Raw genomic sequence first — 57,671 nt, forward strand, 5'->3', positions numbered from 1 at the left:
TCGCACTGCTGCTGGCCGGGGTGTTCGGCACGCTGCGCGGCATCTGGGGCTGACGGCCCCACTCACGATCAGCACACTGAGGAAGCAAAGCAGTGAGGAACCCGCATGCAGTCCAGGCGTGACCAGGTCCAGGCCCATCTGTTCGTCATGGGCCGGCTCTCCTCCGGCATGCAGCGCGCCGAGCCGGACGCACCCGACACCCCGACCGCCCGTACCTGGCGCGGCATCATCTGGGGCCTGCTGGCCGCCTGCCTCGCCGCGCTGGTCACGACGTTGTACGGGCTGATCTCGCCCGGCGGCGCGACGTCCTGGCGCACCGACGGCGCGCTGGTGGTGGTCAAGGACTCGGGGGCCCGTTACGTCTATGTCGGCGGCACACTGCACCCGGTGCTGAACGAGGCGTCGGCCCGGCTGCTGGCCGGGGACAAGCTGTCCGTCCAGCAGGTCGCCGCGGCCTCCCTCGGGGACACCCCGCGCGGGACGCCGCTCGGCATCGTGGGCGCGCCCGACGGCCTGCCGAAGGGTTCGCTCGACCGGGGCACCTGGTCGGTGTGTGCGGGCCGCAAGGACACCGGGACCGGCGGCACCGGCACGGTGACCTCCGTGGTGATCGGCGACGAACCGGGCGGTGAAGGGCTGGGCGCCAAGGACGGCGTACTGGTGTCGTCACCCAGCGGAGGGGTCCAACTGCTGTGGCAGGGGCGGCGGTTCGCGGTCGACACCAAGCACGGTGCGGCTGCGGCGCTCGGCTGGGCGGGGACCACCGCCCCGTACCCGGTCGGCGACGCCTTCCTCACCTCGCTGGTGGCCGGGCCCGACCTGGCGGCCCCCGACGTGCCGGGCCGTGGCGGGGCGGGGCCGCAGCTGGCGGGGGCGGCGAGCCGGACCGGCCAGCTGTTCACCGCCGAAGGCGGCCAGCACTACCTGCTGCGCAAGGACGGGCTCGTACCGCTGACCGACACCCTGCACCGGCTGCTGCTCGGCGACCCGCGCACCCAGCAACAGGCATACGGCGGCGGCGTGGTGCGCGAACGGGCGGTGGGAGCAGCCGACCTGGCAGCGCATCAGGTCCCGGCGTCGGCCGCTGCGGCGCTCGCCGCGGACCTGCCCGCCAAGGCACCGCACCCGGTGTCGGCCACCGCAGGTCAGGACGTGTGTGCCCGGGTCGCTTCCAGCGGCTCCGGGCACACCACGACGGTGGCACTGGTCGCCGCCACGCAGGTGCCCGGCGGGGCGCCGGACGCCGAACCGGGCGTACGGACAGGGTGCCTGGCCGCGGACCGGGTCTGGGTGCGACCGGGCTCGGGCGCCCTGGTGACGGCCCACTCCACGGCCGGCACCGGCTCCACCCGCTACCTGGTCACCGACGCGGGCGCCGCCTACCCGGTGCCCGGCGACGACGCCCTCAAGCAGCTCGGCTACCCGGCGAGTGATGCGGTACGGCTGCCCGCGCCGCTGCTGGACCTGCTGCCGGCCGGGCCGAGTCTCGACCCGCAGGCGCTGGCGCAGGGCGGGATCGTACGGGCCGACCAATCAGTTCCGAAAGACGCCGGGAACGAAAGAGTTGCGGGCAACCGGAAACAATCCAATGAACGATGCATCAACAATTGAACTCGAAGCTCAAGTGAAGATCAAATCTTGATCCTGCGGGGTCAGTTGAGCACTTCTGATGAGTATCGTGACGACACATGTCCGAATCCTGACCGGAATGAGGCAACCACCATGGTCGACAGCGCGCCTGGACTGTTCAATCGGCAGCAAGCAGACATCGACAAGGCCCGCACGGCCCTGGAGAACCACGTGGCCACCATGGCCCGCGCGGGCGCGACCGTGTCGGCGATCCACGACGACGTACGGATGTCATACGTCGCCGACTCGTCCAGCATCTTCAGCAGCAAGCTCCAGCAGTGGATGCAGTCGTACAACGACATCAAGGGCAAGGTCGACGCCCTGCACTCCTCGCTGATGGCGGCCGACACCATCCACAACAGCAGTGAGATGGACGCCGCCCAGTACGCGAGCGCGTGGGACGGCGGCGGCTCGGGCTACTACCAGGCCCTCTCCGGCTGATCCTCGACCGACTCGCCTGCCAGTACAGCCTCTTCACCCCCTCCCACACCTTCTGAAAGGACGACCGGACATGGCGGACGTCACACTCGAAGTTGCGCGTGCCAACGCGGCCATCGACGACATGGTCAAGGCCAACACGGACATGGTGAACGCGCTCCAGGAACTGCTCAGCCAGCTCGGCCCCCTCAAGGCGTCCTTCTCCGGTCAGACCGCGACCGTGTACACGGACTTCCAGAACCAGGCCAACACGGCCATCGAGACGATGAATGCCCAGTTCGGCACGGGTCAGCAGTCCCTGAAGGAAATGGTCGACGGCCAGGTCGCGGGTGACAAGCGCGGCGGGGGAATGTTCTAAACCATGGCCAAGGACGACAGCGGCGACAGCGGTGACACCGGGACCTACAAGGTCACCGAGGGCTGGCTCAAGGGTGAGGCCCGCACGAAGGTCAACGGGCTCCGGAACTGGATCCAGACGGGCCCCGACTACGAGACCCTGACCGAATACGCAGCCGAGTCGGGCGTCCACAAGGGTCTCCAGGCGGGCTCGGGCACCCTGGGCCCCGACGCGGCTCTGCACAAGGTGTTCACTCAGCTCTGCGTCAGTCTCAAGGCGCAGCTGGACGTCCTCGGGAACGGTTTCAATACCCTCTCGATCGACATGGCGATGGTCGACACCATTCTCCAGAACAGCGAGGATGATGCCGCCCTGACGGCGACAGAGATGAACCTGGAGCTGGCGAACGCCCTCAAGGTGTTCGGCGGCGCTCCCACCCCTCCCAACCCGTAACTCCGGTACGTCGCACTGGCACCGCTCGATGTCGGCGTCGGGCGGTGCCGGCCGGCCCGGCGCCTCCACCGCTCAACCTCCGCACTGCCCGACCCCCTGCATCGCACCCGTAAGGAACCCGCCATGGCCACCCCCCCGAAGCCGGAGGACTCATTCCCCGACCGGAAGTGGGAGGACGCACTCGCGTTCGTCGCCCCCAAGGACGGCGATCTGGCCAAGGTGACCAACCGCACGGATGTGACCAAGGACCCGTGGTTCAAGCCCGATCACGTGGCCGTCTCGGATGTCAGTGGCGACGCCGGCAACCCCAAAGGCTATGACTACGCCTGGTCGCAGGGCTGGCAGAACGGCGGCACCAGGTACACGTACCAGATCGGGTTCAGCCTGACGCCCGAAGTCGGGGCGAATGGCTCGGACACCGCGCTGTCCAAGTTCATCCACGAACCCTGGGCCATCATCGGGCCGCCGTTGAACACCCTGATCGGCAACTCCTCGATCAGCGTGGGCAGTTTCGACGACGGGGCGATGATGCTGCGCAACATGCTCAGCCATATGGAGTCCGTGGAGACCGACATCAAGTCGTGGGTCAAAGACATCGATGTGCCGGACTCCGAGATGCAGGGCACGGCTGCCGGGGCCTTCAAGCGGGTCCTCGTGGCCGTGCAGCAGCAGGTGGCGTACCTCCACCAGGAGGTGGTGAACTACGGGGACATCCCGACTCTCATCGACAGTGCGCGTGTCAAGCTCCACGAGGCGATGGCCGCACTGGTCAACGCGGCAGACGCCTACCGCAACAGCGACATCGCCTGGCCCGCCCACCATGTCCACGACCTGTTCTTCAATGCCCTCGCTGCCTCGACGATGGAATTCGACGCGAACGGCTGGGCCCATCTCAACGTGCCGGGACTCGGAAGTCCGGGGATGCCGGAATTCTGGACCACGCTGGAGCAGCAGGCGAAGGACGCCTGGGTGAAGGGGGTGGTGGACTCGCTGGACACCGTCGCCAAGACGCAGATGGGTTACGTGCAAACCGCCTACCAGGGCGCAATCGACGTGATCCCGCCGGCCGCCCTCACCATGCCGCCGTACCGCGATCCCAACGCGCCGAAGCCACCCGGCGACAAGCCGCCCGGCTCGGACACCAACAGCGGCGACAAGCCCCCCGGCTCCGACACCAATACCGGTGACAAGCCCCCCGGCTCCGACACCAATACCGGTGACAAGCCCCCCGGCTCGGACACCAACAGCGGCGACAAGCCCCCCGGCTCCGACACCAACAGCGGTGACAAGCCGCCGGGGTCGGGCGTCACCGGGCCGCCGAACACCAACTCCAACCTCAAGATCCCGCCGCCGCAGTCGAAGACGACCGGTCCCCCGCAGACCAACACGGGGAACGGCAGCAACACGCTGCTCGACAAGAACAACAAGTCCATCAAGGACGCGAACGGCAACGAGGCCCAGATCCCGCCCGGGTCCCACATCAACAAGGACGGCACGATCACCGGGCCGGACGGCAAGCTGCTCATGGGCGCCGACCACAAGCCCCTCAAGGCTCCGCCCAACGCCCACATCGGCCCCAGCACTACCGGCAACAGCGGCAGCAACAGCAAGTCCGGCGAGCAGCAGCTGAAGGACCAGCAGGCGCTGGCGGATAAGCAGATCAAGCAGCAGAAGGCCAACCAGCAGCAGCAGCTGAAGGACCAGCAGGAAATTCAGGAAAAGCAGCTGAAGCAGCGGAAGGCCCAGGAGGCCCAGGAGGTCGAGCAGGAGAAGGCCTACCAGAAGGCCCTCTCCACGATTCGCGGTGACGCCCGTACCGAGACCAGCGGCAACGGATACGGGAACAAGACCGGAGGCGGCGGCAGGAACAAGCTGAACCTGGAGGAGCTGCCGCCCCGGGGCAACAGCCGGAGCATCGGCGACCCCAAGACCTCGGTCTCGGAGCGCGTCCGGACCCGTACCTCGGCCAATGAGCCCAATCTGGCCGCCGAGGAGAGCGCGGTCAGGCAGTCCTCCGCGATGAACCGCACGTCGTCCAACGGCCAGCCAATGATGCCGCCCATGGGCGGCGGAGGCGGTGGCGGGGGCGCCGGCGGGCGGGACCGGGAGCGCCGCACCTGGCTGGCCGAGGACGAAGAGACCTGGGGCACCTCCCAGGAAGCAGCACCGGGAGTGATCGGCTGATGGGTAACGGATTCCAGGAACAGCTCGACGAGATGATGGGAAAGCTCGCGGAGCACCGCGATTCCCTCCTCGCGACCCAGCGGGAGCTGGCCAAGTACACGGTCACCGTGCAGTCGAAGGACCGGATGCTGACGGTCGTCGCCGGCGCCCAGGGCGACGTGCGGGAGATCAAGTTCCATACGGACGCGTACCGCGACATGGCCCCCGCCGAGCTGGGTGCGGCGCTGGTCAAGGTCATCGGGCAGGCCAGGGAGCAGGCCGGGCAGAAGGTCCGCGAGGCCATGCTGCCGTTCCAGGGGGCGGGCGCCGACATGCGCAAGTCGATGACGGGCGGCAGCGAATTCGACGACCTGATGGGCCCGTTGCGGGAGATGTGGCCAAGCCCCGAGGGGCCGGGCGGCACACCGGGCGCCGGCCGGAACGGCACGGGCAAGGGAAAGGGCGGCGCCTCGGATGGCTGAGAAGATCACCACCATCGACCAGCTCAAGCAGCAGTTCGCCCAGTACCCGCAGATCGGGGAGCTGATCAAGCAGATCGGCGACTACCTGGCCCAGATCGACAAGATCAATATCGATGGTGGCGGCAAGGACGACGAGATCGCCAAGCAGTACCACGAGACCATCGACCCCGGCATGACACATCTGCACGATCTGCTGACCCTGCTCAAGACCCTGGTCGAACAGGTCGGGTACTCGGGATCCGACGTGATGGCCCTGTTCGACCGGGTCGAGGACGAAGCCAAGTCACTCGCGGCCAGTTGGTCGGACGACTCCAAGTAGTGAGAACCCACGGATGCTGACCCCCTCCCCCGCCATTGAGTGGATCATGCATGCCCTCACGGGCATGAAGTGGCCACAGGCCAACGAGGACGAGCTCCGCAACGCGGCGGATCTCTACGACTCCGTGGGGAACGACTACAAGCAGCTCGACGACCAGCTCGTGCAGTTGCTCCAGAGCATCAAGGAGAACTTCGAGGGCGACGCGGCCACCGCGTTCCTCAATCTGGGCCAGGTCATCGCGGGCGGCGACAGCTCGTTCCTCGATGCGGCGGCTGAGCAGTCCCAGCAGATGGCGAAGGTCGCCCGGGACACCGCGAACCAGGCCGAGTACACGAAGTGGATGATGCTCGCCCAGCTCATCGAGCTGCTGGCCGAGTTCATGTACGCCATGGCGTTCTCATGGGTGCCCGGCTTCGGTGAGGCACTGCTGGAGGGGCTGAGCTGGCGCACGCTCTTCACCCGGGTGTTCCTCAAGATGCTGATCAAGGAGCTGCTCAAGAGGATCGCCATGCATGTCGCCCTCGGGGTCGGCATGGGCGTAGCGATGGACCGCATCATCCAGATGGTCCAGATCGGCCAGGGCCACCGGGACGGCTTCGACAACAAGCTGCTGCTGGACGCGGTCAAGTTCGGCGCGATCCAGGGCCTGGTCACCGGGCCGCTCAGCCTGCTCGCCCCGGGGATCGGCAAGTGGCTGGGCAACAAGTTCGGTAAGGGCCTGTCGAAGCTCCTCACCAATGAGCTGAAAACGGTCTTCAAGACCCTGGAGAAGGTCGGGGGCAAAGGCGGAGCCGGTGACCTGGCCAAGAACGTGGCCAAGCTGCTGAGCGACCACGACCTCAGCCTCACCAAGGGCTTCAGCAAGCTCGGTGGGAAGGACGGCGCCAAGGCCACGGCCGACAACTTCATCAAGAACATGGGCAAGGAGTTCGCCAAGTCCCCCATCAACGGGCTGACGAAGGAGGAGTCCCGTCAGATCGGCAAGACCTGGGCCGAGACCGTCACCAAGCACTGGGCGGGCCCGACCAAGGGGGCGGCGGAGGCGCTCAGCAAGGAACTCACCAAGGAACTGAGTGGCAAGCTCGACGAGAACGCGCTGAAGGCGCTCGCCCACGACATGCCCCAGACCCTGATGCACATGGGTTTCCAGGGCAACAAGCGGTTCCGGCTGGGCATGGTCGGCAGTGGGCTGCTCGTCGAGTCCGTGGGCCAGAACCTCGGTGAGGGTTTCTACAACCTGATCTACCAGGGCGGCTTCACCACGTCGTGGGACACCTTCGTCGCTGGCATGCTGACCGGCGGACTGAGCCACGGCGGACACGTCTATCTCGTCCACCCCGTCGTGCATGCCATGTCCCACCACTTCAACACGTCGGCACTCGACGGCGGGTTCGACAAGGGCCTGGACAAGAACCTCGACCTGGACAAGAACCTGGACCTGGACAAGAACCAGGACGGGCAGCTGGACGAGCACCTCGACCATCTCGATGTGAGCGACACGGAGACCCTGTACAGCCACAGCGACACGGACTCGCTGTACAGCAACACCACCGACGACACGTCCCACGACTCGGTGTCGCCGGTGACACCTGTGCCGACCAGCTCCTCGGACACGACGGTCCACACGGTCCACCACACGAACGACGTTCAGCACACGAACGACCTTCAGCACACCGACACTTCGAACTCCCGGAACGAGTCCGATGCCCCGGTGACGCCGATCGCTCCCGTCTCACAGGTGGCCACTTCCGTACCCCCGGCCAACACGGCTCCGACCAACTCGCCGAACCTGTCGTCCACACCCTCGTCGTCGCCCAACCTGACCAATGCGGCGCCTCCGCCCCGCCGTCCGAACCAGTCGCCCCTGCTGCCGAACAACGGCGAAGGAAGCAGCAGCATCGAGCTGAAGCCCCTGCGGCGCCCGACATCGAACCAGACCACGTCCACCGATTTCGATTCGTCGCTGACGCCGAACAGTGAATTGACCACGGCCCCGGAGTCGACGGCGAACAACGTCACGGAGACGGTCAACGAGACGGCCGATGTCGACGAGACGGTCAACGAGACGGTTTCGGAGACGCCCCCTCCGAGGCAGCTGTCCCACACCAACACCGTCTCGACCGAGCACCAGAACACCTCGGCACTCGACACGGACCAGCTCCAGAACGGTCAGTCCCACCAGCAATCCAACGACCAGGCCAACCAGCAGGCCAACGACCAGATCACCGAGCAGACCACCGACCAGACTCAGACCCAGGCCAACACCGAGACCGTCGCCGACAACCCGGATGACGCCCCCCATCACGACGAAACCCTGACGCCCCCCGGGAACGGCCCCAAGGAGGTCGCCGAGGGCGCGGCCCGTCCTCCGCTCTGGCAGCACGACGTGAGCCAGTACGTCAAGCAGGACGCCGCCCATCCCCGTCCCCCGGAGGCGCCCCTCCCCACCGGCGCCGCCGCAGGCCACAGCAGCACCAAGCTGCTCCAGCCGCGCCAGGGCGACAGCATCGGCCGCACGATCCACAACAAGCTCAACACCGCGCTCGGCCGCAAGCTCAGGGGCGACCGGGCCGATGACTCCGTGATCAAGCAGATCGACGACGAGCTGGCCCGGCGCCCGGGTTCGTTCCTCGGCGACGGCCGCCGGTTCGTCGTCAAGCACAGCGTCCCCTTCCTCGGCACGAGCCTCACCAAGGCGAAGCGGACCGTGATGACCGTCCGGGCCATTCCGTACGCCGACGTGTGGACCCACCATCCGGACCCCGAGGCCCGCGACCCCCACAAGCTGGACACATCCCAGCAGTTCCAGCAGCAGACCGGTACGAACACCGGCACGGCCCGGGGCACCAGTCTCCAGGTGGGCTTCGCCGCCGGGGCGCTGCCGTCCGACGCCCGGATGCTGCTGGACCTCCGCGGGGGCGGCATCCACAACCAGAAGCACGTCATCGGCAGCCACGACCAGCGTTCGTACCAGCGTGAGACGCGTACGACGGGCGGCAGCGAGTCCTTCCGCCAGGACGTCTACTACCAGGTCGAGTTCCACCCGGACGAGCGGATCGAGTCCTTCGGCGCGGGCATCAAGAACGGCATGACGACCCGTGTGTCCCAGGGCTCCGCCGTGCCGAAGGAGTCGGAGCTGCGCGTCCCGCACAACTTCACGCCGCCGCCCGGCTCGCCCCCCGGCTCACCGAGCACCGAGGGCTTCGGGCCGGTGAAGCCGCTCTTCGACTGGGCGGTCCAGAAGATCGGCGCCAGGCCGGGCGGGTACAAGCACAAGCAGCTCAGCGACTACTTCAGCACGGACCGCTTCCACGGCATGTCCGACGAGCTGGCCCGTGGGCCGCTGCCGCCGCTCGACGTGCGCAGGCGCAACGGCCAGTCCGCCGGCAGCTTCCAGGTGGGCAAGGCGGTATCCGGCGAGCACCACCTGATCGAGGCCGTGGACGACGCCGAGATGCGCATCACGGACGCGATCACCGTGAAGAACGAGGTCCTGGTCCAGGACAACCGGCGCTATGTGGTGGCCTTCTTCGGCGGTTCGCGGTTCGCCATCCCGACCGATCAGGCGCCGCACATCTTCATGCAGCTCGGGCTCACCCTGCACTACAGCCACGACTCCAGTGAGGTCTCGCTGCAGGGCGGGAACGTGGGCCGCAAGATCACCGGGCGGGTGAAGGGCAGTTCCACGGCCCTCTACCTCCAGGAGCTGAAGGTCCCCGTCACGTTCGAGGGGGAGACGAGGATCCTCGACACCTGGAGTCTCGTACGGCTGCCGGTGCGCGAGGCGCGCGAGCGGGCGGGCTGGGACCCCGACACCCACACCCGTCCCGAGGGGAGCGAGCCGCCGCTGCCGGCGAACTGGCGCCACGGCGACTACGACCTGACGCACACCCGGGCCACCGACCTGGTCATCGGCGACCGGCACTCCGAGGACCCGGCGTCCCCGAACGTACTCGTCGACCAGGTACTCAACTGGATCAACACGACGCACGGCGACTCGGTGCTGGTGACCCCGCGCCCGGGTACCGACGCGGCCAATCTGCGCGGCGGCTGGACCAAGTTCGCCCAGGCCATCAGCGGCGAGCGGAGGCGGGCCGAGCAGAACACCCGCATCATCATGGCCAAGTTCGACGAGCGGAACCTGGCGACGACGCTCAACGAACTCGCCCACGACGGGCTGTCGGTCAAGCTGTTCGGCGCCAACCTGACCAAGCAGCGCTTCTTCGATCTGAACCTGAAGGCCGATCTCGACCGGCCGGTCTACCAGGGCACCGACCGTGACCGGATGACCCGCCAGAACAGCAACGCCGCTGAGCGCGTGGGCAACTCCCGCAGCACCACGCACACCTTCGGCGCCCAGCTGGGCGGCACCGTCGAGCTGCGCTCCAACGAAACGTTCCGTACGGGTACGCCGGACCACATCGGCATCCTGGGGGCCAAGGCCGGCGCGAACCGCCAGCACACCCGGAACACCGGCACCATGTCGACGGCCGGCCGCGAGGACGTGACGGCCACCCCGGCCGGGATGCATTCCTTCCTGGCGACCGGACGGTTCAAGGCCCAGCTGGTGGGCGTACACCAGTGGCACACACCGTTCCGGGTCCTCACGCTCGGCCGGGCGAACCGCCAGATCCACGAGCCGGCCACCGTGGGCGGTCCCGAGGCCACCCTCGGGGACTTCAGCGTGAACCTCCATCTGTCGGAGCAGTACATGCCGAAGGTCGACCCTCATGCGGAGGGCGCGGCCAACCCGTACACCAACGACCGCGAGACCACGTCCCGGGAGCTGGACCCGCTGACCGAGACCGAGGACCTGTGGGTGCCGTCGGAATGGCAGCGCGGCGACTCGCTCAGGAACATCCCGGTCGTCACCACCTACGTGCCGACGGACCAGCACATCCAGTCGGCGGGCCCGCTGGTCGCGGACCGGGCGACCCGCGGTGAGTGGACGCTGACGACCGCGGGGACCAGCCAGCACGAGCGGATGAAGAACGCCTTCGGCTCGATGGCGCTGACCGCTGACTCCGACCAGGTGTTCTCGCCGACCGGCAAGCAGCTCAACGACGTGCGCGCCCCCGGTTTCCTGTACGGCGCGACGGGCGACATACGCCTCGTCGGCCGGCGTGGGAATCCGACCGCCGTGGGCGGCCCCGTCGATCTCAAGCCGGAGATGAACCGGAGCCTGGACCTGGCGGTCTCGGGAGGGGACGGCAAGGGCTGGGTGCTGTCGTTCGACCTGAACGCGGGGCACTTCCCCGCGCAGAACACGAACCCGCCCACCACGACGCGTTACGGCTTCGGCGTCACCCCGTACCAGCGCTCCAGCATGACCTCGACGGGCGGCGGCCGGACCACCAGCCGGTCCGTCAACGTCGTGCCGGAGAACGGTCACTGGGTTCCGGTCACGACGGACGCGGAGTACCGCTTCGAGATGTCCGGCGACAAGCTCGGCGTCCTCACCCCGTTCCGCTCGAAGCTGCCGGCGTGGAGCGGGCAGCTGGTGAACAAGGCGAACGCCTGGCGCGGGCTGGTCTCCGAACAGGCGGCGCACACGCTGGGCCTGTTCCGTACGGGTGTCGACCACGTGGCCAGTCTCACCGGCGGGGCCGGGACCTGGTCGCACCAGCCGTGGTTCAAGGAGAGTCCGCTCGGGGTCGCCCCGGTGTCGGCGCCGAGCGGGCACGACGCGCGCCAGGCGCAGTTCATGAGCACCCTGCGCAATCTGAGGTTCACCCGCAACAGCCTGGAGTCCGTCAGGACACTGCTGTCCGAGCGGCACGGGCAGGCCATGGTCGAGGCCGGTATTCCGCAGCAGTACCGGGGCCGCGCGCCCTGGCGCGGTTTCACCGACAGCCTCCCCATCGGGGGCAAGGAGTACCGGGTGACCGTGAAGCAGGTCCCCGGCACCCGGACCGTCGAGGACTTCGGCTTCGGCGATGTGGAGAGCGGTCACACCGTCACCACCAGCAACACCGCGTCGCGGGGCGTCAACCGCTCCCGCGGTGTCTCCGCGAACGCCACCGAACGCGTCACCGGGCCGAACGGTTCTTCGGGCGGTCCGTTGCTCAACTCCGGTGGCTCGCGGGGGAAGAGCGGCGGCCAGAGCAGCTCGGAGTCGGACACCGTGGCGCAGGTGACGGTCATCCCCGGGCCGCTCGCCACCGTCTCCACCTCGTACGACATCGTGGTCACGGTCCTGGACAACAAGGGCAACGTCGTACTGGAGCACACCTGGGACGCGGGCAGCGCGAAGAGCCAGGAGCCGCTGGCGCTGCTCAGGCCGGGCGGGGAGCGTGAGGGCGATGTGTACACACCGCCGCCCTCCGCCGTGGAGGTGTGGGCGTCGGACAACGCGACGCCGAACAGGATCGGCGAGCACCTCGCCCGGCATGTGTCCGGCGACAACCGCCCCGCCGCGCTGGTCCCCGGCAACGGGGTGCACTTCACCCGGGTACTCGGCTCCAAGAACGTCGAGGATCTGGCCCACATCACCCTGGCGAAGGCCGAGAACCCGCACCTCAACGGCGGTCACGCGGGCAAGGGGTACGAGACCCGGGGGCTGCTCACCGGCGACGAGCTGACCCAGGCCCGTGCCAAGGCCTCGAAGGTCAAACTGCTGTCGCCCGGCAAGGGCGGCGGCGACACGCTGACGACCGGCACCAGCGAGATGTCCCTGACCGGTTCGCTCATCGACGGTTCGGCGCTGGCCGAGAACGGCTACCAGCCGCTCGGCCTGGTCGACGACACCGTCGTCGGCGGCGCCACCGGCACCCTCCAGCTCCACCCGGCCTTCGACCTGTCGGGGGCCAAGCTCCTCGCGACGGCCGATGTACGGATGGAGTTCGCCACCGGCACCGGTGAGAGTTTCGACGTGGGAGAGGGCGAGGCCGGCGGCAAGACCCGCGGGCTTGGCGGTGACGCCATCGGGGCCGACTCGCACAAGGCGACCTACCAGGTCACCCCGGTCATCGCGCCCGGCGTCGGCTCGTCGGAGGAGTTCAAGTTCAACGAGGCGACCGCCGCCAAGATCAATATGAAGCCGGACACCGGGCGGGCGTTCCTCTTCTCCGTGCCGACCAAGTGGCTGGCCGTCGCCGGGGTGCACCGCCACATCCAGGACAGCTCGGTCGGCCAGGTGGCAGCCCGCGGTCTGACCTGGAACGGCTACGACCCGCCGGGTGTCCAGGCCGGTGAGGCGGACACCGATGTGCTCGCCTGGATCCGTGAGGACGTGGCCCGTGACCTGGGGCTCGTCACCGACCAGAACCACCCGCCGGAGCTGTCCAAGCAGTGGGACGACGTGACCAAGGGGTGGAAGACCTGGAAGGACAACCACGACGCGTACTGGAGCACGTACCGCCCGCTGACCGACCTGGCGTTCGTGGTGCAGGACGCGCAGCACCGGCTGGACGCGGCGACCACCCCCGAGTCGCGGGAAGCGGCGCAGCGGGCCCTGAACGCGGCGAACGCCGAACTGAACGCGGTACGGGAGACGGTCGGGCCGAAGCTGGAGTCGCTGGAGCGGAAGCTGACGGCCGCGGGCGAGCACTACCGCGCGCTGCGGTCGGCCGCCGACGCCCTCAACGACTGGCACCGGCGTCCGGCGAGCGAGCGCGGTGACGCCACCGAGCCCCAGGTGCTGGCGTACAACGAGACCGTGGAGCACGACCACGGCGTGGCGAAGCCCGAACACGCCGCGCAGTACGAGGAGGTCACCGACACCGACGGGGAGGTCACCAGCCTGAAGGACGTGTCGTCCGGGCTGACCCACCCGGTCGGCCCGGCCTCGAAGGACGGCAACGGCTTCTTCCGCTCCCTGGCCGAACACCTGGTCCGGATCGACCCGAACCTGCTGACGCAGCAGGGCATCACGGTCCCGGAGAACCACGACTTCTCCGGGACGGCGGGCGAGCTGCGCACCCTGTTCGGAGAGACCCTCCGCGGGAGCGGGGACGGTCCGCTGGCGGATTACGCGCACCCGGACCTCACCGACAAGTTCGAGCCGGACGAAATACGCCAGGCCGGGCTGGAGAGCCTGCTGGACACGGCAAACCCGCAGGGCCGGGAGTACACCGAGGGCAAGTGGATCCCGCACTCGGCCGGCGCCCCGTCCGAGAACCACCGTGCGGTACTGACCCCGGAACAGCGGACGTCCCTCGCCGCGTCGCAGACGGAGCGCCCCGCCGACGAGAAGGCCGCGGCGAAGGACAGCGCGGGTGACCTGTTCCCGCCGCTGGCTGCCCGGCTGTTCGGGGTGCCGGTGACGGTGATGGTGGAGGGCAGACGCCATACGTTCATGCCCGACGGGAGCGAGGCGACCGGCAACGAGGGCGCCGGCGGCGTCGAGTTGCTGCTGAAGGACGGCCACTACCGGCACGTGGACCAGACCCAGGTCCTGCGGCCTCCGCAGGATCCGCCGTCCGGCAACAACAGCGACACCGAATCGGTGTCCGACAAGGACTCGGTCTCCGACAACCACTCGGTGTCGGACAAGGACTCGGTCTCCGACGCCGAGTCCGACCACGGATCCGTACCGGGTACGCCCCGCCCGGTGGTCAAGGTGCCTGACGACGGCTACTCGCAGCTCGCTTCGCTGCTGGTCAGCGCCCCTTCAGCGGTCAAGGCGAAACTTCCCCACCTCGGGCGGAAGCTGACGGCCCTGGTCAACTCCCCCGACCGGCTGCGCGCCACCGCCTCGGCCGCGTCCGACGTCGAGAGCCACCAGGACCTGCATACGCTGGCGCTCGGCATGAAGGAGGCCGTGCACCAGCACGTGCGGGATCTGGGCCCGCACGGGCTCGCCGATCTGCTGCCCGATCTTCTGCCGCCGTTCACCGCGGGCAACCCACGCGCCGCGAACCGGGCCCAGAACCTCCTGTTCAAGGAGGTGCAGACGGCCGTCGCCGCGTGGGAACACAGCGCGGGCTCCCCCTGGTCGAAGAGCTTCCTGCCGCTGCTGGCCGGGACGTTCAACGTGGATCTCACCGTGCACACCCCGCCGTCGGATTCGAACCCCAGCGGGTCGGACCGGTTCCGGCCGCCGCCGGGAAGCGGTGCGCCGCTCTCCGTACACCTGCACCAGAACGGCTCGCACTTCGACGGGACGACGGAGCCGGCCGCCCCCCGCCGGGATACCGAGTCGTCCCATGTCCCGAACTCCTCGCCGAACGCCCCTCTCCGGACGCGGCAGACCAGCCGGCGCGAGTCCCCGGCACCCGTATCCCCGCACCAGCCCGCCGCCACGCCCCCACTCACCGCCGACTACTCCGTCGCCGAACTCCCCCCGTCCCCCTTCTCCCCGGACCCGCTCCCCAAGCCGGTCACCGACGTCCGTTCGCTGGGCACAGCCGAGGTTCTGCCGCCCAGCGACCTGACCATGGACACCGGCGGGGCCGCAGCGTCCGTCTGGGAGCGCTCGTTCGCCGTCGAGCGCACCCTGCTGAGCGACGGCAGTGTGCGCTCCGACATCACGGTCCGCATCCATCTGGACCCGCAGCCGGGCGCCACCAAGGACCACGTCGCCAACGCCAAGGACATGGCGAAGCGCGGCGTCGACACGTACTACAACGACCCTCAGCACCGTCTCCCGAACGGTGATCTGCTGCATGTGAAGATCGATTTCGTCTTCGATCCCGCACAGGCGCACCGCAAGGTGAAGCTGCATCCGGACCCGGACGGCACGGGCCGCGACGACAGCGCCACCTGGTACGTCTCGGAGTCCGGGCAGAGCGGAAAGGACAAGTCGTACGTCATCGCGCACGAGACCGGCCACCTCCTCGGCTTCCAGGACCAGTACCGCGAGGGCAGGCAGGGCCGGCCGTTCCGGCCGGTGTACGACGACCACTCGCTGATGTCCGGATACGGCATCGACGACGCGGGACTCGTCCAGTTCGACATGGACCACATGACGTCCGACCACCACCTCTCGCCGTCGCTGCGGATCACCCCGCGGGATCTGCTGATGCTCTCCACGGCGGTCGACACCGCCTGGAAGCACACTGCGGGTGTCGGCACGGGCCCGCACGACAGCGCCAGGGCACACATCCCACTCGACGTACGGGAACGCGTCCTGCGCGGCAGCACCACCACCGGCGCCACCGGCCTCCTCGCACCACGCGGCCCCTCCGGACGAATACGCCCCGAACCCACCGGACCCCGCAACCCCAACGGCACCTACCAAGCGGGCAAACGCCCCGACGGCAGCGACCAGACCATGTTCCCCGACCACTGGAGCCCCGAAGAAGCCCTCCACGCCACCCGCCAGGTCTACCTCGACCACATCAGGACCAACAGCCTCACCACCGACCCCGAGCGCTCGGGCCGCAAGACATTCGACGGCGTCTACCAAGGCGTCCGCATCACAGGCACCGCCGACACCACCGGCACCATCATCGACTTCGCACCCCACCCCGACCAGACCGGACTACAGCCCCCCACCCACCTCGAACCCCCACCCGTCCGAGAACTCTCCGACGAACCGGCGTTCAGCGACGCCTCGATGCGCTTCGTGCTGCGCGGCGACCCCTCGACGCTCACCGGGGTGCAGTACGCCCACGGCGACGAGACGCGCCAACTGGCCCAGACGAACCGCGGAATCATCTTCGAGAAGCTGACGGAACCCGACTTCAACGGTGTGCGACGGGCCGAAGTGTGGTTCCGGAACCCGCCGACGGGACAGGGGAAGCCGACCCTGAAGATCGGCGAGGGCGGCTCGCCCGACGCGGTCATCCAGGACGGCCTGGGCACCAATCCGCGGATGCTGTTCCCGGAGGAGTGGACCGCCGGTGACCTGCGCGAGGCCGTACGCGACGCTCACAACAACGCCCTGGCCGACGGGCTCTTCGAGGTACTGCCCGACGGCGGCTACCTGTGGGAGGGCTCGGCAGGAGGCGTCCGGATGCAGGGAGTGGTGAAGGACGGCACACACCGCTGGTTCCGTCCGACCCGCTTCCAGCCGCACCCGGAGTGGCACGCCCACGACATCGCGGCAGTCACCTCCGAGACCCCGATGACCTACGCCAGGGCCTCCGGCGGACTCGCCGACTTCCGCGTGTCACATGTCGTGTTCACCAACGGCGACCGTGGACTGAACCTCACCCGGATCGTCCGCTACTCGGGGAACATGCGCCCGGAGGCCCTCGCCGAACTGCGCGAGAAGCTGGACGCGGTGCAGGAGCACATCGACGACACGTACAACTCGGGGGAAGAGGCCAAGGAGAACGGCCGGCTGCCCAAGACCCGGTTCACCGTGGAGCTTCAGCCGACGAGGGAGACCGGCCCGTCGGAGGACGGCGCGGACATCGGAACGCTGTCCATGCGCAGCACCGAAGAGGCGGCAGCCCAGCTGCTGGGCTTCGACCTGGACCCGGACGCGGGCCGGCAGAATCTGGTACGCCAGGTCCTCGAACACCGGCGCCCGGCGCCCCAGTCCACCGCATCCTGGAACGCCCCGCACGATCAGCAGGGCGGGACACCGAACCCGCTACTCGCGGCGGACGTCGCGGCCGCCCTGCGCCGCAACACCCATGCCGGGCTCTTCGACGAACCCGGCGTACTGGAACTGCTGGCCGCCCGCCGGTCCCAGGACCACGCCCCGCACGTCACCAGGGAGTCGACCGAGGCAGCGCTGACCGCGCTCACCGAGGACTCGTTCACATCCGACTACACCCGGACCCCGGACGACCGGCTGCCCGACGGCTGGACCGCCGACCGGCTGCGGCTGGCCGCCCTGCGGGCAGCCCGCAGCAGCGCACCCCGCACCCCCGACCCGCACCAGCGGGGCACCCTCTCCATCGTCACGACGCCGGAGCCGGGCCTGCAGCTCACCACCCACATCAACAGCACCTCGCTGCTCGTCCTCAGCGCCGAGATCGTCGCACTGCCGCAGCCCACGGCCGGGCACACCCAGGCCCCGGGCACCCACCCGAACGCTCCGGTCACACCCGTCCCCCCGGTCGACCTGAAGAGCACGGTCACTCCCGTCAACCCGGTCCATCTGGCCGCGGTCTCCACGGCATTGGGCCTGCACCCCGCCTATCTGCGCAGCGCCCTGCCCTTCCTGCACCACGCCGCCACGCCGAGCGCGGCACTGCACACCCTGCGGACGCTGGCGACACGGCTCGGCGCGGGACCGGATCTGGGCCCGTTCGTCCGGCGGATGTCGGAGCTCGGGGTCTCCGCCGACGACTGGTGGGACCTGTCGTCCTTCCTGCACGGCCAGGGTGAGAGCATGCGCAGCCTGCTCGGCCCGGACACCCGGGAGAACCAGCGGCGGATCGAGCAGTGGCAGCTCACCGACGTGGAGGACACCGACGCGGTCACCGACGCCACCGCGCACGAGCTGGGTGTGCATCCGCTCGCCCTCACCCGGATCGCCGGCGCCCTGCGCCTGCAGTCCCCTCCGGATGTCGCCCGGCTGAACGCGGACCCCGACTTCTGGCAGCGCCCGGCCACCCCGGAGGAGCTGGCGCTGGAGTATCTGGTCGACCACCGCACGGAGATGGAGGACCTCCGCGCCGAGATCGACCGGGAACGATTCGACGAGGTGGCCGACGACGTTCTGGGCGAGGACCGCGACGACACCGAGGACGGCGACCTCGACTATCACGGCTTCCTGAACTGGAGCAGGATGTCCCTCGAAGGTCTGCGGCACTTCAGCGCAGCCGAGCTGGACTTCCTGGTCGGCAACTGGTCGGCGATCAGGGACATCGTGCCGCCGCCGCCCGGCTTCGACCTCGCTGACCTCCGGAGCAATCTGTACGAGGTGGAACACCTGCGCAATCTGGCCGAGTTCGCGGCTGTCAAGGCGAGCCGGGCCCAGGACCCGGTGGCGCTCGGCAAGGCGCGGGAGCGCCTGGCTCAGCTGGATCCCTACGTCACGGATCACCGCGCCGAGGTGGCGCAGCGGCTCGCCCAGCTGTGGTCCGAGAACCCCATGACCCCCGCCACTCCGGGCGCACAGACCCCTCCCGCCCACCAGGCCGCGCAGACATACACGGACTGGGACGAGGACATCGTGATGGGCGACGACGCGGTGAACTCGGACGGGGACATCGTGATGACCCCGAGCCCGCGCCGGCCCCAGCAGTCCCCGCACACCGCCCCGCACACCGCCCCGCACGTGACCACGGCACCCGTCCACGCCCCGACCCCCGCCGCCGCCGACTACTCCGTCGCCGAGATCCCCCCGCACCCCGCCGCCTCGGCCCCCCGCCCCGAACCGGTCACCGACGTGCGTTCGCTGGGCACGGCCGAGATCAAGCGGCCCAGTAACCGGACCATGGTGAAGGGCGGGTCCGCCGCATCCGTCTGGGAGCGCGCGTTCGCCGTCGAGCGCACGTTGCTGAGCGACGGCAGTGTGCGCTCCGACATCACGGTCCGCATCCACCTGGACCTCCAGCCCGGCGCCACCGACAACCACGTCTCGAACGCCAAGGACATGGCGAAGCGCGGCATCGACACGTACTTCAATGCCCCGAAGCACCGTCTCTCCAACGGTGATCTCCTGCACGTGAGGCTGGAGTTCGTCGACGATCCCGCACAGGCCCATCGCAAGGTGAAGCTGCACCCGGACCCGGACGGGAAGGCCCGGGACAACAGCGCCACCTGGTACGTCCCGGAGGGCGGGGCGGGCGGGAAGGACAAGTCGTTCGTCATCGCGCACGAGACCGGCCATCTCCTCGGCTTCCAGGACCAGTACCGCGAGGCCAAGCCGGGCCGTCCATCCCGGCCGGTGCACGACGACCACTCGCTGATGTCCGGATACGGCATCGACGACGCGGGACTCATCCAGTTCGACATGGACCACATGGCTTCCGTCTGGGGGATCTCGCAGACGCTGCGGGTCGTGCCGCGTGATCTGCTGCTGCTCTCCACGGCCGTCGACACCGCCTGGTCGCACGCCACCGGCGTGGGCGCGGGCCCGCACGACAAGGCCAGGGCACACATCCCACTCGACGTACGGGACCGTGTCCTGCGCGGCAGTACCACCACCGGCAGCGATGGCCTGCTCGCCCCGCGCGGCCCGGCCGGCCGGTTCCGGCCCGAACCCACCGGACCGCGCAACCCCAACGGCACCTACCAGGCGGGCAAACGCCCCGACGGCAGCGACCGGACGATGTTCCCGGACCACTGGAGCCCCGAGGAAGCCCTGCACGCCACTCGCCAGGTCTACCTCGACCACATCAGGACCAACAGCCTGACGCCGGGCACCGAACGCTCGGGCCGCCAGACCTTCGACGGCGTCTACCAGGGCGTACGGATCAAGGGCACCGCCGACGCCACCGGCACCATCCTCGACTTCGCCCCCCACCCCGACCAGAGCGGACTACTGCCGCCCGCCCACCTCGAACCCCCGCCGACCCGCCACCCCAACGCCGATCCCGCGTTCGGGGACGTCGCGCTGCGCTTCGTGGCGTACGGCTCCACCGCCAACAGGACCGGCGTCCACTACGCGCTGCCCGGCAAGGACGGGATCCGCGCACGGGACGGCCAGGGCATCCTGATCAACCAGCTGTGGCCCGCGCACCCGAACGGCACCCAGTGGGCCACCGTCTGGTTCAAGGACCCGAATCTCCGGGGCCTGACGGCACAGGCTGCCACCAATGGCGCCCCGGCCCCTTCGAAATGGCATCGCGGCAACCAGGCGAGCGAGAACGTGCTCGGCGCCGACGGCACGGCGAGCAGCGGACAGCTGCTCTTCCCCGACCGCTGGTCGGTGTCCGAGCTCCGGAACGCGATCGTCGGGGCTCACCGCGACGCGCGCGGCAACGGTTCGTGGGTGGAGGTCCCGGAGGGCGGCTACCTCTGGGAGGGCATGCACGACGGCGTACGGATACACGGACACGTCCGCGACGGCGAACATCTGTGGGCCCGGCCCTCGACGGACCAACCGCCGCTCCCGCACAGCTCGCCCGAGACACTGGCGGTCACCGCACCGCAGGAATTCACTGCGCCCAAACCCGGGGGCGGGACGGCGCTGTTCAGTATCCGGCGGGTGATCCACCAGGACGGCACCCTGGGGATGCACATCACCCGGGTCCTGGAGCATCCGTCGCTGGACGGCGGGTTGCGCGACGCGCTGATCAACCGGCAGTTGCCGGAGGCACGTGAACAACTGGCCGCCGCATTCAACCGGCCAGGCCCGGACGGACGCCGCGAACTGAGCTGGGTCACCTTCGACGTCGAACTGGCACAGGCCGACACCCCCGGGGCGACGCTCGGACGCCGCTCCGAACTGTTCCAGATCATGATGGACAACACGGACCCGGACGTCCTGACGGACCTGATGACGGTCGACCCCACCGACCGGGTGAACCTGGCCGGCCTCCTTCGCGACATGGCCAACCAGCTGCCGCCGGTATCGGAGCTACCGGCCGACTGGCAGGGCCCGCAGGGGCAGCCGCACCACGAGCAGGACCCGGTCTGGAAGTCGGACGTGACGACTTCGGTCCGCCGCACCCGGGCCCGGCTCCTCGACGAGCCGGGCGTGAAGGGGCTGTTGGAGCAGCACCGAAGCCAGGAGTCGGCACCCGGCCCGCTCACGAGCACAAGCACGAGTACGAGTACGAGTACGAGTACGAGTACGAGTACAAGTACGAACGCGCTTACGGACACAGGCCCCGAACGCACGGCCACAGCGGCCGAGGCTCTCGGACTGGACTCCTCCGACCTCACCAGCATCAAGGCCGTCCTGCAGGGCTCCGGTCCCCTGCGTCCGGCCCTCGACGCACTCGACCAGCTGACAGCCCGACTGGATGCCGGGCCCGCAGGCCCCTTCGTCAAGCGGATGACAGAACTCGGTGTGCCGCTCTCCGAGTGGTGGGACTTCTCCTCGTATCTGCACACCCAGAGGGCCTCGATGTCCGACGTGGTCGCCATGGACCTGATGTGGGTCCAGCCGCTGCCCGACGCCTCACGCGCCCATCCGGTACCGCGCGTCTCGGACGAGACGGCGGCCCAGGCGCACGCGATGGGCGTGCACCCGCGCTATCTCACGCGGTTGGCCGACGCCCTCAAGGTGAGCCCGGAAGACGTCGCCCTCCTGGGCAAGGGCAAGCCTTTCTGGCAGCAACCCCTGTCACCCGAGGCCCTGGGACAGAAACTCCGAGCCGAACTCGACAGCGAGCGCGAACGACGGGAAGACGCCCGCATCGCCCGCGACCACAAACGCTTCGACAACGCCGCCGACGAACTACTGGGCAACCAATCCACCCGCACCGAGGAGGAGTTCCGCTCCTTCATGCACTGGTCCACGGTCGCGCACCTGGGCCTGGACGTCTTCTCGGAACAGCGCCTGCAAGAGTTGGTGGGGCACTGGCAGGTGGAAACGAATAGCGGCACCAACCCGGTGCCCGCGGACTTCGACCCGCGCAAGGCGGGGAAATCCCAGGCCGATCTGCTCCTTACGGTGGAACTCGCCAAACAGTCGGGACCGCTGCCCGAAAAACTGGAGAAGGCCCTGGCCAGGCGCGAAGCGGACATCAAGACCCAGTTGACGCTGCTGGACCTGTGGCACGAGGGGGACGCGTATCAGAGCGACGGCCCGCCCCTGACACTGCCCACGGGAACGAACCCCGCCCAGCCGGCCTCCACCCAGCCGCACAACTCGCCGGACGCCCCGCTCCACACGCCGAACGCCAGCCCGCACACCGCCCCGCACGGGACCACGGCACCCGTCCACGCCCCGACGCCCGCCGCCGCCCACTCCGTAGCCGATGTCACCACGCCCCCCGCCGCCGACTACTCCGTCGCCGAGATCCCCCCGCACCCCGCCGCCTCGGCCCCCCGCCCCGAACCGGTCACCGTCGTGCGTTCGCTGGGCACAGCCGAGGTCCTGCCGCCCAGCCCCGAGACCATGGACACCGGCGGTGCCGGCGTGTCCGTCCGGGAACGCGGGTTCGCCGTCGAGCGCACGTTGCTGAGCGACGGCAGTGTGCGCTCCGACATCACGGTCCGCATCCATCTGGACCCGCAGCCGGGCGCCACCAAGGACCACGTCGCCAACGCCAAGGACATGACGAAGCGCGGCGTCGACACGTACTACAACGACCCGCAACACCGTCTCTCCAACGGTGATCTGCTGCACGTGGAAGTGGAGTTCGTCGACAACCCCGCGCAGGCGCACCGCAAGGTGAAGCTGCATCCGGACCCGGACGGCACGGGCCGCGACGACAGCGCCACCTGGTACGTCTCGGAGTCCGGGCAGAGCGGAAAGGACAAGTCGCACGTCATCGCGCACGAGACCGGCCACCTCCTCGGCTTCCGGGACCAGTACCGCGAGGCCACGAAGGGCGAAGCGCTCCGGCCGGTGTACGACGACCACTCGCTGATGTCCGGTTACACCATGGACGAGTCGGGGCTCCTGCAGCTCAGCATGGATCACATGACCACCGACGGGCAGCTCTCGCCGTCGCTGCGGATCGCCCCGCGGGATCTGCTGATGCTCTCCACGGCGGTCGACACCGCCTGGAAGCACACTCCGGGTGTCGGCACGGGCCCGCACGACAGCGCCAGGGCACACATCCCACTCGACGTACGGGAACGCGTCCTGCGCGGCAGCACCACCACCGGCGCCACCGGCCTCCTCGCACCACGCGGCCCCTCCGGACGCGTACGCCCCGAACCCACCGGACCCCGCAACCCCAACGGCACCTACCAAGCGGGCAAACGCCCCGACGGCAGCGACCAGACCATGTTCCCCGACCACTGGAGCCCCGAAGAAGCCCTCCACGCCACCCGCCAGGTCTACCTCGACCACATCAGGACCAACAGCCTCACCACCGACCCCGAGCGCTCGGGCCGCAAGACATTCGACGGCGTCTACCAAGGCGTCCGCATCACAGGCACCGCCGACACCACCGGCACCATCATCGACTTCGCACCCCACCCCGACCAGACCGGACTACAGCCCCCCACCCACCTCGAACCCCCACCCGTCCGAGAACTCTCCGACGAACCGGCGTTCGGGGATGTCGTACTGCGCTTCCTGACCTACGGCTCCACCTCCAACAGGACCGGCGTCCACTACACGATGCCGGATGAGACCGGGACCTACGCGCAACGCAGTCACGGCGTCCACATCGAACCGCTGTGGCCCGCGCACCCGAACGGCACCCAGTGGGCCACGGCCCTGTTCAAGGACCCGAACCTGCGGGGGCGGACGGCACAGGCCGTCGCCAACGGCGCCCTGCCGCCCCTCGAATGGCAGCTCGGCGACCAGGAGAACGGGACCGTATTCAACCCCGACGGCATGACGGCCACCGGTCAACTGATCTTCCCCTCCCGCTGGTCGCTGCCCGATCTCCGGGACGCGATCACCGGGGCCCACCGCACCGCGCGCGGCAACGGTTCGTGGGTGGAGGTCCCGGAGGGCGGCTACCTCTGGGAGGGCGTGCACGAGGGCGTACGGATGCACGGACACGTCCGCGACGGCGAACACCTGTGGGTCCGGCCCTCGACGGACCAACCGCTGATCTCAGCGATGTCCGCCAAGGTGCTCGCGGTCACCGCTCCCGTACACACCACCTTGAACGCACCGGACGGCACTCCGGTGCCGTTCCGCATCCAGCGGGTGATCCACGAGGACGGCACCCTGGGGATGCACATCACCCGGGTCCTGGAGCATCCCCCGCTGTCCGACGAGTTCCACGACTATCTGCGCGACGAGATGCTGCCGGACATCCGTGAGCAGCTGGCCGACGAATTCAACCGGCTCTCCCCGTACAGGCACCGCGAACTGAACCTGGTCACCTTCGACATAGAGCTGTCATCGACCGAAGACCCGGCGATGGAGCTCGGAGCCGACTCCGAGCTGGTCAAGATCGCGGAGTCCGACGGCGACCTGAGCTCCCTCCTCGCGGACCTGATGACGGTCGACTCCATCGACGAAGCGGGCGTGAACACCTTCCTGCACGACGTTCAGGGCCTGCTGCCGCCGCTGTCGGACCGGCCCGCCGACTGGCAGGGCCCGCAGGGGCAGCCGCACCACGAGCAGAACCCGGTCCTGAAATCGGTCTGGGAGTCGGACGTGACGACGTCTGTGCACCGCAACACCCCGGCCGGGATACTCGACGAGCCCGGGGTGCGGACGTTGTTGGCGCAGCACCGGGGCCAGGAACCAGCCGGCCCGCTCACGAACACCCGCACGGACGCGGCCCCGAGCCCCCATCGCCTGGCCGCGGCGGCCGGGGTCCTCGGACTGCGGCCCTCCGACCTCACCAGCATCAAGGCCGTCCTGCAGGGCTCCGACCCCCTCCACACGGTCCTAGGCTCACTCGACCAGCTGGCCGCCCGGCTGGGCGTCGGGAACTCCACCCGCCGGCTCGTGAAGCAGATGACGGACATCGGTGTGCCGCTCTCCGAGTGGTCGCGCTTCTCCTCGTATCTGCACACCAAGGGGCACTCGATGTCCAAGGTGGCCGTCATGGATCCGGCAAGGGCCAAGAAGCTGTACGAAGACTCGCGCGCCCAGCCGCAGCCGCGCGTCCCGGACGATACGCGCTTCTTCGCCTACACCCTGGGCATGCACCCGAACTACCTGGAACGGTTGGCCAATGCCCTCCACGTGACCCCGGCAGATGTCTTCGGTCTGGGTGAGTACGAGACCTTCCGGCAGCAACCCCACTCCCCTGAGGCCCTGGCGCGGAACTACTGGATCGACAACCACCAGACGCTGGAGACGGCCCGCTTCGCCCGCAGCCACACACGGTTCAAGAAGGTCGCCGACGAACTGCTGGGCAGCGACCCCGACCTCGTATACGACAGGTTCCGCTCCTTCATGCACTGGTCGGAGGTCGCGAGCGAGGGGCTGCACCTCTTCACCGATGAGCGTCTGCGGGAGTTGGTGGAGCACTGGCGGGTGGAGACGAATGACGGCACCACCCAGGTGCCCGAGGACTACGACCCGCTCGAGGAACGGGAGCAGTACGCCGATCTGCTCCATGCGGCCGACACGTCGGGTCCGGCACTGGACCCGGCGCGGGAGGAGGCGCTGGATGAACACGACCAGCACATCCAGGCCCGGCTGACGCGGCTGGACGAGCGGTACAAGGGAGGCGTGCTCCAGGGCGACAGCACGGCCGTGGCACCGTCCACGGGCCCGCACCCGCACCTTCACCCGACCGAGCAGTCCGCGTCCGTACTCCCCCCGCAGACCCCTGCGAACTCCCCGCAGATGCCCGTCACCCCGCACGCCCCTGCAAACTCCCCTCAGATGCCCGTCACCCCGCAGACCCCTGCGAACCTCCCGCAGACGCCTGTCACCCCGCACGCCCCTGCCGCCCCGCACGCCCCCGCCCCCGCCGCCGGTTCCACTCCGGGCAGTGTCGAGATCCCCCGGCCCACGGCCGCGCTCAGGGACAGCGCGGGCTACACCGGACCCATCTGGATGCGCCAGTTCAGCGCCCAGCGCATCGAGCTGCCGAACGGTGTCACCCGCTCGGAGATCACCGTACGCATCCGCCTGGACGCCAAGGACGGTGTCACCCCGGAGGACATCGAAGCCACCAAGGACGTCACGGCCCGCAGCCTCACCAAGTACTTCAACGCGCCGCGCCACCGCCTGCCAAACGGCGATCTGCTGCTGGTGAAGGCCGAGTTCACCGATGACCCGGCGCAGGCGCACCACACCGTCGTGCTGCATCCGGACCCCACCGGCAAGGGCCCGGACGACGCCGGCAACTGGTACGTCTCCGCGCAGACCATCGAGTCCAAGCCGCACATGCCGGCCCACGAGATCGGCCATCTGATGGGCCTGTGGGACTACTACCGGCGCCACACCCCGGGGCTCGCCCACTGGCCGGTCTACGACGACCACGCGCTGATGGGCGGCAACTACGCCGACCCGCTCTTCGGCCGGATCTCCGTCGACAACCACTTCCCGCGCCCGATGACGATGTCGCCCCATCTGCGCGTGATGCCCCGCGACCTGCTGGTACTGGGCACCGCGATCAAGTCGGCGATGCCGCACGCGCCGTGGGGCACCGTCGACATCCCGCTCGACGTACGGGAACGGGTCCTGCGCGGCAACCCCCGCACCGGAACCCCTGGCCTGCTCGCCCCGCAGGGCGCCACCGACCGGCCCCGCCCCACGGCCACCAAGGAACGCAACCCGAACGGCACCTACCAGGCGGGCACCCACCCCGACGGCAGCGTACGGACCATGTTCCCCGACCACTGGACCCTCGACGAGGTGCTCTACGCCGTCCGGCAGGTCTATCTGCGCCAGCAGAGCACCGGCGGTCTCGTGCCCACCACGGACACCCCCGGGATCGAGCCGGGAAGCCACCACTTCGACGGCTACTACCAGGGCGTACGGATCAAGGGCACCGCCGACCTCACCGGCACGGTCACGGACTTCGCGCCGCACCCCGACCAGGCCGACATCGTGCCGCCCGACCATCTCGTGCCACCGGCCCCCACCAGCAACGAGCCCGCGGTCGGGGAGGGCACGCTCCGCTTCGTGACGTACGGCTCCACCTACAACAGGACCGGCGTCCACTACGCGCTGCCCGGCCCGGACGGGGCCGCCGCGCAGCGTGGCCAGGGCGTCCAGATCGACACACTGTGGAAGGCCCATCCGAACGGCACCCAGTGGGCCACGGTCTGGTTCAAGGACCCGAACCTGCGCGGGCACACGGCACACGCCGCCGCCAACAACGCCCCGCCCCCGCGCCCCTTCAAGCTCGGCGACGCGGAGCACGGGACCGCGCTCGGCGCCGACGGCACGGGGATCCCCGCCCATCTGCTGTTCCCCTCCGACTGGTCGCCGCGCAAGCTCTGGACCGCGATGGTCATGGCGCACCGCAACGCGCTCGACACCGGTTCGCTGGTGAAGGTCCCGGAGGGCGGTTACCTGTGGGAGGGCGTGCACGACGGCGTCCGGATGCACGGACACGTCCGCGACGGCGAGCAGCTGTGGGTCCGGCCCTCCACGCACCAGCCGCCGGTCCCGCACAGCTCGCCCGACATCATCGCGGTCGCCCCTCCCCTGCAGATCGGCGCGGGCAAGCCCGACGGCACTACTGCGCTGTTCAACATCCAGCGGGTGATCCACCAGGACGGCAACCTGGGCCTGCGCGTCACCAGGGTCCTGCCGCATCCGCCGATGCTCGAAGAGCGGCGGACCGAGCTGACCGAGCACCTGCTGCCCGAGGTACGGAAGCAGCTGGCCGCCGAGTTCAACCGGCTCAGCCCGCAAGGACACCGCGAACTGAGCCAGGTCACCTTCGACGTGGAGCTGTCGCCGACGGACGACCCGACGATGATCGCGTACAGCCCCGAGCTGATGAACATCCTGATCGGTTCCTCGGGCACGAGCACCATGAAGGACCTGACGCTGCTCGACCCCACCGACCAGCAGGGCCTGGACACCTTCCTGCACAACGTGGTCGGCCTGCTGCCGCCGCTGCCGCGCAAACCGGCCGGCTGGCAGCGCCCGCAGGGGCTGCCGCACCACACGCGACGCTCGGTCTGGGAGTCGGACGTGGCGACTTCACTGCACCGCAACACCCCGGCCGGAATACTCGAAGAGCCGGGCGTGCAGGCGCTGTTGGAGCAGCACCGAAGCCAGGAGCCGCCCAGCCCACTCACGAAGGCCGACCCGGACGCGGACGCGAAATCAGGGACGGACACAGCCACAGGCACCGGCACCGGCACCGGCACCGGCACCGACCGCATGGCCGCAGCGGCAAAGGAGCTCGGAGTACCCTCCACCGCTCTCACGAGCATCAAGGTCGCCCTGCAGGGCTCCGCCCTCCTCGGCCCGACGCTCACCGGACTCGACCAGCTGGCCGCCCGCATGGAGGCCTGGAAGCACTCCACGGGCGCGCTCGTCCAGCGGATGACGGAGCTCGGTGCGCCGCTCCCCCACTGGTGGGACTTCTCGTCGTACCTGCATTCCAAGCAGCTCACGATGAACGACATGCTCGACATGGATCTGGCCTCCGCACGGAAGCTGTACAGGGACTCGTACGCCCATCCGCTGCCGCGCGTCCCGCACGAGACGGCGGACCAGGCCTACGCACTGGGCGTGCACCCGGCCTATCTGCAACGGCTGGCGGACGCACTCCAGGTGGACCCGTCGGCCATCGCCAAGCTGGGCGAGGACAAGTTCCGCTGGCAGCAGCCGCTTTCGCCCGAGGCCGTGGCGCTGGACTACCGGATCCGCAACCAGCAGAAGCTGGCGGATCTCCACTTCGCCCGCGACCACGCACGCTTCGACGCCGTCGCCGACAGGCTCCTGGGCAGCGACACCGGCCTCACGGAGCAGCGGTTCCGCTCCTTCATGCAGTGGTCGACGGTCTCGGACGTGGGGCTGCACATCTTCACGGACGAGCGCCTCCGGGAGCTGGCCGAGCACTGGCGTGAGGACACGGAGGACGGCACCGACCCGGTGCCCGAGGACTTCGACCCGCGCAAGGACCGGGAGAAGCATGCCGCTCTGCTCCATGAGGCCGACCTCGCCCGGCAGTCGGGGCAACTGACCAAGGAACTGACGGAGACGCTGAACAAGTACAAGCGGTACATCCGGAGCAAGACGGAGCTGCTGGACCTCTGGTACGAGGGGGGCGCGGCCAAGGACGCCGGCCTGCCCGTGACACCGTCCACGGACCCGCAGCCGCCCCACCCGTCCGCGCCCACCGCCCTCCCGCAGCGGCCCACGAACCCCCAGCCGGACCTCGGCACCCCGCAGCGCCCCACCAACCGCGGCCGCTCGGATTCCACACCGCCTCCGCCTCCCGTCCCCCCGCAGACACCCGTGACCCGGCACCGGTCGGATTCCGTACCGCCGCCCGCGCCCGCGCCTGTGCCTGTGCCTGTGCCTGTGCCTGTGCCTCCCAGCGTCGAGATCCACCGCCCCTCGGTCCCGTTCATGCACAGTTCGGGCCACACGGGGCCCTCCTGGGACCGCAGGTTCAGCGCGCGGCGCACCGTGCTGCCGGGCGGGGCCGCCCAGGCGGAGATCACCGTACGCATCCACCTGGACCCCCAGGGCGGTGTCACGCCCGAGGTCGTCCAGGCCGCCAAGGACATGGCGGTCGGCGGTCTCAAGAAGTACTACAACGACCCGGACCACCGCCTGCCGAACGGCGACCTGCTGCGGGTGAGGGCCGAGTTCACCGACGACCCGAAGCAGGCGCACCACACCATCGCGGTGCACCCCAATACCGATGGCAACGGCCGGTCGAACAGCGCGAACTGGTTCCTCTCCATGGAGACCGTCGAGGCCCAGTCGGCCATGCCGCCCCATGAGATCGGCCATCTGATGGGCCTGTGGGACTACTACCGGGACCACACCCCGGGGCTCGCCCACTGGCCGGTGTACGACGACCACGCGCTGATGGGCAGCGTCTACGTCGACCCGCTCTTCGGCCGGCCGGCGGCCGACGCCCGATTCCAGCGTCCTTCGGTTCGGTCGCCGTATCTGCGGCTCATGCCCCGCGACCTGCTGGTGCTGGGCACCGCGATCAGGGCGGCGATGCCCGAGGCGCCGCGGGCCACCGTCGACATCCCGCTCGACGTACGGGAACGGGTCCTGCGCGGCAACCCCCGCACCGGAACCCCTGGCCTGCTCGCCCCGCAAGGTGCCGCGGACCGGCTCCGCCCCATGGCCACCACGGAACGCAACCCGAACGGCACCTACCAGGCGGGCACCCACCCCGACGGCAGCGTACGGACCATGTTCCCCGACCACTGGACCCTCGAAGAGGCCCTCTACGCCGTCCGCCAGGTCTATCTGCGCGAACAGGCCACCGGTCACCTCGTGCCCACCACGGACACCCCCGGGATCGAAGCGGGGAACTTCCACTTCACCGGCGACTACCAGGGCGTACGGATCACGGGCACGGTCGACGGCAAGGGGACCGTCACCGATTTCGCCCCCCACTCCGACCAGGCCGGGCTCATGCCGCCCTTCCACCTCAGAAGGCCCAGGGCTCCCGAACTTCCCCCCTATTTCGCACATCTCGCACCGCCGCCCGGGATGCCCAGCGAACCCGCGATCGGGGAGGGCACGCTCCGCTTCGTGACGTACGGCTCCACCCACAACAGGACTGGCGTCCACTACGCGCTGCCCGAGCGGGCCGGAGTCGAGGCACAGTACGACCAGGGCGTCCTGATCAACCCGCTGTGGAGCGCCCACCCGAACGGCACCCAGTGGGCCACGGTCTGGTTCAGAGACCCGAACCTGCGGGGGCTGACAGAACAGGCCGCCGCCAACGGCACCCCGCCCCCGCCCGAATGGCAGCTCGGCGACCAGGAGAACGGGACCGTGCTCGGCGCCGACGGCACGGCGACCGTCGGCCAGTTGCTCTTCCCCTCCTCCTGGTCGACGCACCAGGTGTGGGAAGCGATGGTCGTGGCCCACCGCAACGCGCTCGGCTCGGGTTCGTGGGTCCAGGTCCCGGAGGGCGGATACCTGTGGGAGGGCACCTACAACGGTGTCCGGATGCACGGGCATGTCCGCGACGGCGAGCAGCTGTGGGTCCGGCCCTCCACGCACCAGCCGCCGGTACCGCGCAGCTCTTCCGAGGTGCTCGCGGTCACCGCTCCCGTGCACACCCAGGTGACCAAGCCGAACGGCACGGCGGCGGAGTTCAGAGTCCAGCGGGAGGTCCACCAGGACGGGGCTCTGGGGATACGCGTGACCCGGGTCCTGCCGCATCCGCCGCTGGACCCGGCGGAACTCCGCCGGGTGACCGACGAACTGCTGCCGCAGGTACGTGAGCAGCTGACCGCCGAGTTCAACCACCCCGACCCGGCCGGGCGCCGCGACTTCAGCCGGGTCACCTTCGACATCGAGCTGGCACCGACGGCCGACCCGGCGATGAAGCTCACGCGTCGCTCCGACATCTTCAAGATCCTGATGGGTGACGTGGACACGAGCACCCTGACGGACCTGATGGCGGTCGACGCCACCGACCCGTACGGCCTGTACCACTTCCTGAACACCGTCGCCCCCACGCTGCCGCCGGTACCGGAGCCAGCCGGCTGGCAGGGCCCGCAGGGGCAGCCGCACCACGAGCAGGACCCGGTCTGGAAGTCGGACGTGACGACGTGGGTGCGCCGCAACACCCCGGCCGGGCTGCTCGACGAGCCGGGCGTACGGGGGCTGCTGGAGCAGCACCGAAGCCTGCAGCCGCCCGGCCCGCTCACGAACGCGACCACGAGCACCGACACGGGTGCAGGCACGGACCGCACTGCTGTGGCGGCCCAGGCCCTCGGACTGCACCCCACCGCCCTCGCCAGTATCAAGGTCGCCCTGCGGGGCCCCGCCCCTCTCCGCTCGGCCCTCGACGCACTCGACCTGCTGGCCGCCCGGCTGGAATCCCAGCCGTACTCCACGAGCGCGCTCGTCCGGCGGATGTCGGAGATCGGTGCGCCGCTCTCCGAGTGGTGGCACTTCGCGTCGTATGTGCACACCAGGCAGGGCCTGATGTCCGACGTGGTCGGCATGGACCGGGTCTACGCCCAGGAGCTGTTCGACGACTCACGCCGCCATCCGCTGCCGCAGGTCCCGAACGAGACGGAACTCCACGCCTACGAGCTGGGTGTGCACCCGAGATACCTGACACGGCTGGCGGACGCCCTCCGGGTGCCCACGGCGGACGTCATCTCCCTGGGCGAGGACAAGTCCTTCTGGCAGCAGCCCCTTTCGCCTGAGGCCGTGGCGCAGGAGTACCGGGTCAACGAGCGCCTTCGGCGGGAAGAGGTCCGCATCGCCCACGATCGCGCCCGGTTCGCTGCCGCGGCCGACGAACTACTGGGCGGCGCACCGGATCTCACGGAGCAGCGGTTCCGCTCTTTCGTGCACTGGTCCCAGGAGGCGCAGCACCTGGGCCTGGACGTCTTCACGGATCAGCGCCTGCGAGAGCTGGTGAGCCACTGGCGCGGGAAGACGAACGGCGGCACCGATCAGGTGCCTGCGGACTTCGACCCGCGCGAGAAGGGGAAGTTCCAGGCCGATCTGTTCCTGAAGAGGGACCTCGCGAGGCGGTCGGGGGCGCTGCCCACGGAACTGGCGGAGGAACTGGCCCTCTACGAGCAGTTCGTCCAGTTCCAGCTGACGCAGCTGAACGCGCGTTACCCGGGGGGTGTGTTCGAGGACGACGGTCCACCCGTGACACTGTCCACGGACATCTTCGCCGCGCTGTCCGGCGCGGGCGACTGACAGGCACCACTGCCGTACACGACCGACGCACGGCTGACGCACGCGAACGACGCACATGAGCAGTACGAGCAGTTCGAGAAGCAGGAGAGGCGAGGTGGCCATGGCGAGCACGGAACCCGAGTCGAACAGCGAGGTGTCCGCTGCTGCGGACACGTCCGAGGAGGCGGCGCCGGGAGCGGGTACGCAGACCGAGACGGAGAAGAGGGCCGAGGCCGAGACAGCGAAGTCCACCGCCGTGACGCTCGCCGGTGGCGTGATCGGCGCGGAGGTGCCTGCCGCCACTCGCGTGACGGAGAGCAAGGCAACGACGCTCGAACCGGCGCCCGCGGCCGAGCCGGTGGCCGCCGAGAAGCCCGAACCGCAGAGGGCCAAGAAGGCGGAGAAGGCCGGGGAGACGGAGGAAGCGGAGAAGCCCGGAGCAGCTTCGGAACCTGCTCCGGAACGGGCTTCGGAAGCCACGCCGACCCCCGCCACCGAGCCGGAAGCCACGGCCACCCCCGCCACCACGCCCGCGACCACCGCGGCCACGACGTCCCGTGGGATACCGGCACTCACCGCCGTACTGGGCACCCTCACCCGGAGCCGAACCCGCACCCGTACGTCCTCCGGCTCCACCGCAGCCGTGAGCGCCGCGGGTGGGAACGGCCCCGGAGGCACCGGTGCGGAGGACGACGAATCGACACCCGGCAAGGTCTCCCGGCCGATGGTCGCGGCTGCCGCGATCGGGGGCGTGGTGCTGCTCTCCCTCCCCTTCGTCGTCGCCTCGTTCACCGGCGGGGACGGCCCCAAGCACAACACCAGGAACACCGCCGCCGGATACACCGACCCCGGCGCCGGGGCGGACGGCTACGTACCGCAGTCCGACGCCTCCAAGGCACCGCTGGGCAAGGGCGGTTCGAAGGGCCCCGGCGGATCGGCCCCGGTGGGCGGTGTGAACGCTCCGCCCATCCACGAAGCCGCGTCGGCGGACACGTCCGGCGGCCCCGGGGCCACCAAGACGGACGGCCATTCGTCGAAGAGCACGACCGGATCGGGCTCCTCCACGGACAAGGGGAAGACCGGCACGAAGACCGACTCCTCGTCGGGCAGCGGCACCTCCAACACGTCGAACAAGACGACGTCCTCCCCCAAGGTGCTCTACTCCGCGATCGGCGGAATGCACTGCTCCAACAGTTCGGTCACCTACACCGAACGCGGCAAGTACACCGACGACCAGAAGGGCTGGACCACTCACAACGGCTCGTACGCCTCAGGCGGCTGCGAGGGCTGGTACCGCTCGATTCCCATGTCGGGTGACTCCAGCGACAGCGACAACAGCGCGGTGTGGAACTTCCGGACCGGCGACGTGAAGTCCGGCAGCTGCAAGGTCAGCGTCTACATACCGAACGACAGCAACGTCGGACACGTCGGCGGCCAGCCCACGTACTACACCGTCCACGACGGCACGAGCACTGCGGGCGACACCCAGCTCGGCCATTTCGAGATCACGCAGGTGAGCCACCGCGGCGAGTGGATCGCGGCTCCCTCGTACCAGATCAACTCAGGCGTGCTGAGCGTCAAGCTGCACGACCGGGGCGACGACTGGAGTTCGTCGTCACGCGCGAACGCGCACAACGCCTCGGCGGCGATCAAGGTGGAGTGCACCGCGTAACGCCCAACGGGCCCGGTCCGCCGTTCACTTCACCCGGGACGGCGGGCCGGTGCTGCCGGAGGCCAGCGGGGACCGGGCCAGCTCGACGCAGCCGAGGCCGACCAGGGCGAGCGCGGCCAGCTCCGGCACCAGCCACCAGCCGGTACGCAGGGTCTCGCCGAACAGGGTCACTCCGTACAAAATGCTGATGAGTGCGTCGCCGAGGGTGAGCATCGGCTGGACCGCGACCAGGGTGCCCGCCTGGAGGGCGTTCTGCAGCAGGAAGAGCGCGCCCACGCCGGCTGCGGCCGTGCCGTAGAGCTGCCAGGCCTTGAGGAGTTCGACCCAGCCGTCGGCGTCGCTCAGCCGCGCCATGGCGTCCTTCATGAGTGCGGCGGTGAGTGCGTAGCCGCAGGCAGCGGCCAGTCCGAGGAGGGCCCCGCGGGGGTTGCCGCGGGTCTTGAGGGCCGCGCCGATCACGACCGCCTCGAAGATCCCGGTGAGGATGAGAGCCGGGATCCACCGCAGCCCACTCACGTTCTCGCCACCGCCACCCGGAGCCGCGGTGGCCATCCCGAGGGCGAGGCCCAGGGTGACGGCGGCCACGCCGTACCAGATGCTGTGGGGCAGCTTCACACGCATGAGGTGGCCTGCGAGCAGCAGGGTCGCGGGCAGTTCGATGACGAAGATCGGCTGCACCACGGCGATCGGTCCGGTGGCCAGCGCTACGGCCTGGCAGACGGCCGCGACGATCACCAGGCCGATCCCGGCCAGCCACACCCGCTGGCGGATCAGGTGCCCGAAGAGGGACACATGCATCGCCTCGTCGTCGGGCACCTTCGCGGCGGCACGGCGCTGGAACACGGATGCGGCGCCGTTACTGAGCGCGGTGAGCACGGCGAAGAGGACACTGATCACCGGTCCATGATGAAGGCCGGGGGATACGAAACGGGGATCTCCCCGGGTCGGGCCGCGCCGCCACCGCCCGGGCGCGCGCGGAGCGCGGGGTCCGACCCCACCCCCGTAGGCGCCGGACCCCAACACGAAGCGGATCGCACCCCGGGTCGGACACACCGGATCGCGCGCCCCGGAGCCGAATGGCCTCGCGACACAGTGCCCGCACGCCGGTACGCGCGGCAACCGAATTCGGCCACCAGCAGAAGCCGTTGCCGCCGTGGTTCCGGCGGAGCTACGAGCCTGCGCCGGGCCCGGGCTTCTCGCCACGGGGGAAGGAGATCTCGACGCGGCGGTTCTTCGTACGGCCCTCCTCGGTGGCGTTCGAGGCGATCGGGTAGTCCTCGCTGTATCCGCGGATGTCGAACGTGACGTCGGAGCCGAGCGACTTGGCCAGCTCCTCCTGCACGGCGTCGGCCCGCCGCTTGGAGAGGACCTTCCCGTGCTCGTACGAGCCGAGGTCGTCGGTGAACCCGAAGACCCGCACCTTGGTGGCGTGCTGGGCCAGGGCTTCGTCGGCGATGGCCTTGATGCGGGCCCTGGCCTCGGGGTTGAGCTTGGGGCTGTCCTTGGGGAAGAGGACTTCGGCCTGGAGCGCGAACGTCACATCGGCGTTGGTGTCCTCACGTCGCTCCTCACCGCCGAGGTCCTCGACGACGGACTTGATGTCGAGGACATGGGAGGCCGCGAGCGTCGCGCCGTCGCCGAGCCGCAGCCCGGGGGCGGCCGGGTCGATGGTGGGCGGTGGCGAGGACGTCGTACTGTCCGGGGGCGTGCTGGGGCCGGGGCTGGGACCGGCGGCATGCGCCCCGGTGATGGTCAGCCCGGTGAGCAGGAGGGTGGCGGCGAGGGTGGCCGCGGGGCGGCGTGGTCGTCTCATCGGTCACTGCCCGTCGGAGATGTCGATGGTGGCGGGAGGCATGTCGCCGATCTGGAACTCCACGGACTTGGTGCTGGCGGGCGGGGCGGGGAACTGGGCGTAGAACGTTCGCTCCTCGCTTGCCTGGAAGGCACCGACGAACTTGGTGCAGAGGCAGCGACCGCTCGTGTCACGGAGGATGAGGTACTTCTTCTTGCCCGTCTGGTCGACCAGCGAAGCACCGGCCATGGATGCCGAGTTGCCGGCCAGCTCGCTTTCGTCCCCCGCCCATGAGGTGGGAGTCCAGATCTTGCCGCTGCCGTTCGTCACCTTTCCACTGATGGTGACGAAGCCCCCGGAGTCGCGGACGGCCGAGGTCACGGTGAGCCCGATGCCGTCATCACCCTTCACCTCGGCCAGGACCTTGTCGCCGGCCGGAGCCGGGGACTGCTGAGCCTTTCCGTCACCGGCGGTGTCCTTCGTCGCGGGCGACGACGCACTCGACTGGTCCTTGCCGCCGCCGTCGCCTCCGCAGCCCGCCACGGTGAGCGCCAGGCCCGCTGTGACTGCCACGGTGGCCAGCGCTCTGCGGGCCTTCAAGGTGCGACGCATGCTCATCTACTACTCATCCTCACTCGGCCAGGCGGACAGCGAACAGATCCTTCGGCTGGGGCAGTTCAATCGTGTCGAGCTTCTTCGGGTCGATCTCCCAGTGCCGGCCGTCGCAGTCGAATTCGACGAGTTTCGGGTCACCGGACGGCGTGACGGAGCAGCGCGGCTCGATCATCGCGACGGCGTGGGCCTTGGCGTGCCTGCCCTCCGTACCGGGGATGACGGACTTGCCGACGGTGAAGCGGGTGGTGACGCTCGCCTCGAAGGCGGGGTACCCCTTGACCGTCGTCGGCGCGAGCCCGTCGAGGGTGGCGTCGTTGTCGCCCGCGAGCCGGGCCGCCGCGGCGCTCCCCGTACCGGCGACAGGGTGGTCACCGAGAAGCCAGCCCGCCCATGCGTCCTGCTGCCCCAGCGAGCCGGTCAGGCCGTCGGCCATCTGGTTCCGTACGTCCTGGGCCGCAGCCAGGGCTGCCGCGTCGGCGGCGGACTGAGCGCCGTTCCTGGCGACCGCGGCCTGAGCGAAGGCGAAGTAGGCGAACGCCAGAAAGAGCAGGCCCCCCACCACAACCACGTAGATGAGGATCGTCTGCCCCTGGTCGGCCCCCAGGTGATGTCGCGTCACTTGCCGCCGGTGATGGAAGCCACGGCGTTGCTGATCGCGCCCGAGATGATTCCCTGCAGCCCCAGCCCCCGCACCGCCACCACAATCAGCGCCACGATCACCAGCAGCCCGCCGTACTCCACGATGCTCGCGCCGCTGTCGCCCGCGTGCCTGCGCATCCGGGAGACGACCGTGTCGCGCCAGGTGCCGAGTGCCAGATACGCCTTGAGCGTGATGTCCTTCGCCATGCTCTGCCCCTTCGGGAACGTACGACTCCGTCTCTGCGGCAGGGCTGCCGTGCGCGGCACCCCGCCTCCCCTCACCGCGCAGGAATTCAGCCATGGCGGCCGGGCTCCCGCGCGGACGTTCCCAGCCATATCGCTCTCGCTGTACGGCTGTTCATGCTGGTTCGGGTGCCGCTGGCAGCGGCGAACCGCTGGTCGCTCGCGCCGGAGGCGGTACGGTGCATGACCTCCGCCTCCCTCGGACTCGGCCCGAAGTCATATCCCTGGGGAGAGGGTGGCACAAAGGGTTGCGGCCTCGAAGCAGCTGACAGAAAGTGGCCGGATCCCACCCTCCGTATCAACGGCACTCTCGGTATCAACGGCGCTCTCCGCATCGACGGCCCCCTCCGCCGCAGCAACGCCCACCGTGGTGTCATCGCTCAGTTCCCGAACAGCGAGCCGAAGTCGGTGGTGGAGCCCAGGAACATGTTCGTCACGATCAGGATGAGCGTCGCCGGGACCATGGTGATCAGCGTGACCACTGTGGCCTGCGGGATCGCTTTCGCCGCCCGGCGGCGGGAGTTCTGGGCGTCGGTACGGCGCATGTCGTTGGCGATCTGTATGAGGGTGTCCGCGATCGGCGCGCCCAGCTCCTCGCCCTGCTGGAGCGCGCTGACGAACTGCGATACCTGCTCGGACTCATTGCGCCTGCGCAGTTCGTCGAACGCCTGGCGGCGGCTGACGCCCATGTCCATCTGGCGCAGGGTGATGCGCAGTTCGTCGGCCCAGGGGCCCTCGTACTTCTCGGCGACCCGCTCCAGCGCCTGCCGGAAGCCGAGGCCCGCGCTGACGACCACGGCGAGGACGTCGAGGAAGTCCGGCAGCGTCCGCTCGATGATGTCCTTGCGCTTGCGGATGGCCTGCCAGATCGTCGCGTCGGCGGCGAACGCCCCGTAGGCGAAGGCGAAGACGGCGAAGAACCAGCTGCCGTTGGTGAGCAGCGCGAGGCCCGCGAGACCGCCGAAGATGCCGTACACCGCACGGCGGGCAGCGTAGCGGTCGACGGTCAGGCCGCCCGGGTTGCCCGCCGAGTCGATCCTGCGGCGCTTCTTCTCCACCGCCCGGGGGCCCATCGCCCTGAGCACGGCGGGCGCGAAGCGCATCCCCGCCCGGTCGACCGCCGCCTCGGCGCCGCCCACCCGGGTGGCGCCGACTTCGAGTGCGACGGCGAGATCGCTGGGGACCTTCACCTCGGAGCGGTACATCCGGACGCCCAGGAACATCCCGGCGACGGCCGCGCCGAGTACGAGGGCGAGCACCAGTCCCACCATGGCTGTTGTCCCGTCCCCTCAGACTTCGATCTTGCCGAGGCGCCGCATACCGATGAAGCCGACGGCGTACAGGGCGAGCGCGACGAGCACGGCCGCCTGGCCGAGCGGGTGGCCGGTCATCCGGGCCAGCGAGCCGGAGTCCATCGAGTTGAGCATGATCATGGCGCCCACGCCGAGCAGCGGCAGGGTGTAGGCGGTGGCGTTGACCTCGGAGAGCATCGTCACGACCTCGCGCCTGGTCTCCTTGCGCTCCTCCAGCGTCCCGGTGAGGTTGCGCAGGCTGCCGACGACCGTGCCGCCCGCGCGGTTGGAGAGGACCAGGGTGGTGACGAGGACGACCAGTTCCCGGGAGGGCAGCCGGGCGGCCAGCTCGCCCAGGGTCTCGTCGATCGACCTGCCCAGCGCCAGCTGTGCGGTGACCGTCGCCAGCTCCTCGCCCGCGGGCGCCTCCAGCTCCTCCGCCGCCATGCCCAGTGCGGTACGGAGAGCGAGCCCGGCGGCGGTCGCGTTGGCCAGGATCCTGGACAGCTCGGGAAGCTGGTTGATGAAGGCCTCGATGCGCTTCTGGCGCTGCCAGTTGAGGAAGGTGTTGCCCGCCCACAGCGCGACAAGCCCGGCGACCGGACCGAAGAACGGGGCCAGTGCGGCGGAGGCGATCAGCCAGAGTGCGGCGAATCCCCCGACGACGTACACGGCGAACTCGCCCGCCGTCAGATCCAGACCGGTCGCGGACAGGCGCAGCTGGAGCCGCTTGCCGAAGGCCGTCCCGCGGAGTCTGCGGTCGACCCCGCCGAAGCGGCGGACGCGCAGCCCCTCGGGGCGCGGTCCGCTGTACGAGAGCCGGTCGACCAGGGCTTCGCGCTGGGCCTTCCCCCTGGCGTACACATGGACACCGGCGACGGCGAGCACACCGCAGAGCAGCGTGCCGCCGATCGCCAGCAGAGCGGTGTTGGTCATGGCCTTGCCCCACCTCTGGTCATGGTGCTGCCCTACCTCGCCTCTCTCGTGTTGAGCGGGTCGACGCCTTCCACCACGCCGAACGCGGGCGGCAGCGCCTCGTTCGCGAGGTACAGCCGCTCCGCGATCCTGCGCGGCAGCGGCAGATGCTCGAACCGGCCGTGCACGACCCGGTCCGCGGTCATCGGCTGTGCGCGGAACCGCGAGACCGTGGAGATCTGGAAGCGCTCGCGCCCATGGCTGACGAGCAGCACCAGCTCGCTGACCTTGCGGGAGCCGTCGGCGTGCCGGGAGAGCTGGACGATGACGTCGACCGCGCTGTTGATCTGGTCGCGCAGCGCCTCGAAGGGGATCTCCACCTCGGACATGGACCCCAGGGTCTGCAGCCGCATCAGCGCGTCCTCGGCGCTGTTGGAGTGCACGGTGGCGAGCGAGCCGTCGTGGCCCGTCGACATCGCCTGGAGCATGTCGAGCGTCTCGCCGCCGCGCACCTCACCGACGATGATCCGGTCGGGGCGCATCCGCAGCGAGTTGCGTACGAGGTCGCGGATGGTGATCTGCCCGTTGCCCTCGACATTGGCCGGCCGGGTCTCCAGGCGTACGACATGGGCCTGCTGGAGCTGGAGTTCGGCCGCGTCCTCGACGGTGATGATGCGCTCGTGGTCCGGGATGAGTCCGGAGAGCGCGTTGAGGAGCGTGGTCTTCCCCGATCCTGTGCCGCCGGAGACGATCACGTTGAAGCGGGCCCGGACGAACGCGGAGAGCAGCAGCAGCATCTGCTCGTCCAGCGTGCCGAGCGCGATCAGCTCCTGGAGGCGGTACGCGCGGGGGAAGCGGCGGATCGTGAGGGTGGGTCCTGTCAGGGAGAGCGGCGGGATGATGACGTTGACGCGTTCGCCGGAGGGCAGCCGGGCGTCGACCATCGGATTGGACTCGTCCACCCGGCGGTTGACGGTCGACACGATGCGCTCGATGGTCTGCATCAGCTGCTCGGTCGAGGCGAAGCGCATCGGGAGCTGCTCCACGCGTCCGGCCCGTTCCACGAAGATCGAGTCGGGGCCGTTGACCATGATCTCGGTGATGGAGGCGTCTTCGAGGAGCGGTTCCAGTACGCCGAGGCCGAGAGCTTCGTCCACGACCCGGCGGATCAGCTGGGAGCGCTCGGCGGTGGAGAGTACGGGGCCCTCGCGGCTGATGATGTGGCCGAGTACGCGTTCCAGCCTGGCGCGCCGGTCGGCGGCGGCCAGCGAGGACATCTCGGCGAGGTCGATCTCCTCCAGGAGCTTGGCACGGTAGACGGCGACCTGGTGGCCGTCCTCCCGGCCGCCGCCGTGCTCCTCGGGGGCGGCGATGCGGGCCCGCAGGCTCATGGTGCCTCCCTGTCGCTCCGGGCCGTGGCGTTCCCGGCTGTGGCACTCGCGGCGGTGGCGTCATTCGGCATGGCGACGGTGCGGTGGACCGGGCCGAAGAGGTGGAAGCCCGGCAGGACGGACGGGACTTCGATGGTGGCGGTCGCGCTGACGGTGTCGCCGCCGCGGACCGAGACGGTGGTGTTGCCCTGGAGCCAGCCGGACACGGCGTCGAGTCCGGCGGCCCGGCCGGTACCGGCCTCCAGGGCTTCGGTACGGGCGGCCGCGCGGGCCGCCGTGCCTGCCTGGTTGGCGGTGTATCCGACGATGCCGAGCTGGATGGCTGCCATGCCGATGAAGAGGAGGACCGGGAGCATTCCGGTGAATTCGAGGATGGCGGTGCCACGGTCGTCCCGGCGATGCCTTCCGAGGAGCGGGGTCCGGGGCGGAGCCCCGTGGACGGTACGCCGCGCAGCCTTCATCCCTCACCTCCCTCAAGTGCCGCCCCCGCGCTGCCGTCCACCGGCCACGGGAAGTTTCCGGCTCCCGGGAAGAGGACCGGGGTGCGCAGGTGGACCGTGGCCTTCATCAGGTTTCCCGACGCGCCGCAGGACACCGACGCCGCCCCGCGCCAGTTGGCCGGCAGCCGTTTCAGGCCCGCCTCCCGGCAGCCCGCCGTCGAGCCGTCCACCGCGTACGAGGCCGTGGCCGCCCGTGCCGCCTCGTCCGCCGCGTTGCCCGCCAGGGAGAACGTGTAGCCCCACAGCACGCACTGCCACATCGCCACCAGGACGAAAGCGATCAGCGGGGCCATCCCGGCGAACTCGACCAGCACCGCGCCCCGGTCACTGTCGTTGCGGCCGCCCCGGCCACGCAGCCGGCCACCCCGGCCGCCCCTGCCGTGGGCAGCCCCGGCGGGCGCCTTCACCAGGCCGAGTTCCCCGGCCAGGCCCCACATGGCCTGCTTGACCGTGGAGCGGCTGTCCAGGTCCTGCATCCGGCCCGCGTCCACCGCCGCCTGGAGTTCCTTGAACCCGGCCGGGATCGCGGTGCGGGCCGACTTCGTACCCGTGATGCGTTCGACCAGCGGCGGCTGGATGTCGGCGCTCCGGGTGGCCCGGTTGACGACGGTGACCGTCTCCTCCGCCTTGCGGACCTGGAGCCGGTCCCACATCCGCACCATCCGCTTGGCGGCCCGGACGGCCACCACATCGGGGGTGACCAGGAGCAGTGCGTGGTCGGCCATTTCGACGGCCGCCGCGTTGGCGCCGGTGAGCTGGGTGCCGCAGTCCACGACCACGATCTCGTACCGGCCCCGCAGTGCGCTGATCGCCTGCCGGGCGACCCGGTCGGTGACCTCTTCGCCCCGCTCGCCCTCGCCGGGCGCCAGCAGCAGCCCGATCCCGGTCGGGTGCGCGTAGACCGCGTCCTGGATGACCCGGGGCGAGATGTCGGCGATGCCCGCCAGGTCGGCGATGGAGCGGCGGAACTGTACGTCGAGGTAGGAGGCGACGTCACCGGACTGGAGGTCGAGGTCGACCAGGGCGACGGACCTGCCGGACGCCTGGGCCGCCAGCGCGAGCTGGACCGCGGTCACGGTGGCGCCGACCCCGCCCTTCGCCCCGGTGACCGTGACGACCGTGCCGCCGGGCCCGGCGGCCGGGTCGGGGCCGCCGCCGAGATGGCGGCGTACGCCGGTGGACCAGGAGGCCGCGTTCTGTACCCGGGCCGCCAGCTCCTCGTAGCCGAGCGGCAGTCCGATGAGGCCGCGGGCGCCCGCGTCCATCGCCGATGTGTAGAGCAGCGGGCTGATGTCGGCGGTGATGAGGACGACGCCGACCGCCGGGAAGCGCAGCGCGACCTCCCTGATCAGCTCAAGGGCGGGGGCCGGGCCGATCCGTTCGTGGACCAGGACGACCTCGGGCAGCTCGTCGAGCGACTCGGCGGCCAGCCGGGCCAGCAGGTCGAGCAGTGAGGTCGAGTCGGCGACCGGCGGGAAGGGTTCCGCGTCGGGGAGCTGGCTGAGCAGGGTGATCACCGCGCGCGCCGCGTCCGGGTCACCGGCCACGGGGAGGATGCGAGTCGTCATCTGTCCCTCACTTGTCCCATCTGGCCCTCACTTGTCGCCGTCGAGGGTGTAGGTGCGGTCGCGCTGCGGGACGGCCGGGCTGCCGCCGGCCGCGACGAGCGCCAGCCGGACATGGGTCGCGAAGGACTCCGCGTACGCGACGCGCTGGGCGTCGAGCGTCTTGAGGGCGAAGGTGATCGGGACGGCGTCGGTGGCCTGCCGGGAGCGGTCGCTCTCGTTCTGGCCGGGATCGAGGGCGGTGAGCTTGCCGACGTCCACGACGCGCGCGTTGGAGACGATGACCTTGGAGGTGTCGGGGACGCCCTTGTCGTCGCCCTTGAACGTCGCGTAGATGTTGACGTCGGAGCCCGGTGTGATCTTGCCCGCCACCCCGGTGGAGGCGTCGATCATGATGGCGATCTCCTGCTCGCCCGCGCTGAGTTCGGGCTGCTGGACGATCATGTCGCTCTGCAGCAGCGAGCCCTTGCGCAGCTGGGTGACGGCGATCTTGCCGCGCACCTGGGCCAGATCGGTCACCGCGTTGCCGGAGAGCCACTTCCGCGGCATCCGCGTCTCCTCGAAGTCGCCCGGGGTGAGCTGCTTGTACGGGGCTATGTCGCTTCTGACGCGGTACGCGGTGACCTCGGGACCGACTTTCGCATTCACGTTGCGGATGACCGAGAGCACGCCGATGATCGCTGCGACGGCACAGACGGCCGACAGGATCAGCAGGACGACGCCGCGGCGCTGGCGGGAGTTCACTGGGCGGGCAACCTCTCGAGCTGGGCGTGCGGATCGGCGAACGGCGCGGAGCAGAACCCGCAGCGGTTCCCTATGAGTTCGAGCCCGCACCATCGGCACCGCTCACGTCGTACGGAGGAGACCAGCTGGTGGAGGACGGAGAGTTCGGGGATGGCCGCGGCGAACTCCACGAGCCGGGGCGTCGCCCACCAGCCGGCCGAGTCGGCGGGCAGCGCGGTCTCCAGATGGCCTTGGACCCGCCAGGCCGGGGCGAGCACCGTGGTCACCCAGTCGGACTGGAGCTGGCCCCTGGCGACGAGCAGCCGGGTCGCGAACGACGGCCCTTCGAGCAGGCCGGGCTCGGTGCCGGTCACCTTGGCCAGCTGCGGTGCGGGTGAGGCCAGTACGGCGAACTGGGAGCCCGGCAGCCAGGACTTGGCGTGCGCCGTCAGGGAGACCGGTACGTGGTCGAGCCGGGTGACCGTCGGGAGCAGCGCGCCCGCGTAGATGTAGTGGGCGAGCAGCCGGGCCGCCGAGGCGAGGACACCGGGGCTGAAGTCGCAGACGGAGAGCTGGCGCAGCTGCCGGGCGAGCACCGCGACACCGAGCGGCGGCAGGTCGACGGGCAGCAGGGCGATGCGGTCGCTCTCCAGGACCGAGCGCACGGCGTGCAGCCGCTGGACGTACGGCGCCGGCAGCGCGGCCGCGTACGGCACGACGACATATCCGTGCTGTTCGAGGAGGGCGTGGAAGTCCGCGATGGAGGCTTCGAGTGACTGCGCGGAGGGCGGCTGGAGTACGGCGGCGAGCGGGGTGTGCCGGTCGGACGGCGGCAGCACGAGGTCGCCGCTGGTGACAGCTATGGCGGTCGGCACGTCGTGGTCCCCCGTTCACAGCGAGTTGCTCCTGCCTCAGCACTGTAGCCAGGGGACACGCCGGAAGAGCCACAACTGACCAAGATTCATTGGATCTTGGCGCACGGGCAACCGGTCCCGGAAGACGGAGAAACGGTGGAGAAGATGCCGCCGCCCGGACAGATCCCTTGACATTGCAATTGGTCTGGACCAGCTTGGTGGCATTCGGCGGTGGCCACCGTTCCCGTATCTCAGCCCCCACCCCCCACACCTGGAGGCCGTACGTGAAATCCAGACGATCCACCCGCGCCTGGCTGGGTACCGCCGTGGCCGCGCTCGCGGCAGCGGCCCTCTCCTTCGCCGGGACGACGGCCCAGGCCGCCGACCACACAGCCAGCACAGCCACCACGGCCAGCACGGCTTCGAGAGTCGCCACGGCAGCCCCGCCCGCCCACGCGGTCACCGGCTACTGGCAGAACTTCAACAACGGCGCCGCAGTCCAGAAGCTCAGCGACGTACCGGCGGACTACGACATCATCGCGGTCGCCTTCGCCGACACCGGAAGCTCACCGGGCGCCGTCACCTTCAACCTGGACTCCGCCGGGCTCGGCGGCTACACCCCCGACCAGTTCAAGGCCGACATCAAGGCCAAGCAGGCGGCGGGCAAGTCCGTCGTCATCTCGATCGGCGGCCAGAACGGCACCGTCTCGGTCAGCGACTCGGCATCGGCCGACAACTTCGCCAACTCCGTCTACGCGCTGATGCAGGAGTACGGCTTCAACGGCGTCGACATCGACCTGGAGAACGGCCTGAACTCCACCTATATGTCGCAGGCCCTCAAGTCGCTCGCCTCGAAGGCCGGTTCGGGTCTGGTCGTGACCATGGCCCCGCAGACCATCGACATGCAGTCGACGTCGAACGAGTACTTCAAGACGGCGCTCGCCATCAAAGACATCCTGACCGTCGTCAATATGCAGTACTACAACAGCGGTTCCATGCTCGGCTGCGACGGCAAGGTCTACTCGCAGGGCTCGGTGGACTTCCTCACCGCGCTCGCCTGCATCCAGCTGGAGGGCGGCCTCGACCCCTCGCAGGTCGGCCTCGGCGTCCCCGCGTCGTCGAGTGCGGCAGGCAGCGGCTATGTCGCACCGAGCGTCGTCAACAACGCGCTCGACTGCCTCACCAAGGGCAGCAACTGCGGCTCGTTCAAGCCCTCGAAGACCTATCCCGGCCTGCGCGGCGCGATGACCTGGTCCACCAACTGGGACGCCACGGCCGGCAACGCCTGGTCCGGCGCGGTCGGACCGCACGTCCACAGCCTGTAGCAACGGCTGCACCCAGCACGGCAGCGCCGCCGCTCCCCCGGCGGCGCTGCCGCCGTGCGTGGTCCCGTCGCGGAGGGACTGCACGCGGCCGGGGCGGCACGCGGCCGGGCGGCTACCGCGGGCGCCCGCCGAGGTAGTACCCGAGCACCGGAGCCAGCTCCGCGAACCACTGCTGGAGCTTGGCGCTGTTGCGGGCCTCCACCGCGCACTCGTAGAACATGCCGTCGCCGAGCACCACCGCCACCATGAGGGTGGTGCCCCCGTAGGACCCCTTGTACGGCACCGACCGGATATGGCTCCAGCCGAAGTCGGCCGTCCGGCCGTTCCGTTCGAAGGAGACCCCTTCACTGTCGACCACTACCGCGTTGTGCCGGTCCGTCGCCAGGAAGTCGGGTCCGCCCGCGAAGGAAGCGGGGCCGTAGGGCTGCTGCTGCGCCGGGGGCGGCGCCGGAGCGTACAAGTGCGGGGGCGGCGGCCCGAAAGCCTGCTGGGGCTGGGGCGGAGGCTGGTGGGACGGAGGCTGGTGGGGCGGAGGCGGGTACGGTCCCGGCGACGCGCCGCCCTGCTGCCCGGTCCATGCCATGTGCGGGGCCTCCTGCTCCTCGGTTCACCGCCCAGTATGACCGGACCGGGACGCACGACGGCGCCCGCCGGTCTCCCGGCGGGCGCCGTCGTACTCTCCTCCGGTCGCTACGGCTTGGGCAGGGCGCAGCCCGAGCGGCTCAGGTCGATCTTGTTGCCGGTGCCGACGCACGGCACGATCCCGTACGTCTCCTCGGCGTAGTTGATGCCCTGGTGGATGGTGACGTTGCCGTTCTCGTCCACCTCGCACGGGTTGTTCTCCGTGCAGCGCTCGCCGTCCTCATTGCCCGTGTTGTTGACGGCGACGACCTTGCCGGTCGCGGTGTCGACCACCGGCGATCCCGAGGTGCCCCCGATGGTGTCGCAGGCCGAGGTGTAGCGGAGCGAGTCCTTCCAGGTCCAGTCGCCCTCCTTGAGGCGGTAGACGAAACCGTCCACGTTGCAGCTGTAGATCTTCTTCCAGTACCCGGAGACCACGCTGATCGCCGTGCCCTGCGTGGGATGGGCGGCGTTGAGCTCCAGCGCCGAGATGCCGTACTTGCTCTGGATCTGTGCGTACGTGGAAGTGAGTTGGTACAGCGAGATGTCCGTGTCGGTCATCGTCGCGTACGCCACCTTGCTCGCCTTGAGCGTGGCGACCGAACTGCCGGCCGCGTTGAGCAGCGAGAAGGTACGGCTGGACGGCTGGTCGGTGATGACCTGGCCGGCGGCCGGGAAGCCGGTTTCCAGGCAGTGGCCGTTGGAGAGCACCAGCGCGGGATCGTCCGGCTGGGAGTCCGGCACGCGGACGACGGAGCCCGAGCAGTTGCTCAGCGCCACCGTTCCCGCGAAGTCGGCCGCTTTGACCGTGGGACGGCTGGTGGCCGCCACCGCGGGTGTCGCTGCCGCGCCCATGAGGAAAAGAGCGAGCAGAGCGCCGACGAGAGGCTTCTTCATGTGGGGGGTCCCCTCTGTGACCGAAGTTCTTCCGGTTTGACATGCGCATTCTTAACGCAAGAGGGGGTCACGGGGAAGGGCACCCCTCCCGGGGGTACCGGGGGCCACCGCCGTCACACCTGGCCCCTGAGCCCCTCCAGTGAACCTGCACACCGACTGCGCAGGCCGGTCACGGTGTCCCGAGAACAGGCACAACCCGCAGAATTGACGTTGGTCATTAATGCAGGAGTGTCCACTTTGGCGAAATTCACAGTGCGCCGGGTAATGCGAACCTTTGGATCCCGTGAAGGGGCTGTCCCGGCTTCGTGAACAGACCTGCACTCCCTCGCAATTCTGTGACCACACAGCCCCTGACCGGGGATGCTCCGAGTGGATGTGCGAGGCGTCATCGTGCTTTGATCCTCCGCACTGCGGGAGTTGCACCACTGGTTCCCGCAATGTCGAATTACCCCTGAGAAAGGCCGCTCACATCATGAACTCCGTCCCCCAGGTTCAGACCCTTGAGATCTCCGACGCCGACCTCGACAACGTCTCCGGCGGTCTCGTCGGTGGCCTCGTCAGCAACGTGACCGGCACGGCCGACTCCATCGCCCCGGTCTCGGGCCTCGTCGGCGGCGTCGCCGGCACGGTCGCGGGCCTGACCGGTGTCAACACCGGCGCTGTCACCGGCACGGTCACCGGCCTCATCGCCGGCGCCTGAGCCACAGCTCCACACGGGCCCCGGAACCTCCCCCCGGTTCCGGGGCCCGACGGCGCTCCAGGCCGTGTGCGCGAAGTCGCGCCTGTCGGCCCGCCGGCTCCGCAACGTAAGGGAAGAACGTCGTGCAGTTCCGCCAACAGGCCCTGTCCAAGCTGCAGTCGCCCGAGGAACTCGACCTTCCCGTGCGTCTCGCCAGACCGCAGGGGCTGCTCGCCCTGGTGGTCACGGTCGTGGTGATGGCAGCCGCCTCCGTGTGGGCGGTGACCGGTTCGGTGTCGTCGACACTGCGCGCACCCGGCATCCTGACGCACGCGCAGGGCAGTTACGTCCTCCAGAGCCCCGTCACCGGTCAGGTCACGGGCGTGCTCGCCAGGGAAGGGCAGCGCCTGCCCGCCGGCGCACCGGTCCTCAAGGTCCGTACAGCACAAGGCGACCGGCTCGTCCGCGCCATCGACGCGGGCCGCGTCACCACGCTCTCGGCCGGGATCGGCACGGTCGTCACCACCGGCGCGGATGTCGCCACCGTGGAGAAGACCCGCAGCGCCGGGGACCCCCTGCTCGCCATGGTCTACGTCCCGGCGGACAGCGCGGGGACCGTACCGGTCGGCGCGGACGTCGATCTCACCGTCCAGTCGGCGCCGTCCCAGCAGTACGGGATGCTGCGCGGGCGCGTACAGGCGGTCGGGCACGGCGCGCAGACCCAGCAGCAGATAGCCGGTTTCCTCGGCGACAAACAGCTGGCCGGGGAGTTCGCGAAGGGCGGCCCGACGGTCGCGGTCCTCGTGAAGCTCGTCAAGTCCTCCGCCACGAAGTCGGGTTACGCGTGGTCGTCCGCGGGCGGACCGCCGTACGCGCTCGACTCCATGACCCCGGCCTCCGGCGCCGTGCACCTGGCCGGGCAGCACCCGATCGATTGGCTGCTTCCGTGAGCCCCTCCCCCGCCACCCAGCAGCAACTGCCGCCGGCCGGCCACGGCCGCCGCAAGGCACGCCCCGCGCCCGCGCCGCGCCGCCGCCACCGGACCGTACGCACACCCACCGTCCTCCAGATGGAGGCCGTCGAGTGCGGTGCCGCGTCCCTGGCCATGATCCTCGCCCACCACGGCCGCCACGTCCCCCTCGAAGAGCTCCGCATCGCCTGCGGCGTCTCGCGCGACGGCTCGCGGGCCAGCAGCCTCCTGAAGGCGGCGCGCAGTTACGGCCTGACCGCCAGGGGCATGCAGATGGAGCCGGCCGCCCTCGCCGAGGTCAAGGCGCCCGCGATCCTCTTCTGGGAGTTCAACCACTACGTCGTCTACGACGGCATGGGCCGGCGCTTCGGCCGGCGCGGCATGCACATCAACGACCCGGACAAGGGCCGCAGGTTCGTGCCCGCCGAGGACTTCGACACCAGTTTCACCGGCGTCGTCCTCGTCCTCGAACCGGGCGAGGGCTTCCGCGAGGGCGGCCGCAGGCCGGGTGTCCTGAGGGCGCTGCCCGCGCGGCTGCGCGGCACCACGGGCACCATGCTCGCCGCGCTCCTCGCCAGCCTGCTCCTGGTCGCGACCGGCGCGGCGCTGCCCGCGCTCAGCCGTACGTACATCGACATGTTCCTGCTCGGCCATCAGACGTCGCTCCTCGGTGCGCTGTTCGCGTCGATGGCCACGATGGTGGCGCTCACCGCCGTCCTCACCTGGCTCCAGCAGGCGAACCTGCTGCACGGGCGCATCATCGCGTCGACGCTCAGCAGCGCACGCTTCCTGGGTCATCTGCTGCGGCTTCCCGTGACGTTCTTCGCGCAGCGCAGCCCGGCCGACCTGGTGCAGCGTCTCCAGTCGAACGACGCGGTCGCCGAGACCCTCGCGCGCGATCTGACCGCCGCCGGGGTCGACGGTGTGGTGGTGCTGCTGTACGCGGCGCTGCTGTGGACGTACGACCCTCAGCTGACGCTCGTCGGCGTGGGCATCGCGCTCGGGAACGTCGTCGCGATGCGGATCGTGATCCGGCTGCGCGCCACGCGGACGCAGAAGCTGCGCGCGGACACGGCGCGGCTCACCAACACCTCGTACACGGGCCTTCAGCTGATCGAGACGATGAAGGCGACGGGCGGCGAGAACGGCTACTTCCGGCGCTGGGCCGGGCAGCACGCCACCACCCTCGAGGAGCAGCAGCGCCTCGGGGTGCCGAGCGCGTGGCTGGGCATCGTGGCGCCGACCCTGGCCACGCTGAACAGCGCGCTGATCCTGTGGATCGGCGGTCTGCGCGCGGTCGAGGGGCATCTGTCGGTGGGGCTCCTGGTGGCGTTCCAGGCGCTCGTGGTCCGCTTCACCGCGCCGGTCACCCGCCTCAACGGCGTCGCGGGCCGCATCCAGGACTTCGCCGCCGACGTGACACGGCTGAAGGACGTCGAGAGCTTCCCCGTCGACTCCCTGTACGCCCGCTCCGAAACGGCCCCGAGCACGCGGCGCCTGAAGGGGCACGTCACGCTCGATGACATCACGTTCGGCTACAGCCCGCTCGACAAGCCGCTTCTGACGGGCTTCTCGCTGACGGTCGGGCCGGGGCAGCAGGTCGCCCTCGTGGGCGGCTCGGGCAGCGGCAAGTCGACGGTGTCGCGGCTGATCTCCGGTCTGTACAGCCCGTGGGAGGGCACGATCCGGATCGACGGGCAGCGTCTTGAGGACATCCCGCGGGGCGCGCTGACGGCGTCCGTGTCGTTCGTCGACCAGGACGTGTTCCTCTTCGAGGGCACGGTCCGTGACAACGTCGCCCTGTGGGATCCGTCGATCCCGGACGAGGCGGTCGTCGACGCGCTCAAGGACGCGGCGCTGTACGACGTCGTGGCGCGCAGGCCCGGCTCCATCCAGGGCCGTGTCGAGCAGGACGGACGGAACTTCTCCGGCGGGCAGCGCCAGCGGCTCGAAATCGCGCGGGCCCTGGTCCGGCGGCCGAGCGTCCTCGTGCTCGACGAGGTGACCAGCGCCCTGGACGCCGAGACCGAGCAGCTCATCATCGACAATCTGCGGCGCCGCGGCTGTGCCTGCGTGGTGATCGCGCACCGCCTCAGCACGGTCCGCGACAGCGACGAGATCGTGGTCCTCGACCACGGCCAGATCGTGGAGCGCGGCCGCCACGAGGAGCTGGTCGCCGCCGGGGGGCCGTACGCCGAACTGGTCAGGGAGCACTGACGTGACGTACCCGCACCAGGAGCACACCGCGGGCGACCAGGTGACCGCCGCGTTCGGCGCGCTGGGCGTGCCGGTGGACTGCACCGGCGTGCGCAGCCTGCCGCTGGAGGGGCCGCAGGTCCTGTGGCTCGTCGTCGGGGGCGCGCTCGACCTGTTCGCGGTGGACACCGTCGCGCAGGGGCACTGGCACTTCCTGGGCCGGCTCGAAGCGGGGACGCTGCTGCTCGGTCCGGTCGAGGGCCCGCAGCACACACTGGTGGGGCGGCCGTTGCAGGGCTGCGAGCTGCGCCGAATCGCGCTGCGGGAACTGCAGGTCCCCGACCACGGTGACGGCTCCTGGGCGTACGACCAGCAGTACCTCAGCCAGTACGACACCCAGGACTCGGCCCTGAGCCTCCTGGAGCACGCCTTCGCGCTGGGCGTCGGCCGCAGTCAGCGGGTGCTGTTCGAGGCTCCGCTCGACGGCAGGACCGCAGGCGACGACTCGGTGGGCGACGACGACATCCTGTGGCTGCCGGTCATGCCGGGCAGCGTGCAGTACGGGGCGTCGTACAGCGCGGACGCGGCGGGCGACCTGCTGGTCGACGGGTCGATGTGGCAGCGCATGGTCAACCAGCAGTTCCGGCTGCTCTCGGCACTCGACCGGTGGATCGAGCGTCTGGAGAGCGCGCACGAGACCCGTACGGCGGCCGGTATCAAGGCGGGCGAGACCGTACGCGAGAACGCGGACCGGACGCTCCTGGCGTCCATCGGCAGCCAGGGCAGGGGGAGTTCACGGCGTACGTCCGCCGGTTACGGTGACGACGCGACGTACGCCGCGTGCAAGCTGGTCGCCGACGCGGCCGGGATCACGCTCACCGAGCTCGCCCGGATCGGCGCCGTGAGCGACCGGATCGACCCGGTCGAGCAGATCGCGGTCGCCTCGCGGATCCGCAGCCGGGCCGTCCGCCTCGACGGCCGCTGGTGGCGCGAGAACACCGGCCCCCTGGTGGGACACCGGGCCGCGTCGGGCGCCCCGGTCGCGCTGCTGTGGCGGCGCGGCGGTTACGAGGCCGTGCATCCCTCCAGCGGACGGCCCACCCGTGTCGACGAGGACAACGCGGAGGAGTTCGAGCCGCGGGCCGTGATGCTGTACCGGCCGCTGCCCGACCGGCCGCTCAGCCCGCTGCGGCTGCTGCGGTTCAGTGCGCGCGGCACCCGCGCCGACCTGCGGAACCTGATCGGAGCGGGCCTGGTGACGGTCGCGATCGGCGCCCTGGTGCCGGTCGCGACCGGGCGGGTACTCGGCGAGTACGTGCCGAACGCCGAGTCGGACCTGATCGTCCAGGTGTCCGTCGCGGTGATGGTGACGAGCATCGTGTCGGCGGCGTTCATGCTGCTGCAGAACCTGACGGTCCTGCGGATGGAGGGCCGGATCGAGGGCGCGCTGCAACCGGCCGTGTGGGACCGGCTGCTGCGGCTGCCGACGCGCTTCTTCGCCTCGCGCTCCACGGGCGAGCTGGCCAGTGCGGCGATGGGCATCAGCTCGATCCGCCGGCTCCTGTCGGGTGTGGGCCCTGTGGTGGTGCAGTCGGGCACGGTCGGCGTACTGAACCTCGTCCTGCTGCTCTGCTACAGCGTGCCCCTGGCCCTGGCCGCCCTCGGCATGCTGGCGGTGATCGCGGCCGTCTTCCTCGCTCTCGGCCTGTGGGAACTGCGCTGGCAGCGGCGGCTCGTGGTGCTCGGCAACAAACTCAACAACCAGGCGTTCCAGACGCTGCGCGGGCTGCCGAAGCTGCGCGTCGCGGGTGCGGAGAGCTTCGCGTATGCCGCGTGGGCAGGGGAGTTCGCGCGCAGCCGGGAGCTCCAGCGGCGCGCGGGACGCGTCAAGAACCTCACCACGGTCCTCAACTCCGTCTATCTGCCGCTGTGCTCCCTGGTGATGTTCATGCTGCTCGCGGGCCCCGCGCGGGGCAGCATGTCGGCGGGCGACTTCCTCACGTTCAGCACCGCGGTGACGATGCTGCTCACCGCGGTCACGCAGCTCACCGGCGCGGCCCTCTCGGCGGCGGCGGTCCTTCCGATGTTCGAGCAGATCAAGCCGGTGCTCGACGAGGCGCCCGAGGTACGCGCCGCCAGCACCCAGCCCGGCGCCCTGACGGGCGAGATCGAGGCGCGCGGGGTGTCCTTCCGGTACACCGACGACGGCCCGCTGGTCCTGGACGACGTGTCGCTGGCCGTCCGGCCGGGCGAGTTCGTGGCGGTGGTCGGCCCGAGCGGCTGCGGCAAGTCGACGCTCCTGCGCCTCCTCATCGGCTTCGACCGGCCGGTCACGGGCGGTGTGCTGTACGACGGCCAGGACCTCACGGCGCTCGACCAGGCGGCGGTGCGCCGGCAGTGCGGGGTCGTGCTGCAGAACGCGCAGCCCCTGACCGGTTCGATACTGGACTGCATCTGCGGTGCGGAGGTGTTCACGCAGGAGGAGGCGTGGGAGGCGGCGGCGATGGCGGGTCTGGCCGACGACATCAAGCAGATGCCGATGGGGCTGCACACGATGATCGCCGGCGGCGGCGCGATCTCGGGCGGACAGCGCCAGCGCCTCATGATCGCGCAGGCGCTGATCCGGCGCCCCCGCATCCTGTTCTTCGACGAGGCCACGAGCGCGCTCGACAACGAGACCCAGCGCACCGTCATCGACAGCACCCGCGCACTGAACGCGACCCGGATCGTCATCGCGCACCGCCTGTCGACGGTCATGGACGCGGACCGGGTCGTGGTCATGGCGGACGGCCGGATAGTCCAGCAGGGCCCACCGGCCCAACTCCTGGCGGACACGGACGGCCGCCTGCACGAACTGGTGCGGCGCCAGATGGCATAGGGCGGGCCGGGCTGCCGGGATCAGGCCCGGGGTGTCACCCGGTGTGCACCTCGGCCGACGGCCAGCCACCGCCGTCGGCGAACTCACGGCCCCAGTAGTACGGGTTGACCTCGGCGAGGGTGCGCGCCTGCCAGCCGCCCGGGGCGCCGGGAGCGGGGACCGCGACCTCGACACCGGGCCCCCAGAGGGCGAGCCGCTCCTGGCAGATCCCGCACGGCGCCAGGATGACGAGCCGGCCGGCGATCCGGTTGACGCACACCGACGCCGTGACCTTCCGGTCCAGGGTGTACGCCTGGCAGTACGCCCCGACCTCATGGCAGAGCGTCACACCCGCGTTGAGGTTGTCGAAGCAGACGCTGGTGAGGATCCGGCCGTCGTCGAGGTAGACGGCGGCCGCTCCGGCGTCCTCGCGCCCGGGCCAGCGGCGGTCCATCTGCGCGATCGCGGCGTCCACCAGGGCCTGGTCGAGTTTCATCGTGGCATCCTGTCAGGCCGGCGCGGCGAGCCGGAAGCGGTTTTCCGGCTCGCCGCGCCGGCGGACCAACAGCCGCTGGAGAACGGGGCCTTGAAGCGTCAGCCGACTAGATCACCAGGCTGAGCACCGCGGCGACCACGAAGCCCGCCACCGACAGGACCGATTCCAGTACCGTCCAGGACTTCAGCGTGTCGCGTTCCGAGATGCCGAAGTACTTGGCGACCATCCAGAAGCCGCCGTCGTTGACGTGCGAGGCGAAGATCGAGCCGGCCGAGATGGCCATGATGATCAGGGCGAGGTGCGGCTGCGAGAGGTGCTGGCCGTCGACCAGGGGCAGGACGATGCCCGCCGTGGTCACGATCGCCACCGTCGCGCTGCCCTGGGCCACTCGCAGCACCAGCGAGATCAGGTACGCCAGCACGATGACGGGCAGACCCACGTCGTTGAAGGTCTTGGACAGTGCGCCCGCGATGCCGCTGCCGCTGAGGACCGCGCCGAAGATGCCGCCGGCGCCGACCACCAGCAGGATGTTGCCGACCGGCTTGAGCGAGGCGGTCGAGACCGCCTCCAGGGACTTGCGCGTCCAGCCGCGGCGGATGCCCAGCAGGTAGTACGAGAGGAACAGCGCGATCGTCAGGGCGACGAAGGGGTGGCCGAAGAACTCCAGGACCGAGCGGAGCGTCGAGGGGTCCAGGGCGATCGAGGAGAACGTCGCCAGCAGGATCAGGATCAGCGGGGTCCCGATGATCGCGAGGACCGTGCCCAGCGGGACCGGCTTCTCCTGCGGCTCGACGCCCAGGGCCTGCTGCTCGGCGACGACCGCCGCCTTGGCCTCCTCGGCGGCCTCGACCATGTCCTGCGGGACGGGGACGAAGAGGCGCTTGCCGATCCACGCCGCGTACACCCAGGCGGCCAGCACGGCGGGGATACCGCAGGCGGCGCCGATCAGGATGACCCAGCCGAGCGAGACGTGGAAGAGCGCGGCGGCAGCGACCGGGCCGGGGTGCGGCGGCAGGAACGCGTGGGTCATCGACAGCCCCGCGAGCAGCGGCATCGCGTACAGGACGACGGACTTGCCGGACCGCTTGGCGGCCGCGTAGACGATCGGCGCGAGGACGAAGATGCCGACGTCGAAGAAGATCGGGATGCCGAAGATGAGGCCGGTGAGACCCATCGCGAGCGGGGCGCGCTTCTCACCGAAGAGCTTCAGCAGCCGGGCGCTCAGTACTTCCGCGCCGCCCGAGACCTCAAGGATCGAGCCGAGCATCGTACCGAGGCCGATGATGATCGCGATGTGCCCGAGGATGCCGCCCATGCCCGACTCGATCATCGAGACCGACGACGACTTCTGGACGGTGCCGAAGAGTTCGGTGACGGAGAGTCCGGCACCGAGGCCGACGGCTATGGAGACACCGAGCAGCGCGACGAACGGCTGCAGCCTGACCTTGATGATCAGGAAGAGGAGCAGTGCTATGCCCAGGACGGCGACGGTCAGCAGACCGGTGGTGCCGCCGACGACGGCGAGCAGTCCGCCGGTGTGGGGTGGTGGCGCTGCGGGGGTGTCAGCGGCGAAGTACATGGGGGAACTCCGTTGTTTCCTCGGGGACTTCAGGGCAGAGGGACGTCAATTCACAGGGGTGCGGCGGAGCAGGGTGGAGCGCGGCACGGCGCCCCGGAGGGGGGAAGGGGCGCCGTGCCGGGTTTGTGGGTACGGCGGTGTCAGCCGAGTACGGCGAGCGCGTCGATCTCGATGAGCAGGCCGGGCGGCAGGCCGACGTAGACGGTCGTACGGGCCGAGGCGGGCTGGGTCAGCCCCTGCTCCTCGAAGTACGCGTTGTAGATCTCGTTCAGCTCGGCGAAGTGCGCGACGTCCGTGAGGTAGACGCGCATCATCATCACGTCGTCCCAGGTCGCGCCGCCCTCCTCCAGGATCGCCTTGACGTTGGCGAAGGTCTGGAGGGTCTGCTCGCGCAGGGTCGGGCCCGCCGGGGTGGGCGCCTGGCCCTCGACGGCCGGCAGGAAGCCGACCTGTCCTGCGACCTGGAGGATGTTGCCCTTGCGGACGCCGTGCGAGAACTTCGCGGGCGGCGTGGTGTGGGTGGCGGGGGTGAGTGCGGTCTTCTCGGTCATGCCTTTGCTTCCTTCGGGGGGTGCTGCGGGGGGACGGTCTTCGGGTGCGGTGCGGTGCCCGCGTACTCGCCGCTGATGGCGTCGGCCGTGCGGCGCACCAGCGGGAGCAGGGTGAGGAGTTCCTCTGCGGTCACGACCACATTGGGCGCCGACATCGACATGGCGGCGACAACCCGGCCGTCCACGCCCCGGATGGGGGCTCCGACGCAGTTGATGGACTCCTCGTGGCCACCGAGGTCGGTGGCCCAGCCCTGTTCGCGCACCGTGGCCAGTTCCTTGAGGAAGGCGCCGGCGTTCGGTGTCGAACGGGCCGTGTAGGTGGGGTAGTCG

32 protein-coding genes and 1 pseudogene (2 of these 33 cut by a window edge) are annotated in these 57,671 nt (G+C 69.9%); 15 read left to right on the forward strand and 18 right to left on the reverse strand.

What is annotated here, in order from left to right; genetic code table 11:
- The 10 genes from eccD to OG210_RS08880 form a co-directional block, all read left to right on the forward strand.
- A protein-coding gene (gene eccD / locus OG210_RS08835; RefSeq protein ID WP_328330774.1) for a type VII secretion integral membrane protein EccD crosses the window boundary here: on the forward strand, nt 1-53 show its 3' end. 1,336 nt of this gene lie to the left of the window's left edge; 53 of the gene's 1,389 nt are visible here — the last part of the coding sequence; its start codon lies beyond the left edge, outside the window; it ends in the stop codon at nt 51-53.
- Between the two features lie 52 nt (nt 54-105).
- On the forward strand, nt 106-1,611 hold the full coding sequence (gene eccB, locus OG210_RS08840; protein WP_328330772.1) for a type VII secretion protein EccB: 1,506 nt from the start codon (nt 106-108) through the stop codon (nt 1,609-1,611).
- A gap of 111 nt (nt 1,612-1,722) precedes the next feature.
- Nucleotides 1,723-2,070 (forward strand): hypothetical protein, encoded by a 348-nt coding sequence (locus tag OG210_RS08845; RefSeq protein ID WP_328330771.1) that lies wholly within the window; start codon nt 1,723-1,725, stop codon nt 2,068-2,070.
- Nucleotides 2,071-2,140: 70 nt separating this feature from the next.
- Entirely contained in the window at nt 2,141-2,425 is a 285-nt protein-coding gene (locus OG210_RS08850; RefSeq protein WP_328330770.1) for a WXG100 family type VII secretion target, read from the forward strand.
- Between the two features lie 3 nt (nt 2,426-2,428).
- Nucleotides 2,429-2,857 carry a hypothetical protein gene (locus tag OG210_RS08855; RefSeq protein ID WP_328330769.1) on the forward strand — a complete coding sequence of 143 codons (429 nt, stop codon included), beginning with the start codon at nt 2,429-2,431 and terminating at the stop codon, nt 2,855-2,857.
- 123 nt (nt 2,858-2,980) lie between these two features.
- The gene (locus tag OG210_RS08860) at nt 2,981-5,041 is read left to right on the forward strand and encodes a hypothetical protein (RefSeq protein WP_371535670.1); all 2,061 of its coding nucleotides are present in this window, start codon (nt 2,981-2,983) and stop codon (nt 5,039-5,041) included.
- On the forward strand, nt 5,041-5,502 hold the full coding sequence (locus tag OG210_RS08865) for a YbaB/EbfC family nucleoid-associated protein (protein ID WP_328330765.1): 462 nt from the start codon (nt 5,041-5,043) through the stop codon (nt 5,500-5,502). The genes OG210_RS08860 and OG210_RS08865 overlap by 1 nt, the downstream gene beginning before the upstream one ends.
- Entirely contained in the window at nt 5,495-5,821 is a 327-nt protein-coding gene (locus OG210_RS08870; protein WP_328330763.1) for a hypothetical protein, read from the forward strand. Before OG210_RS08865 ends, OG210_RS08870 begins: the two co-directional genes overlap by 8 nt.
- Before the next feature lie 64 nt (nt 5,822-5,885).
- On the forward strand, nt 5,886-32,990 hold the full coding sequence (locus tag OG210_RS08875) for an EndoU domain-containing protein (RefSeq protein WP_371535675.1): 27,105 nt from the start codon (nt 5,886-5,888) through the stop codon (nt 32,988-32,990).
- 100 nt (nt 32,991-33,090) lie between these two features.
- Entirely contained in the window at nt 33,091-34,641 is a 1,551-nt protein-coding gene (locus OG210_RS08880) for a hypothetical protein (protein ID WP_371535677.1), read from the forward strand.
- Nucleotides 34,642-34,665: 24 nt separating this feature from the next.
- On the opposite strand, the gene OG210_RS08885 is transcribed toward OG210_RS08880, so the two are convergent.
- The 12 genes from OG210_RS08885 to OG210_RS08940 all read right to left on the reverse strand — a co-directional run bounded on the left by OG210_RS08885 (nt 34,666) and on the right by OG210_RS08940 (nt 45,191).
- A complete protein-coding gene (locus OG210_RS08885) occupies nt 34,666-35,538 on the reverse strand; it encodes a DMT family transporter (RefSeq protein WP_328330757.1) in 873 nt (290 codons plus the stop codon).
- A 271-nt stretch (nt 35,539-35,809) separates the two neighbouring features.
- Complete coding sequence (locus OG210_RS08890; protein ID WP_328330755.1) at nt 35,810-36,454, reverse strand: OmpA family protein; 645 nt, start codon at nt 36,452-36,454, stop codon at nt 35,810-35,812.
- Between the two features lie 3 nt (nt 36,455-36,457).
- Nucleotides 36,458-37,051, reverse strand: coding sequence for a hypothetical protein (locus OG210_RS08895; RefSeq protein WP_328330753.1), 594 nt, complete (start codon nt 37,049-37,051; stop codon nt 36,458-36,460).
- 13 nt (nt 37,052-37,064) lie between these two features.
- Nucleotides 37,065-37,667, reverse strand: a complete 603-nt coding sequence (locus tag OG210_RS08900; protein WP_328330751.1) for a pilus assembly protein TadG-related protein — start codon at nt 37,665-37,667, stop codon at nt 37,065-37,067.
- Nucleotides 37,664-37,894, reverse strand: coding sequence for a hypothetical protein (locus OG210_RS08905; RefSeq protein WP_328330749.1), 231 nt, complete (start codon nt 37,892-37,894; stop codon nt 37,664-37,666). Before OG210_RS08905 ends, OG210_RS08900 begins: the two co-directional genes overlap by 4 nt.
- Nucleotides 37,895-38,310: 416 nt before the next feature.
- Entirely contained in the window at nt 38,311-39,201 is an 891-nt protein-coding gene (locus OG210_RS08910) for a DUF5936 domain-containing protein (protein WP_328330747.1), read from the reverse strand.
- 18 nt (nt 39,202-39,219) lie between these two features.
- Nucleotides 39,220-40,158, reverse strand: a complete 939-nt coding sequence (locus OG210_RS08915; protein WP_328330745.1) for a type II secretion system F family protein — start codon at nt 40,156-40,158, stop codon at nt 39,220-39,222.
- A gap of 32 nt (nt 40,159-40,190) precedes the next feature.
- Nucleotides 40,191-41,528, reverse strand: a complete 1,338-nt coding sequence (locus tag OG210_RS08920) for a CpaF family protein (protein WP_328330743.1) — start codon at nt 41,526-41,528, stop codon at nt 40,191-40,193.
- Nucleotides 41,525-41,989 (reverse strand): TadE/TadG family type IV pilus assembly protein, encoded by a 465-nt coding sequence (locus OG210_RS08925; RefSeq protein WP_328330741.1) that lies wholly within the window; start codon nt 41,987-41,989, stop codon nt 41,525-41,527. The genes OG210_RS08920 and OG210_RS08925 overlap by 4 nt, the downstream gene beginning before the upstream one ends.
- Nucleotides 41,986-43,596, reverse strand: coding sequence for an AAA family ATPase (locus OG210_RS08930; RefSeq protein WP_328330739.1), 1,611 nt, complete (start codon nt 43,594-43,596; stop codon nt 41,986-41,988). The genes OG210_RS08925 and OG210_RS08930 overlap by 4 nt, the downstream gene beginning before the upstream one ends.
- 27 nt (nt 43,597-43,623) lie before the next feature.
- Nucleotides 43,624-44,337, reverse strand: coding sequence for a Flp pilus assembly protein CpaB (gene cpaB / locus OG210_RS08935; protein WP_328330737.1), 714 nt, complete (start codon nt 44,335-44,337; stop codon nt 43,624-43,626).
- Nucleotides 44,334-45,191 carry a hypothetical protein gene (locus OG210_RS08940; RefSeq protein ID WP_328330735.1) on the reverse strand — a complete coding sequence of 286 codons (858 nt, stop codon included), beginning with the start codon at nt 45,189-45,191 and terminating at the stop codon, nt 44,334-44,336. The genes cpaB and OG210_RS08940 overlap by 4 nt, the downstream gene beginning before the upstream one ends.
- A 422-nt stretch (nt 45,192-45,613) precedes the next feature.
- On the opposite strand from OG210_RS08940, the pseudogene OG210_RS08945 reads away from it, so the two are divergent.
- Nucleotides 45,614-46,495 (forward strand): annotated as a pseudogene (locus OG210_RS08945) (chitinase); the annotation flags it as partial.
- Between the two features lie 112 nt (nt 46,496-46,607).
- On the opposite strand, the gene OG210_RS08950 reads toward OG210_RS08945, so the two are convergent.
- Together OG210_RS08950 and OG210_RS08955 are read right to left on the reverse strand one after the other, a co-directional pair.
- The gene (locus OG210_RS08950) at nt 46,608-47,078 is read right to left on the reverse strand and encodes a hypothetical protein (protein WP_371535685.1); all 471 of its coding nucleotides are present in this window, start codon (nt 47,076-47,078) and stop codon (nt 46,608-46,610) included.
- A 107-nt stretch (nt 47,079-47,185) separates the two neighbouring features.
- Nucleotides 47,186-48,013 (reverse strand): serine protease, encoded by an 828-nt coding sequence (locus OG210_RS08955; protein WP_328330731.1) that lies wholly within the window; start codon nt 48,011-48,013, stop codon nt 47,186-47,188.
- Nucleotides 48,014-48,485: 472 nt separating this feature from the next.
- Here OG210_RS08955 and OG210_RS08960 point away from each other — a divergent pair, with 472 nt between their 5' ends.
- The 4 genes from OG210_RS08960 to OG210_RS08975 all read left to right on the forward strand — a co-directional run bounded on the left by OG210_RS08960 (nt 48,486) and on the right by OG210_RS08975 (nt 54,736).
- Complete coding sequence (locus tag OG210_RS08960) at nt 48,486-48,713, forward strand: type A2 lantipeptide (protein ID WP_266853715.1); 228 nt, start codon at nt 48,486-48,488, stop codon at nt 48,711-48,713.
- Between the two features lie 122 nt (nt 48,714-48,835).
- The gene (locus OG210_RS08965; protein ID WP_328330724.1) at nt 48,836-49,642 is read left to right on the forward strand and encodes an HlyD family efflux transporter periplasmic adaptor subunit; all 807 of its coding nucleotides are present in this window, start codon (nt 48,836-48,838) and stop codon (nt 49,640-49,642) included.
- Nucleotides 49,639-51,879, forward strand: coding sequence for an NHLP family bacteriocin export ABC transporter peptidase/permease/ATPase subunit (locus tag OG210_RS08970; RefSeq protein WP_328330722.1), 2,241 nt, complete (start codon nt 49,639-49,641; stop codon nt 51,877-51,879). Before OG210_RS08965 ends, OG210_RS08970 begins: the two co-directional genes overlap by 4 nt.
- Before the next feature lies 1 nt (nt 51,880).
- Entirely contained in the window at nt 51,881-54,736 is a 2,856-nt protein-coding gene (locus tag OG210_RS08975) for an NHLP bacteriocin export ABC transporter permease/ATPase subunit (protein ID WP_328330720.1), read from the forward strand.
- A gap of 34 nt (nt 54,737-54,770) precedes the next feature.
- Here OG210_RS08975 and OG210_RS08980 read toward each other — a convergent pair whose 3' ends face one another.
- The 4 genes from OG210_RS08980 to OG210_RS08995 all read right to left on the reverse strand — a co-directional run.
- Nucleotides 54,771-55,211, reverse strand: coding sequence for a cytidine deaminase (locus OG210_RS08980; RefSeq protein ID WP_328330718.1), 441 nt, complete (start codon nt 55,209-55,211; stop codon nt 54,771-54,773).
- A 106-nt stretch (nt 55,212-55,317) separates the two neighbouring features.
- A complete protein-coding gene (locus OG210_RS08985; protein ID WP_328330716.1) occupies nt 55,318-56,790 on the reverse strand; it encodes a gluconate:H+ symporter in 1,473 nt (490 codons plus the stop codon).
- A 140-nt stretch (nt 56,791-56,930) separates the two neighbouring features.
- Nucleotides 56,931-57,341: a RidA family protein gene (locus OG210_RS08990; protein WP_266853723.1), complete on the reverse strand. Its 411-nt coding sequence runs from the start codon at nt 57,339-57,341 to the stop codon at nt 56,931-56,933.
- A protein-coding gene (locus OG210_RS08995) for an IclR family transcriptional regulator (RefSeq protein ID WP_328330714.1) crosses the window boundary here: on the reverse strand, nt 57,338-57,671 show its end. 461 nt of this gene lie beyond the right edge of the window; the window shows 334 of its 795 coding nt (coding positions 462-795); the start codon falls outside the window, past its right edge — the gene reads right to left on this strand; its stop codon occupies nt 57,338-57,340. Before OG210_RS08995 ends, OG210_RS08990 begins: the two co-directional genes overlap by 4 nt.

It is taken from the genome of Streptomyces sp. NBC_00466 (genome assembly GCF_041433995.1).
Lineage (GTDB): Bacteria > Actinomycetota > Actinomycetes > Streptomycetales > Streptomycetaceae > Streptomyces.

Excerpts from the sequence above, each read along its gene's own strand:
- OG210_RS08920 (WP_328330743.1), bottom strand. The coding sequence starts at position 41,528 with ATGAGCCTGCGGGCCCGCATCGCCGCCCCCGAGGAGCACGGCGGCGGC.
- OG210_RS08845 (WP_328330771.1), top strand. The coding sequence starts at position 1,723 with ATGGTCGACAGCGCGCCTGGACTGTTCAATCGGCAGCAAGCAGACATC.
- OG210_RS08870 (WP_328330763.1), top strand. The coding sequence starts at position 5,495 with ATGGCTGAGAAGATCACCACCATCGACCAGCTCAAGCAGCAGTTCGCC.
- OG210_RS08915 (WP_328330745.1), bottom strand. The coding sequence starts at position 40,158 with ATGACCAACACCGCTCTGCTGGCGATCGGCGGCACGCTGCTCTGCGGT.
- eccB (WP_328330772.1), top strand. The coding sequence starts at position 106 with ATGCAGTCCAGGCGTGACCAGGTCCAGGCCCATCTGTTCGTCATGGGC.
- OG210_RS08960 (WP_266853715.1), top strand. The coding sequence starts at position 48,486 with ATGAACTCCGTCCCCCAGGTTCAGACCCTTGAGATCTCCGACGCCGAC.
- OG210_RS08875 (WP_371535675.1), top strand. The coding sequence starts at position 5,886 with ATGAAGTGGCCACAGGCCAACGAGGACGAGCTCCGCAACGCGGCGGAT.
- OG210_RS08985 (WP_328330716.1), bottom strand. The coding sequence starts at position 56,790 with ATGTACTTCGCCGCTGACACCCCCGCAGCGCCACCACCCCACACCGGC.
- OG210_RS08880 (WP_371535677.1), top strand. The coding sequence starts at position 33,091 with ATGGCGAGCACGGAACCCGAGTCGAACAGCGAGGTGTCCGCTGCTGCG.
- OG210_RS08910 (WP_328330747.1), bottom strand. The coding sequence starts at position 39,201 with ATGGTGGGACTGGTGCTCGCCCTCGTACTCGGCGCGGCCGTCGCCGGG.
- OG210_RS08980 (WP_328330718.1), bottom strand. The coding sequence starts at position 55,211 with ATGAAACTCGACCAGGCCCTGGTGGACGCCGCGATCGCGCAGATGGAC.
- OG210_RS08865 (WP_328330765.1), top strand. The coding sequence starts at position 5,041 with ATGGGTAACGGATTCCAGGAACAGCTCGACGAGATGATGGGAAAGCTC.
- OG210_RS08850 (WP_328330770.1), top strand. The coding sequence starts at position 2,141 with ATGGCGGACGTCACACTCGAAGTTGCGCGTGCCAACGCGGCCATCGAC.
- OG210_RS08905 (WP_328330749.1), bottom strand. The coding sequence starts at position 37,894 with ATGGCGAAGGACATCACGCTCAAGGCGTATCTGGCACTCGGCACCTGG.
- OG210_RS08890 (WP_328330755.1), bottom strand. The coding sequence starts at position 36,454 with ATGAGACGACCACGCCGCCCCGCGGCCACCCTCGCCGCCACCCTCCTG.
- OG210_RS08925 (WP_328330741.1), bottom strand. The coding sequence starts at position 41,989 with ATGAAGGCTGCGCGGCGTACCGTCCACGGGGCTCCGCCCCGGACCCCG.
- OG210_RS08860 (WP_371535670.1), top strand. The coding sequence starts at position 2,981 with ATGGCCACCCCCCCGAAGCCGGAGGACTCATTCCCCGACCGGAAGTGG.
- OG210_RS08955 (WP_328330731.1), bottom strand. The coding sequence starts at position 48,013 with ATGAAGAAGCCTCTCGTCGGCGCTCTGCTCGCTCTTTTCCTCATGGGC.
- OG210_RS08990 (WP_266853723.1), bottom strand. The coding sequence starts at position 57,341 with ATGACCGAGAAGACCGCACTCACCCCCGCCACCCACACCACGCCGCCC.
- OG210_RS08895 (WP_328330753.1), bottom strand. The coding sequence starts at position 37,051 with ATGAGCATGCGTCGCACCTTGAAGGCCCGCAGAGCGCTGGCCACCGTG.
- OG210_RS08950 (WP_371535685.1), bottom strand. The coding sequence starts at position 47,078 with ATGGCATGGACCGGGCAGCAGGGCGGCGCGTCGCCGGGACCGTACCCG.
- OG210_RS08855 (WP_328330769.1), top strand. The coding sequence starts at position 2,429 with ATGGCCAAGGACGACAGCGGCGACAGCGGTGACACCGGGACCTACAAG.
- OG210_RS08930 (WP_328330739.1), bottom strand. The coding sequence starts at position 43,596 with ATGACGACTCGCATCCTCCCCGTGGCCGGTGACCCGGACGCGGCGCGC.